47 protein-coding genes and 1 other RNA gene (1 of these 48 running past the window's edge) are annotated in these 57671 nt (G+C 64.2%); 12 read left to right on the top strand and 36 right to left on the bottom strand.

What is annotated here, in order from left to right; all coding sequences use genetic code 11:
• Nucleotides 1-551, bottom strand: partial view of an RluA family pseudouridine synthase gene (locus PQR08_RS32930; RefSeq protein WP_187604625.1) — the beginning only. It extends 613 nt beyond the left edge of the window; the window shows 551 of its 1164 coding nt (coding positions 1-551); its start codon is at nt 549-551; the stop codon falls past the left edge of the window.
• Between the two features lie 86 nt (nt 552-637).
• On the opposite strand from PQR08_RS32930, the gene PQR08_RS32925 reads away from it, so the two are divergent.
• Nucleotides 638-1471, top strand: coding sequence for an outer membrane protein assembly factor BamD (locus tag PQR08_RS32925; RefSeq protein WP_187604624.1), 834 nt, complete (start codon nt 638-640; stop codon nt 1469-1471).
• Between the two features lie 78 nt (nt 1472-1549).
• On the opposite strand, the gene yoaA is transcribed toward PQR08_RS32925, so the two are convergent.
• The 3 genes from yoaA to PQR08_RS32910 all read right to left on the bottom strand — a co-directional run bounded on the left by yoaA (nt 1550) and on the right by PQR08_RS32910 (nt 4987).
• Nucleotides 1550-3778 carry a DNA repair helicase YoaA gene (yoaA, locus tag PQR08_RS32920; protein ID WP_238214372.1) on the bottom strand — a complete coding sequence of 743 codons (2229 nt, stop codon included), beginning with the start codon at nt 3776-3778 and terminating at the stop codon, nt 1550-1552.
• An 82-nt stretch (nt 3779-3860) separates the two neighbouring features.
• Nucleotides 3861-4046: a DUF465 domain-containing protein gene (locus PQR08_RS32915; protein ID WP_035500990.1), complete on the bottom strand. Its 186-nt coding sequence runs from the start codon at nt 4044-4046 to the stop codon at nt 3861-3863.
• A 101-nt stretch (nt 4047-4147) separates the two neighbouring features.
• Nucleotides 4148-4987, bottom strand: a complete 840-nt coding sequence (locus tag PQR08_RS32910; RefSeq protein ID WP_250483743.1) for a flotillin family protein — start codon at nt 4985-4987, stop codon at nt 4148-4150.
• Nucleotides 4988-5209: 222 nt separating this feature from the next.
• Between PQR08_RS32910 and PQR08_RS32905 the strand changes: the two genes are divergently transcribed.
• Nucleotides 5210-7543, top strand: coding sequence for a Tex family protein (locus PQR08_RS32905; RefSeq protein WP_250483684.1), 2334 nt, complete (start codon nt 5210-5212; stop codon nt 7541-7543).
• Between the two features lie 76 nt (nt 7544-7619).
• Here PQR08_RS32905 and PQR08_RS32900 read toward each other — a convergent pair whose 3' ends face one another.
• The 17 genes from PQR08_RS32900 to ndk all read right to left on the bottom strand — a co-directional run bounded on the left by PQR08_RS32900 (nt 7620) and on the right by ndk (nt 27168).
• A complete protein-coding gene (locus PQR08_RS32900; RefSeq protein ID WP_187604621.1) occupies nt 7620-9512 on the bottom strand; it encodes a potassium transporter Kup in 1893 nt (630 codons plus the stop codon).
• Between the two features lie 265 nt (nt 9513-9777).
• Nucleotides 9778-10338 (bottom strand): phosphoribosyltransferase, encoded by a 561-nt coding sequence (locus PQR08_RS32895; protein WP_008349397.1) that lies wholly within the window; start codon nt 10336-10338, stop codon nt 9778-9780.
• 101 nt (nt 10339-10439) lie between these two features.
• Nucleotides 10440-11786 carry an adenylosuccinate synthase gene (locus PQR08_RS32890; RefSeq protein WP_035500996.1) on the bottom strand — a complete coding sequence of 449 codons (1347 nt, stop codon included), beginning with the start codon at nt 11784-11786 and terminating at the stop codon, nt 10440-10442.
• Nucleotides 11787-11941: 155 nt separating this feature from the next.
• The gene (locus PQR08_RS32885) at nt 11942-13093 is read right to left on the bottom strand and encodes an ATP phosphoribosyltransferase regulatory subunit (protein ID WP_238214368.1); all 1152 of its coding nucleotides are present in this window, start codon (nt 13091-13093) and stop codon (nt 11942-11944) included.
• Nucleotides 13094-13217: 124 nt separating this feature from the next.
• Nucleotides 13218-13409: a DUF2065 domain-containing protein gene (locus tag PQR08_RS32880; RefSeq protein ID WP_035500998.1), complete on the bottom strand. Its 192-nt coding sequence runs from the start codon at nt 13407-13409 to the stop codon at nt 13218-13220.
• A gap of 55 nt (nt 13410-13464) precedes the next feature.
• On the bottom strand, nt 13465-14367 hold the full coding sequence (gene hflC, locus PQR08_RS32875; RefSeq protein ID WP_187604619.1) for a protease modulator HflC: 903 nt from the start codon (nt 14365-14367) through the stop codon (nt 13465-13467).
• Between the two features lie 11 nt (nt 14368-14378).
• Entirely contained in the window at nt 14379-15773 is a 1395-nt protein-coding gene (gene hflK, locus PQR08_RS32870; protein ID WP_250483686.1) for an FtsH protease activity modulator HflK, read from the bottom strand.
• A gap of 60 nt (nt 15774-15833) precedes the next feature.
• On the bottom strand, nt 15834-17102 hold the full coding sequence (gene hflX / locus PQR08_RS32865) for a GTPase HflX (protein WP_238293083.1): 1269 nt from the start codon (nt 17100-17102) through the stop codon (nt 15834-15836).
• A gap of 87 nt (nt 17103-17189) precedes the next feature.
• Nucleotides 17190-17426 carry an RNA chaperone Hfq gene (hfq, locus tag PQR08_RS32860; protein ID WP_008349383.1) on the bottom strand — a complete coding sequence of 79 codons (237 nt, stop codon included), beginning with the start codon at nt 17424-17426 and terminating at the stop codon, nt 17190-17192.
• Nucleotides 17427-17586: 160 nt separating this feature from the next.
• Nucleotides 17587-18927 carry a ribosome biogenesis GTPase Der gene (gene der / locus PQR08_RS32855; protein ID WP_250483687.1) on the bottom strand — a complete coding sequence of 447 codons (1341 nt, stop codon included), beginning with the start codon at nt 18925-18927 and terminating at the stop codon, nt 17587-17589.
• Between the two features lie 391 nt (nt 18928-19318).
• Nucleotides 19319-20464 carry an outer membrane protein assembly factor BamB gene (bamB, locus tag PQR08_RS32850; protein ID WP_238293080.1) on the bottom strand — a complete coding sequence of 382 codons (1146 nt, stop codon included), beginning with the start codon at nt 20462-20464 and terminating at the stop codon, nt 19319-19321.
• Nucleotides 20465-20597: 133 nt separating this feature from the next.
• Entirely contained in the window at nt 20598-21227 is a 630-nt protein-coding gene (locus PQR08_RS32845; protein WP_035501005.1) for a tetratricopeptide repeat protein, read from the bottom strand.
• A gap of 106 nt (nt 21228-21333) precedes the next feature.
• The gene (gene hisS, locus PQR08_RS32840) at nt 21334-22683 is read right to left on the bottom strand and encodes a histidine--tRNA ligase (protein ID WP_238214362.1); all 1350 of its coding nucleotides are present in this window, start codon (nt 22681-22683) and stop codon (nt 21334-21336) included.
• Nucleotides 22684-22689: 6 nt separating this feature from the next.
• Nucleotides 22690-24018, bottom strand: a complete 1329-nt coding sequence (gene ispG, locus PQR08_RS32835) for a flavodoxin-dependent (E)-4-hydroxy-3-methylbut-2-enyl-diphosphate synthase (RefSeq protein ID WP_035501007.1) — start codon at nt 24016-24018, stop codon at nt 22690-22692.
• A gap of 134 nt (nt 24019-24152) precedes the next feature.
• Nucleotides 24153-25268: a RodZ domain-containing protein gene (locus PQR08_RS32830; RefSeq protein WP_250483688.1), complete on the bottom strand. Its 1116-nt coding sequence runs from the start codon at nt 25266-25268 to the stop codon at nt 24153-24155.
• A gap of 182 nt (nt 25269-25450) precedes the next feature.
• Entirely contained in the window at nt 25451-26593 is a 1143-nt protein-coding gene (gene rlmN / locus PQR08_RS32825; RefSeq protein WP_238293168.1) for a dual-specificity RNA methyltransferase RlmN, read from the bottom strand.
• A 149-nt stretch (nt 26594-26742) separates the two neighbouring features.
• On the bottom strand, nt 26743-27168 hold the full coding sequence (ndk, locus tag PQR08_RS32820; protein WP_062605519.1) for a nucleoside-diphosphate kinase: 426 nt from the start codon (nt 27166-27168) through the stop codon (nt 26743-26745).
• 338 nt (nt 27169-27506) lie between these two features.
• Here ndk and PQR08_RS32815 point away from each other — a divergent pair, with 338 nt between their 5' ends.
• The gene (locus PQR08_RS32815; protein ID WP_187604610.1) at nt 27507-28205 is read left to right on the top strand and encodes a Bax inhibitor-1/YccA family protein; all 699 of its coding nucleotides are present in this window, start codon (nt 27507-27509) and stop codon (nt 28203-28205) included.
• 71 nt (nt 28206-28276) lie between these two features.
• Here PQR08_RS32815 and rlmD read toward each other — a convergent pair whose 3' ends face one another.
• From rlmD to surE, 6 genes are all read right to left on the bottom strand, one after another.
• Nucleotides 28277-29581, bottom strand: a complete 1305-nt coding sequence (rlmD, locus tag PQR08_RS32810; RefSeq protein ID WP_250483744.1) for a 23S rRNA (uracil(1939)-C(5))-methyltransferase RlmD — start codon at nt 29579-29581, stop codon at nt 28277-28279.
• Between the two features lie 179 nt (nt 29582-29760).
• Nucleotides 29761-30537, bottom strand: coding sequence for a 3'-5' exonuclease (locus tag PQR08_RS32805; RefSeq protein WP_035501016.1), 777 nt, complete (start codon nt 30535-30537; stop codon nt 29761-29763).
• Between the two features lie 48 nt (nt 30538-30585).
• Nucleotides 30586-31683 carry an RNA polymerase sigma factor RpoS gene (rpoS, locus tag PQR08_RS32800; protein WP_238214355.1) on the bottom strand — a complete coding sequence of 366 codons (1098 nt, stop codon included), beginning with the start codon at nt 31681-31683 and terminating at the stop codon, nt 30586-30588.
• 12 nt (nt 31684-31695) lie between these two features.
• Entirely contained in the window at nt 31696-32661 is a 966-nt protein-coding gene (locus PQR08_RS32795; protein WP_035501019.1) for a peptidoglycan DD-metalloendopeptidase family protein, read from the bottom strand.
• 4 nt (nt 32662-32665) lie between these two features.
• The gene (locus PQR08_RS32790) at nt 32666-33745 is read right to left on the bottom strand and encodes a protein-L-isoaspartate(D-aspartate) O-methyltransferase (RefSeq protein ID WP_238214351.1); all 1080 of its coding nucleotides are present in this window, start codon (nt 33743-33745) and stop codon (nt 32666-32668) included.
• Nucleotides 33742-34500 (bottom strand): 5'/3'-nucleotidase SurE, encoded by a 759-nt coding sequence (surE, locus tag PQR08_RS32785; protein WP_035501021.1) that lies wholly within the window; start codon nt 34498-34500, stop codon nt 33742-33744. The genes PQR08_RS32790 and surE overlap by 4 nt, the downstream gene beginning before the upstream one ends.
• A gap of 121 nt (nt 34501-34621) precedes the next feature.
• On the opposite strand from surE, the gene PQR08_RS32780 reads away from it, so the two are divergent.
• A complete protein-coding gene (locus PQR08_RS32780; protein WP_250483689.1) occupies nt 34622-35596 on the top strand; it encodes an NADPH:quinone oxidoreductase family protein in 975 nt (324 codons plus the stop codon).
• Nucleotides 35597-35606: 10 nt separating this feature from the next.
• On the opposite strand, the gene PQR08_RS32775 is transcribed toward PQR08_RS32780, so the two are convergent.
• From PQR08_RS32775 to ffs, 9 genes are all read right to left on the bottom strand, one after another.
• Entirely contained in the window at nt 35607-36431 is an 825-nt protein-coding gene (locus PQR08_RS32775; RefSeq protein ID WP_250483690.1) for an ABC transporter permease, read from the bottom strand.
• 12 nt (nt 36432-36443) lie between these two features.
• Complete coding sequence (locus PQR08_RS32770) at nt 36444-37271, bottom strand: ABC transporter ATP-binding protein (RefSeq protein WP_284508954.1); 828 nt, start codon at nt 37269-37271, stop codon at nt 36444-36446.
• A gap of 3 nt (nt 37272-37274) precedes the next feature.
• Nucleotides 37275-38312 (bottom strand): ABC transporter substrate-binding protein, encoded by a 1038-nt coding sequence (locus tag PQR08_RS32765; protein WP_035501025.1) that lies wholly within the window; start codon nt 38310-38312, stop codon nt 37275-37277.
• A gap of 41 nt (nt 38313-38353) precedes the next feature.
• Nucleotides 38354-39559, bottom strand: coding sequence for a CaiB/BaiF CoA transferase family protein (locus tag PQR08_RS32760; protein WP_250483691.1), 1206 nt, complete (start codon nt 39557-39559; stop codon nt 38354-38356).
• A gap of 30 nt (nt 39560-39589) precedes the next feature.
• On the bottom strand, nt 39590-39814 hold the full coding sequence (locus tag PQR08_RS32755) for a DUF1653 domain-containing protein (RefSeq protein WP_035501030.1): 225 nt from the start codon (nt 39812-39814) through the stop codon (nt 39590-39592).
• Between the two features lie 28 nt (nt 39815-39842).
• A complete protein-coding gene (gene recR, locus PQR08_RS32750; RefSeq protein ID WP_238293064.1) occupies nt 39843-40439 on the bottom strand; it encodes a recombination mediator RecR in 597 nt (198 codons plus the stop codon).
• A gap of 41 nt (nt 40440-40480) precedes the next feature.
• Nucleotides 40481-40807, bottom strand: coding sequence for a YbaB/EbfC family nucleoid-associated protein (locus PQR08_RS32745; RefSeq protein WP_014191628.1), 327 nt, complete (start codon nt 40805-40807; stop codon nt 40481-40483).
• 84 nt (nt 40808-40891) lie between these two features.
• Nucleotides 40892-43111, bottom strand: coding sequence for a DNA polymerase III subunit gamma/tau (locus tag PQR08_RS32740; RefSeq protein ID WP_250483692.1), 2220 nt, complete (start codon nt 43109-43111; stop codon nt 40892-40894).
• A 163-nt stretch (nt 43112-43274) separates the two neighbouring features.
• An RNA gene (gene ffs, locus PQR08_RS32735) (signal recognition particle sRNA small type) lies at nt 43275-43373 on the bottom strand.
• Between the two features lie 335 nt (nt 43374-43708).
• On the opposite strand from ffs, the gene trxA reads away from it, so the two are divergent.
• From trxA to PQR08_RS32695, 8 genes are all read left to right on the top strand, one after another.
• The gene (gene trxA / locus PQR08_RS32730) at nt 43709-44035 is read left to right on the top strand and encodes a thioredoxin TrxA (RefSeq protein WP_008349330.1); all 327 of its coding nucleotides are present in this window, start codon (nt 43709-43711) and stop codon (nt 44033-44035) included.
• Between the two features lie 272 nt (nt 44036-44307).
• A complete protein-coding gene (rho, locus tag PQR08_RS32725; RefSeq protein WP_035501035.1) occupies nt 44308-45573 on the top strand; it encodes a transcription termination factor Rho in 1266 nt (421 codons plus the stop codon).
• A gap of 105 nt (nt 45574-45678) precedes the next feature.
• On the top strand, nt 45679-46506 hold the full coding sequence (locus tag PQR08_RS32720; protein ID WP_250483693.1) for a M90 family metallopeptidase: 828 nt from the start codon (nt 45679-45681) through the stop codon (nt 46504-46506).
• A 139-nt stretch (nt 46507-46645) separates the two neighbouring features.
• A complete protein-coding gene (locus PQR08_RS32715) occupies nt 46646-46900 on the top strand; it encodes a type B 50S ribosomal protein L31 (protein ID WP_035501039.1) in 255 nt (84 codons plus the stop codon).
• A gap of 247 nt (nt 46901-47147) precedes the next feature.
• On the top strand, nt 47148-48911 hold the full coding sequence (locus PQR08_RS32710; RefSeq protein ID WP_250483694.1) for an ArnT family glycosyltransferase: 1764 nt from the start codon (nt 47148-47150) through the stop codon (nt 48909-48911).
• A 40-nt stretch (nt 48912-48951) separates the two neighbouring features.
• Complete coding sequence (locus tag PQR08_RS32705) at nt 48952-50313, top strand: MATE family efflux transporter (RefSeq protein WP_250483746.1); 1362 nt, start codon at nt 48952-48954, stop codon at nt 50311-50313.
• Between the two features lie 117 nt (nt 50314-50430).
• Entirely contained in the window at nt 50431-56430 is a 6000-nt protein-coding gene (locus PQR08_RS32700) for an alpha-2-macroglobulin family protein (RefSeq protein WP_250483695.1), read from the top strand.
• Between the two features lie 4 nt (nt 56431-56434).
• Nucleotides 56435-57671, top strand: a 1237-nt coding sequence (locus PQR08_RS32695) for a transglycosylase domain-containing protein (protein ID WP_408163714.1), incomplete at its 3' end; no start/stop codon positions are given.

Raw genomic sequence — 57671 nt, 5'->3', positions numbered from 1 at the left:
CGGGCGACGACCATCAGGCCGGACGTTTCCTTGTCCAGCCGATGCACGATGCCCGCGCGCGGCAGGCCGGCGGCCGCATCGCCGTAACGATGCAGAAGGCCATTGAGCAGCGTGCCGCTCCAGTTGCCCGCGGCCGGATGCACCACCATGCCCGCGGGCTTGTTGATGACGACGAGCGTCTCGTCCTCGTACACGATATGCAGCGGCACCGGCTCGGGCGCGAAGGCGAGCTGTTCGGGCAGGAGATCGGGCACGAGCGTGATCGTCGCGCCGAGCGGCACGGGCTGGCGCACTTTCGCGCCCGCGCCATCGACGAGCACGCGCCCTTCCTCGATCCAGCCCTGTAGCCGGCTGCGCGAAAACTCGGGGAATACTTTGGCGAGCACCTTGTCGAGCCGCTCGCCCGCGAGTTCGTCGGGCACGTGCGCCTCGCGCGTCGCTTCGCGGCCTGCGCTACCGGTCGAATCGGGCGATGCCGAGTCGTGGCCGGGGTCGCATGGGCTATAATCTTTGAGTTGGTCTTTGGTACGACGAGTACTTGAGCGGGTCATTTGAACGAGATTCGGCGGCATGAAACGGAAGCCGCGCCGGAAATACAGCTAGAACAGCGAGAATCAGCCAGGAACAGCAAGCACTGATGCGAGCCTTCAACACCATTCATCTCTCGATGCGTCAATCCATCAAGTATCTGGCGCTGGCCGCGAGCGTCGCCATCGTAACGGCCTGTCACGGCCTGCCCGAGAAGACCGACGAAACGGCAACGTGGAACAACAACAAATTATATACGGAGGCTCAGGACGCGCTATCCGGCAGCGACTGGGGCAAGTGCGCGAAGTATTTCGAAGCGCTCGAAGGCCGCGACCCGTTCGGCCATTTCGCGCAGCAGGCGCAGATCAACGTCGCGTACTGCGACTGGAAGGATAGCGAAACCGCCAACGCCGACCAGGCCATCGATCGTTTCATCAAGCTGCACCCGGATCATCCCGAGATCGCTTATGCGTACTATCTCAAGGGCATGATCCACTTCAACGACGACCTCGGCCTCTTCGGCCGCTTCTCCGGTCAGGACATGAGCGAGCGCGACCCGAAGTCGCTGCGCGAGTCCTATGACGCATTCAAGGTCGTCGTCGACAAATATCCGCAAAGCAAGTACGCGCCCGACGCAGCGCAGCGCATGCGCTACATCGTGAACGCGCTCGCATCGCATGAAGTGCACGCTGCGGATTACTACTATCGCCGGGGCGCGTACGTGGCCGCGATCAACCGCGCGCAACTCGCGATTCGCGAGTACCGGAATGCACCGGCGACGGAAGACGCGCTGCACATCATGATGCTGTCGTACGAGAAGCTCGATCAGCCGCAACTCGCCGACGACACCAAGCGCGTGCTCGCCGCGACCTTCCCGGACAGCCCGTATGTGACAGGCAAACGCCGCGCGGGCGCCGACAAGCCCTGGTACCAGATCTGGTAAGACACGCAGGCAATAAAAGAAACGGCCGGTTGATAACCGGCCGTTTTTTTACGTCGATGAAAATCAGGATTCCGACAGTTACTCCGCCAGCTCCGTTTTCCACTTCGCCGCATCGCTGAAGAATTCGCGCACCACGTCCAGTTCGCGCGTGCGCTTGAACGGCGGCAGGCTTTGCCAGATGCGCCGGCCATACGGTTTTTCGACGAGGCGCGTGTCGCAGATCATCAGCACGCCGCGATCCGTCTCCGCGCGAATCAGCCGCCCCGCGCCCTGCTTCAACGTAATGACCGCCTGCGGCAACTGATGCACGGCGAACGGGCTCAGGCCTTTTTTCGTCAGCGCGTCAAGACGCGCGGCGAGCACGGGATCGTCGGGCGGCGCGAACGGCAGCTTGTCGATGACGACGAGCGACAGCGCATCGCCGCGCACATCGACGCCTTCCCAGAAGCTTTGACTGCCCACCAGAATCGCATTGCCGTAGGCGCGGAAACGGTCGAGCAGCTCGGTGCGGCTCGCGTCTCCCTGCACGAGCAGCGGATTGTCCCAGCCACGCCGTTCGATGATGTCGCGCATGCGCGTCGCGATGCGATCCACCGCGCGCAACGTCGTGCACAGCACGAACACGCCGCCGCCCGCCGCCTCGATCACGGGCAGCGCCGCCTCGAACACGGCATCGGTGAATTGCGGCGAGGAAGGTTGCGGCAGATTGCGCGGCACATACAGCAAACCTTGCGACGGATAATCGAACGGGCTCGGCAAGGTCATCGAACGGCGCGCGTTCAGGCCCATCTGCGCCGCGTAGTGCGTGAAGTCGCCGCGCACCGAAAGCGTCGCGGAAGTGAAAATCCATGCGCGCGGCACGCCCGCGCGCTGCTTCGCGAAGATCGGCGCGACCGACAGCGGCGTCTCGTGCAACTGCACCGTGTGCGAGAACACTTCGATCCAGCGCACCATCTCGTTCGGCTCTTCCTTCGCAGCCTGCTTCGCGGTGTCCTCGTCCGCGACGACCGCGCGTTCGAGCGATGTCGGCGGCGTCGTCCAGCCCGCGAGCAGATCCTGCAACTCGCGCGCGCGGCGCACCAGCGCCTGCAACGATTCGGCTCGCTCCGCATGCGAAGAAAGCGTCGTGGCGAGCGCGGACAGATGCGTCTCCAGCGTGTCGAGCGCCTCGAAGATCGGATGACCGTCCGGCAATTGCCCGAGCGACAGGCGCACCGAATCTTCCTTGAACGCGAGCCGCACATCGCGCGCCGCACGCTCCAGCGCCGCGCCGAGCTTGGTCCAGTCGGCGGCGTCGCGTGCGTGCGAGAGACCTTCGGCGACCGTATCGCGCGCGAGTTCGAGCAACTGCGTCGTCGAGAGCGTATCGCCGAAAAAGAGCGTCGCCGTCTCGGGCAACTGATGCGCCTCGTCGAAGATGATGGTGTTCGCCGTCGGCAGCAACTCGGCCATGCCGGTGTCGCGCAGCATTACATCGGCGAAGAACAGATGGTGATTCACCACGACGATGTCCGCCTGCTGCGCTTCCTTGCGCGCCTGCATCACGAAGCATTCCTTGTAATGCGGACATTCCTGACCGAGGCAGTTATCGCGCGTGGACGTGACCATCGGCCAGACGGGCGAATTCTCCGGCACGCTCGCAAGCTCGGCCTTGTCGCCGGTGCGCGTGATCTTCGCGAAACGGATGATCTCCTGCAAATGCGACGTATCCTGGCGCGACGGCAGGCGGCCGTTGTCGGCGGTGCGTTCCAGGTAGTAATGGCACAGATAGTTCGCGCGGCCCTTCAGCATCGCGACGGACACGGGCACGGCGAGCGCGTCGCGCACGGTCGGGATGTCGCGCTGGAAGAGCTGATCCTGCAGATGCTTCGTACCCGTCGACACGATGACCTTGCCGCCCCACAGCATGGCCGGAACGAGGTACGCATAGGTCTTGCCGGTGCCCGTGCCGGCCTCGACGATGAGCGTGTTCTCGCCGCCGTCGATGGCCGCTTTCGCCGTCGCGATGCCGATTTCATCGGCCGGTTGCTCGTCGGGCGCGTAAGGCTTGTCGGAAGGCCCGAGCTTGCGCGCGGGACGGCGCTGCGCCTCGAACATAGCGGGTTCGGGCATGGCGCGGCCGGATGCTTCCATCGCGGCCGCGACCGAGCGCGCCATTTCGATCTGCGATGCGCGCGAGCGATAACCGTCGATCGCGCGCGCAAGCAGTCCTTGCGCGGAAAAGATGGCGTCGAGCTCGACGCCGCGTTTGTCGGTCAGCGCGAGCGGCGCGCTGGCGCCGTCGCTGGATTGTGCGGGTGAATTCAAGGCGTGCTAAATCCTGCGGGTTTCGGCGCGGCCGCGCACGCGAGGCGCCGATGCCGGCGAGCCTGCGGCAGGCGCGCTGCGTTCAGTGCGCGTCAGAGTCCAGCTGCAATTGCAGCAGGAGAATGGTGTCCTTCACCTTGAGCTTGCGCTTTTTCAGGCGCCTCAGCTCCAGGTCGTCGGTGCCGGACATCTTTTCGATCAACGTGTCCAGGCTGTGATGCTCTTCCTGCAATTGCGCGATTCGGTCGCGCAGCACAGCGGCATCCATGGCGGGTTGTCGGGGTGCGCGCGTGGATTCATTCAAGCGCTGCTGCATGCTCGCCTCCTTTCATCCTCTTTGCGCGGGCCCAAAGAACGAGCCCGACCGCCCTACTTACCTTGCTGCTGTTGTTGTTGCTGCAGTTTCAGTTGCTCCTGGCGCTCCTGCTCCTGCTGTTGCGCCTTTTCCTGCGCCTTTCTGGCGGCTTCCTTCTGACGCGCATCGACTTCCGCGCGATGCTGCGCGGCTTCCTGCTGTTTCTGCTCGTAGCGCTGCGCCTTTTGCTCGCGTTCCTGCGCGTCCTGCACGCCGCGAGCGCGCGCGTCATCCAGTTTCTTCTGGTAGTCCGCCTGCTTGCGATCGTACGCTGCCTGGTTGGCCGCGCGCTGCGGCGCTTCGGCGTCGCGCTGGGCGGCGGCCAGCGCGTTCTGACGCTGCTTGTCTTCGTAGGACTGCTGGCTGGCCTTCTCGTTCGCGGCGCGCTGCGGCGCTTCCGCTTCGTATTGCGCCCGCTTGATGGCCGTCTGCTCGTCGCGTTGCTTCGCCCGCTCGGCGCGCTGCTCGTCGTCGAGTGCGAGTTGTTGCTGGCGGATCTGCTGACGCACTTCGCGCATTTCGTTGCGCGCGTTATCCAGACAATGATTCACGAAGAATTTGCTGTAGCAGTCGTGCTGCTTCACGCCGTAACTGTAGTTGTTTTCTTCGGTGCGCCGGTCGAGCACCTTCTGACGCTGGACGAACTCGGCTTTCAGCGCGTCATCGGGATTTTGCGCAGCCGGTGCGTCCGACGGCGCCGTATCCAGCGGACGTGCGGTCACGGACGTGCCGGGGTCGATCGGCCTGGCGGTTTGAGCAAGCGCTTGCTGCGACGCGAATGCGCCTGCCGCGCACAGCAGCGAGAGAGCCGCGGCGACCGGCACGTTTGAAAGGCGAAAGTTGGGCAAATGGATGAACGGCAACGTGATAAAGAATCAGGTGCGAAACGGCTTGTGCGATGTCCAAATTCTATCACCGCGCGCCGGAGCGCTCCGCCATTTATGGCAAAATGCCCCGCTCCAGCAACCCGGTCCGAACCTGGCTCGTTGCACGGTCATCCGCCCGCGGCGTCTCGCTCTCGTGAGGCTGCGCACGCGGTGCGAATCTTGCCGGCGAGCCGCAGACAGCGCAGAAACATGACGGAAACCGTAGCACTCAAGATCGTACAGCGCATTGCCTCCGAACTCACCGTGCAGCCGCGCCAGGTCGCCGCCGCCGTGGGGCTTCTCGACGAAGGCTCGACTGTCCCGTTCATCGCCCGGTATCGCAAGGAAGTCACCGGCAATCTCGACGACACGCAGTTGCGCACGCTCGAGGAGCGCCTGCTGTACCTGCGCGAGCTCGAAGACCGCCGCGCGACGATCCTGCAAAGCATCGACGAGCAAGGCAAGCTCACGGCCGAACTGCGCGGGGCCATCGAAGGCGCGGACAGCAAGCAGGTGCTCGAAGACCTCTATCTGCCGTACAAGCCCAAGCGCCGCACGCGAGCGCAGATCGCCCGCGAGGCCGGCCTCGAACCGCTCGCGCAGGCGCTGCTCGCCGATCCCACGCTCGATCCGCAAGCCGAAGCCGCAAAGTTCGTCGATGCGGAAAAAGGCGTCGCCGACACCAAAGCCGCGCTCGACGGCGCGCGCGACATTCTCTCCGAGCAGTTCGGCGAGACCGCCGAAATCCTCGGCAAGCTGCGCGAGCATCTGTTCAACCAGGGGCTCGTCACGTCGAGCGTGGTGGACGGCAAACAAGGCGAGGAAGGCGAGAAATTCCGCGACTACTATGACTACAGCGAGACGATCCGCACCGTGCCGTCGCACCGCGCGCTCGCGCTGTTCCGTGGCCGCAATGCGGGCGTTCTGACCGTCAAGCTCGGCCTCGGCGAGGAACTCGACGCGCAGATTCCGCACCCGTGCGAAGCGATGATCGCGCAGCATTTCGGCATCGCCAATCGCGGCCGCGCCGGCGACAAGTGGCTCTCCGACGTATGCCGCTGGTGCTGGCGCGTGAAGGTGCAGCCGCATATCGAAACCGAATTGCTCACGCAATTGCGCGAAGAAGCCGAGCATGAAGCCATTCGCGTGTTCGCACGCAATCTGAAGGACTTGCTGCTCGCGGCGCCTGCCGGCCCGAAGGCCGTGATCGGTCTCGATCCGGGCTTGCGCACCGGCGTGAAAGTGGCGGTCGTGGATCGCACCGGCAAGCTCCTCGCGACCGACACCATCTATCCGCACGAGCCGCGCCGCGACTGGGACGGCTCCATCGCGAAGCTCGCGCGCATCGCGCACGCGACGCAGGCTGAACTCGTGTCGATCGGCAACGGCACCGCATCGCGCGAAACCGACAAGCTCGCGAGCGAGCTCATCACGAAGCATCCGGATCTGAAGCTGCAGAAGATCGTCGTGTCCGAGGCGGGCGCATCGGTGTATTCGGCATCCGAGCTCGCCGCGAAGGAGTTTCCGGAACTCGACGTGTCGCTGCGCGGCGCGGTGTCGATCGCGCGGCGGCTGCAAGACCCGCTCGCCGAACTCGTCAAGATCGAGCCGAAAGCGATCGGCGTGGGCCAGTATCAGCACGACGTGAATCAGCGCGAACTCGCGCGCTCGCTCGATGCGGTCGTCGAGGATTGCGTGAATGCCGTCGGCGTCGATGCGAACACGGCGTCGGTCGCGCTGCTCGCGCGCGTGTCGGGGCTGAATTCGACGCTCGCGCGCAATATCGTCGATTATCGTGATGCCAACGGGCCGTTCCCGTCGCGCGCGCATCTGAAGAAGGTGCCGCGTCTCGGCGACAAGACCTTCGAGCAGGCAGCGGGCTTTCTGCGCATCAACAACGGCGAGAATCCGCTCGACCGCTCGTCGGTGCATCCGGAGGCGTATCCGGTCGTCGAACGCATTCTCGCGAAGATCAAAAAGCATATCGGCGATGTGCTCGGCAAGCGCGACGCCTTGACGGGCATTTCGCCCACTGAATTTGTCGACGATCGTTTCGGGCTGCCGACCGTGCGCGACATTCTCGCCGAACTCGAAAAACCGGGCCGCGATCCGCGCCCCGAGTTCAAGACGGCGACGTTCAGGGAAGGCATCGAGAAAATTTCGGACCTCGTGCCGGGCATGATCCTCGAAGGCGTGGTGACGAACGTCGCGGCGTTCGGCGCGTTTGTCGATATCGGCGTGCATCAGGACGGTCTCGTGCACGTTTCGGCCATGTCCACGAAATTCATCAAGGATCCGCACGAAGTCGTGAAGGCCGGTCAGGTCGTCAAGGTGAAAGTGATCGAGACGGATGTGAAGCGCCAGCGTATTTCGCTCACAATGCGTCTGGACGATGACTCCGCGCAAGCTTCGGCGAGCGGCGGCGCGGGCGCAGCGCAATCGCGCGGTTCGCAGGATCGTCGTTCGGGCCAGCGTCCGCAGCAGCGTCGCGAACCGGAAGCGGCCGGTGCGATGGCCGCGGCATTCGCAAAACTGAAACGCTGACGGTTCTCGCTGCCAACAAAAAACCCCACGTCTTGCGACGTGGGGTTTTCTTTTTGCGCTTCTGAAAAACGAAGCGTCAGATCTCGATCTTCGTTCCCAGCTCGACCACGCGATTCGCGGGAATACTGAAGAAATCCGTCGGCTTCGCGGCGTTCTGATGCATCCACGCGAAGACGCGCTCGCGCCACACCGACATGCCCGGCAATTCCGTCGGCACGACCGTCTCGCGCGCCATGAAGAACGACGTGTCCATCAACTCGAAGGTCATCGCATGCGTGCGCGTGATCTGCTCGAGCACGGCCTTCACATCCGGCGTCTCGTTGAAGCCGTATGCCGCCTTCACGAGGAACAGACCGCCGCCGATGTCCTTCACTTCGAGACGATGCGCGTCGTCGACATAAGGAATGTCGCGCGTCTTGAAGTTCATGAAGATGGTGCGCTCGTGCAGCACCTTGTTGTGCTTCAGGTTGTGCAGAAGGCTCACGGGCACGAGCGAATCGCTGCCGGTGAGATAGATCGCCGTACCCGACACCCGATGCGGCGGATGCGCGAGCAAGCCCTGCAGGAACGGCATCAACGGGATACCGTCCGCCGCCGTGCGATCCTTCACGATCATGCGGCCCTTGTACCAGGTCATCAGCAAGAAGAAGAGCGCCCCGCCGATGCACAGCGGCAGCCAGCCGCCCTGCTCGATCTTCAGCAGGCTCGCGCCGAAGAAGCCGATGTCGATCATCAGGAACACGGCGATCATCCCGCCGACGAGCCAGCGGTTCCAGCCCCACAGATTCACCATCACGACGGACACGAGGATCGTGGTTGTGAGCATCGTCGCGGTGACGGCGAGACCGTACGCGGCGGCGAGATTTTCGGAACTCTTGAAGCCGATGACGATGCACAGGATGATGAAAAGCAGCATCCAGTTCACGAGCGGAATATAGATCTGGCCGATCGCAAGTTCCGACGTATGAAGGATCTTCATGCGCGGCACGTAGCCGAGCTGAATCGCCTGGCTCGTCAGCGAATACGCGCCGGAAATGACCGCCTGCGATGCGATCACGGTCGCGACCGTCGACAGAATCACGAGCGGCAGCAACGCCCAGTCGGGCGCGAGCAGAAAGAACGGATTCTCGATGGCTTGCGGCGAGTGCATCAGCAACGCGCCCTGACCAAAGTAGTTCAGCAACAGCGAAGGCATGACGAAGCCATACCAGCCGTAGCGAATCGGCTTGACGCCGAAGTGCCCCATGTCCGCGTATAGCGCTTCCGCCCCGGTCAGCACCAGCACGACCGAGCCGAGCACGATATACGCCTGCAGGACGTGCTGCGCCATGAAGGAAAAGGCGTAATAGGGATTGAGCGCGACGATGATGCGCGGCTCCATGACGATATGCGCGGCGCCGAGCACCGCGAGCGTCGCGAACCACACGACCATGATCGGGCCGAAGAGCTTGCCGACCACCGCCGTGCCGTGGCGCTGAATCCAGAACAGCGCGATGAGAATCACGATCGTGATCGGCAGCACGTACGGCGAGAGCTTGGGCGCGGCGATCTCGAGACCTTCGACCGCCGAAAGCACCGACATCGCCGGCGTGATGACCGCATCGCCGTAGAACATGCACGCGCCGAAGATGCCCAGCATCATCAGTACGCCCGAGATCTTGCCGGCCTCTCTCACGCTGCGCAGCGCGAGCGTCGTCATGGCGAACACGCCGCCTTCGCCGTTGTTGTCGGCGCGCATGACGAACAGCACGTATTTGACGGCGACCACCATGACGATCGCCCAGAAGAGCAAGGAGATGACGCCGAGAATCGACGCCTCCGACAAGCCGATGCCGTGCGACGGGCTAAAGGCTTCCTTCAGGGAGTAGAGAGGACTCGTGCCGATGTCGCCGAAAACGACGCCAATGGCGGCGAGCGCAAGCGAGTGCATTGGCTGTTTATGCTCGTGCGCGTGAGTCGTGTTAGTCATAAAAGCGATATATCCGTCCAGGGCGGAATAAAACGAACGCCATTCTATCTAACGTTGCACGCGAAGACGCCTTCTCGCGTGTTGCTCCAGCGCCACGAGAGACGCGTGTGTGAGTGTAGCATCGCGCTCCGTGTGCGTAGGCGGGCGCGTTCAGCTCGATTCTTCGGCGTTCGGTCCGTCATCGTGCAAAAACAAAAAACGCCGTTGCGCCCGGTTTCGTGCCAGGCGAACGGCGTCTGTCATGCGAAAGATCAGGCGTCGCCGATCATCCGCGTCCGTTTTGCGTGCCGCGCTTGATCCACGCGCCCAGGTTGTGCGGACGCACCGTGTCCCACTCCTCGAAAGGCTGATGAATCCACGGATTCGTTTCAAGATGCTGAACGTGATAGTCGGGTTTGACCTTCGAGCACGCCTTGTACCAGAGCACCGCCGAACGCACCGCCGTGATGGCCGGATAACGCTCCTTCAGATGCTCCTGCACGCGCGCGAGCGTGACGCCCGAATCGACCAGATCGTCGACGAGCAGCACGTTGCCGGACAGATCCCCGCGCGTCATCGTGATGTATTGCGCGATGTCGAGATCGCCCTGCTCCGTGCCCGCGGCTTCGCGGTACGAGCTCGTCGCGAGAATGGCGAGCGGCAGGTCGTAGATGCGCGACAGTTGATCGCCCACGCGCAGGCCGCCGCGCGCGAGACACAGGATCTTGTCGAACTTCCAGCCCGACTCGTGCACCTTCAGTGCAAGGAGTTCGATCAGCCGGTGATATTCATCCCAGCCGACCCAGAGGTTCTTGTCGTCGTTGCGCGGGTCCGTCATCGCGATCATGGTGAGGCTCTTTCAAATGCTTAGGTTATATACGAAATGTGGCCGCATCAGGCGGCCACATTCTTTACAGCGTCCGGCTCCGGTCAAGGCTCGTTAAGCGCTCACACCTTGAACGGATGGCGAAGCAGGATGGTTTCGTCACGGTCCGGACCGGTCGACACCATGTCGATCGGCACACCCGCCACTTCCTGCACACGCGACAGGTACTTGCGCGCGTTTTCCGGCAGCCCGTCCCATTGCGTGATGCCAATGGTGCTTTCCTTCCAGCCGCCGAAGGTTTCATACACCGGCTCGCAGCGCGCCACTTCCGATGCGCCGCGCGGCAGGATGTCGATCAGCTTGCCGTCGAGCGTGTAGCCCGTGCACAGCTTCACTTCGTCGAGACCGTCGAGCACGTCGAGCTTGGTCATGCACAGGCCCGAGATGCCGTTGATCTGAATCGAACGGCGCAGCGCGGCGGCGTCGAGCCAGCCGGTGCGGCGCGGACGGCCGGTGACCGAGCCGAATTCCTTGCCGACGGTCGCGAGGTTCAGGCCCACCTGATCCTGACGCTGCGCGTTGTCCGCGTCGTACAGCTCGCTCGGAAACGGGCCCGAACCGACGCGCGTGCAGTACGCCTTGGTGATGCCGAGAATATAGTTCAGACGCTGCGGCCCGATGCCCGCGCCCGAAGTCGCCGCGCCCGCGACGCAATTGCTCGAGGTGACGTACGGATACGTGCCGTGGTCGATGTCGAGCAGCGTGCCTTGCGCGCCTTCGAACAGCAGATTCCGGCCGGCGTGGTTTTCGTCGTAGAGACGGCGGGAAACGTCCGTGACCATGGGCGCGAGACGGTCGGCGTAACCGAGCATCGTCTCGAGCGTTTCCTGAAAGTCGACGGCCTTCGCGCCGAGATACTGAGTCAGCACGAAGTTATGGAATTCGAGCGTTTCGCGAAGGCGCTCCTCGAACACCGCGCGATCGAAGAGATCCTGCACGCGCAGACCGCGACGGGCCACCTTGTCTTCGTACGCCGGGCCGATGCCGCGACCGGTCGTGCCGATCTTGCCGGCGCCGCGCTTGGCTTCGCGCGCCTGGTCGATCGCGACGTGATACGGGAGAACGAGCGTGGCGGCTTCGGAAATGAACAGGCGCTTGCAGACGTCGACGCCCGCAGCTTCCAGTTCGTCGATTTCCTTGAACAGCGCTTCCGGCGACAACACGACGCCATTGCCGATGTAACAGGCCGTGCCCGCGCGCATGATGCCCGAGGGAATGAGGCGAAGAATGGTCTTCTTGCCGCCGATGATGAGCGTATGGCCGGCGTTGTGACCGCCCTGGAAGCGCACGACGCCCTGGGCGTGGTCCGTCAGCCAGTCGACGATCTTGCCTTTGCCCTCATCACCCCACTGGGTGCCCACCACGACGACGTTGCGCCCCGGGTTCACATTCACTGCACTGGCAGACATGTTGATTCGTTAGCTGGTTAAAAACGTATTTTACCTATGTTCGCGAAAGGTTCCGAGTTTTTCGGGACGCGTTTCGCGATTTCGTCACGCTCGCGTGATTGGAATCCGCTAAGCAAATTCCCTTGCCGATCAAGCGCCTGTATTCATCGTCCGCTTCAGGTGCGGGTTTCGACCGTCCATTTGCCGTCGCGCTCGACGAGCACACGGTCGAACGCGAATTCGTCCAGATCGTGGTCGTGGCCGGGCAGCGCCTGGATCACCACTTCGCCCGCGTCGCGCAGCGCGAGAATCGCAGCGCGCAGCGGTTCATCGTGCTTCCACGGCGCGACGATCGCGCTGCCGCGTGCGTCGACGGGCGAGATGCGCGCCACTTCGCGCAGGTCGAGCGAGAAGCCCGTAGCGGGCCGCGCACGGCCGTAGGCCAGGCCAACGTCGTCGTATCGGCCGCCGCGCGCGACGGCGTTCGGCACGCCATCGACATAGGCGGTGAACATCACGCCGCTGTGATAGGCATAGCCGCGCAGGTCCGCGAGGTCGATCATCAGCTCCGCGCCTTCGACCTGACCCGCGAGGAACGCGAGATCGTCGAGCGCGCGCGCGATCACCGGCAGATTCGGCAGACGGCCACGCGCAATCTGCAGCACCGAAGCATCGCCATAGAGCGACGGCAATGCCCGCAGCGCCTCGCGCGGCACTTGTCCGAGATGCGCGGTCAGCTCATTGAGGCGCGGCACGTCCTTGCTCGCGAGCGCTTCGTAAAGCGCTTCACCGAGCGATGCCGCCGCCGGCTCGAGCTCCAGCAGCGCGGCGAGCACGCCCGCGTGGCACAGATCGAGACGCACTTTCTTCAGACCTGCGAGATGCAGCGAATCGAGCATGAGCTGCTGGATCTCGAGATCCGCTTCGAGCCCGGCGTGCCCATAGATTTCCGCGCCGATCTGAATCTGCTCGCGCGTCGCGTGCAGCCCGCGCGGGCGCGTGTGCAGCACGACGCCCGCGTAGCACAGACGCGTCACGCCCTGCCGGTTCAGCAGATGCGCGTCGATGCGCGACACCTGCGGCGTGATGTCCGCGCGCAGGCCGAGCGTGCGCCCGGACAATTGATCGACGAGCTTGAAGGTGCGCAGATTCAGGTCGCTTCCGCCGCTCGTCAGAAGCGATTCGAGATACTCGAGCATCGGCGGCATCACGAGCTCGTAGCCGTACGAACGGAAACGGTCGAGCAGGCGGCGGCGCAGCTCTTCGATCTTGCGGGCTTCCGACGGCAAGACGTCGGCGATATTCTCGGGAAGTAACCAGGTGGACATCGATACGTTTCCTACGGGACGAGAGGGCTCGGCGCGGATCGCGCGGCGCTCACGGACTTGAACGGTCAGGGACGAAAGGATAAGGACAAGATAGGCGAAATGGCGGCGGCGTGCCGGACGAGGCTCACGTCGCGATCAGGAGCAGAATCAGGCCGAGCACCATGGCGACCAGTCCGCCGATCCGGATATGGTGCACCGGCCGCTCCGCGATGCGGCGAAAGGTATCGCGCCAGGCGGTCGGGAAAACGAAGGGAAACATGCCTTCGATAATCAGCATCAACGCAAGAGCGAGCAGTAACGTCTCGGCCATGTCCAAGGGTTTTTTTGATGCCGCGCGACCGGGACGATCCGGTGCGCGGCGCGGACGGGAATCAGCGCTTCGCCGTCGCCGGGGCCGACGTATCCGTCGCGCCGCCGGTCGGGCTCTTCATGAAGCGGAAGAAATCGCTGTTCGAGTCGACGACCATCACGTCGCCCGGCTTGAACGTCTTCTTATACGCTTCCAGGCTCTGATAGAACTGGTAGAACTGCGGATCGCGTCCGTACGCATCGGCCGCTATGGCCGCCGCCTTGCTGTCTCCTTCGCCCTTGATCGACTGCGCCTGGCTGTAGGCGTCCGCGACGATGGCCTGCTGCGTGCGCTCCGCGTCGGCCTTGATCTTGTCCGCGTCGGCCGTGCCCTTCGCGCGTTCGTTCGCCGCGGCCTGCTGGCGCGCCGCGATCATGCGCTTGTAGACGGAATCGGCCACCGCCGACGGGAAGTCGATGCGCGTCATCTGCAGGTCGACCAGTTGCACGCCGAACACCGCGGCCGCGCTTTCCACACTCTTCTGCGCGTCGGTTTCGATCGCCTGCTGAGCGCCGAGCGCGTCGGTGAGCGGGCGCTTCGCAAAGGCGCTCGCGAGCGCCGTGCGCGCAAGCGCGGTGATGCGCTCCTCGGCCGTCTGGGTGTTCTTCTCGTTGCTTTCGAAGAGCTTCAAAGGATCCGAGACGCGATACTTGATCACCGTGTTGACCAGCACTTCATTCTTGTCCGCCGTCGAGAAACGGTCGGCGCCGGATTCGTCGATGGTGAGCGTGCGCGTGTCGATGAGCGTAAGCGTCTGGAACGGCGGCGGCAGCTTGAAGTGCAGACCGGGGCCTTCGAGACGCGGATTGCCTTCGCCATGCGCGGCGACGACTGCGGCATGTCTTTCGTCGACGGTGAAGATCATCGACGAACCGATGAACAGCACGATGACGACGGCGACGACGAGCGCAAAGATTCGATTCATGTTCGCGCTCCTTATTGCAGGTCTTCCGACCGGCTGCGGGAACGGAACGCGTCGCGCGAGCGCAGCGGATCGCCGCCGGCATTCGCGCTCGCGCCACTGGCAGCGCTTGCCGCGCTGGCGGGTGCGGCAGCAGCCGGCGCCGACGCGCTCGCCGTGCCCTGCGCGCGCGCCTGAGGCGCTTCCGTCGCGGCGGCTGCGCCCGGCGCAACCGCTCCGCTCGCGCCTTCGGCCGCGTCCTTGGCCTGCTGTCGATTGGCTTCGACGAGCTTGTCGAGCGGCAGATAGACGACGTTATTGCCCGCCTTGCTGTCGACGAAAACCTTCGTGGTGCGCGAGTAGATCTGCTGCATCGTGTCCAGGTACATGCGTTGACGAATGACCGCGGGCGCCTTCGAGTATTCCGCGTAGACCTCCTTGAAGCGCTCCGCGTCTCCCTGCGCCTGCGTGACTTCGCGGTTGCTATAGGCGCGCGCCTCGTCGATCAGCTTGGCCGCGTCGGCCTTCGCGCGCGGCAGCAACTGATCCGCATAGGCTTGCGCGGTGTCGCGGGCGCGCTCGTTGTCCTGACGCACACGCGCCGCTTCCTCGAACGCCGACTGAACCTGTTGCGGCACCTGCACGCTCTGCACCGCGACGCCCGTCACCTGCAGACCGGTGCGATAGGTGTCGAGCGAACGCTGGATCGTTTCGATCAGACGCGCGCGCAGCGCCTCGCGATCCTTGTAGAGCATGTCGTCTGTCGTGAGGCCGCCCGCGATCTCGCGGATCGCCGATTGCGCGGCCTGCGTGACGCTGTCGTCCGCATTGACGCTGCGGAAGAGGAAGTCAGTGGGCGACTTGATCTGGTACTGCACGGCGAAGCGCACGTCGACGATATCCGCGTCGTTCGTCAGAAGCGACGCGTCGCGCACGTTGCCTTGCGACAGTGCGGTGCCGCGCCCGACTTCGACGGAACGAATCTGCGACGTATCGACGATTTCGCTCGACTGGAACGGATACGGCAGACGCCAGTGAATGCCCTGCGAGACCGTCTGACGATACTTGCCGAATTGAGAAACGACGCCGACATGCCCGTCCTGCACGACGAACACGCCGCTGCCGAGATAGATGGCGATCAACACGCCGATGACGATGCCGACACCGATCTTCGTCCCGCGGCCGTTCTCGCGGGGTGCGCCGTTGCCGGGCTTCTTGCCGAACACGCCGGCGATGCGGCGATTGAACTCGCGCCACATCTCGTCGAGATCGGGTGGACCTTCGTCCTTGCCGTTCGGGCGCTTGCCGTCTTGCGGGCGCTTCGAGTCGTTCTTCACGCCATTGCCGTCGCCCCGCCCCCAGCGCGGATCGTTGATCGAAAAGACGGCATGCACAGCTTGCCGGATAGTCCGCTCTTTGTAGTCGTTCACTCGGTGATTCACCATTAGACAGCCGGGGTCGATTCCGGGTCGATGCAATTCCGAAGCAACTTAATGTCCGTGCTCGGGGACCTTGTGATCGTCACGTTCGACAGCCTGCCGGTGGTCGTCCGGCTGCGCGTTCGTGTCGTGTGTGGCGTTTGACTCGGACTGCGTGGATTGCGTTGCGTCGGACGCCTCGTGCGAGCCCGGAAATTCGGCGAGCACGCTGGGGAGGCCCGCATCGATCTCACCGATTTCCGCCGTGGCGATTTCGGCGATGGCAGCGCGCAGCGCATCGAGCCCCTGACCCGTGCGTGCACTCAAGAAAACGCGCGAAATATTACCATACTCGTCCCTTTCAACCGCTTCGTCACGGGCCGCGAGCTCAGGCACCGCGTCGATCTTGTTGAAGACGAGAATCTGGCGAATGTTGTCCGCGCCGATGCCGCGCAACACCTCGTTCACCTGATCGATCTGATCGAGGCGCACCGCGCTCGATGCGTCGACCACATGCAGCAGCACGTCCGCGTGAATGGTTTCTTCGAGCGTGGCGCGGAATGCGGCGACGAGCTGGTGCGGCAATTCACGGATGAACCCGACCGTGTCCGACACGACGACATGCCCCGCTTCCTCGCCGAGGAAGACCCGGCGCGACGTGGTGTCGAGCGTGGCGAAGAGCTGATTGGCCGCGTACGCCTGCGCCTTCGTCAGCGCGTTGAACAAGGTGGACTTGCCCGCGTTCGTATAGCCGACGAGCGACACCGACATGGTCCGGTTGCGCACGCGCTGACGCCGCTGCGTGCCGTGCTGACGGCGCAGCTTCTCGAGCCGCGACTTGAGCGCCTTGATGCGCTCGCCGATCAGACGGCGGTCGGTTTCGAGCTGCGTTTCACCCGGGCCGCGCAAGCCGATACCGCCCTTCTGGCGTTCGAGGTGAGTCCACGCGCGAATGAGGCGCGTCGACAGATATTGCAGTTGCGCGAGCTCGACCTGCAGCTTGCCTTCGTGGCTGCGGGCGCGCTGCGCGAAGATATCGAGAATGAGGCTCGTGCGATCGACCACACGGCGATTCAGCGCGACCTCGAGATTGCGCTGCTGCGCGGGCGCGAGCGCATGATTGAAGATGACGAGTTCGACGTCGTTCGCTTCACACTGCAGGCGCAGTTCTTCGACCTTGCCGCTGCCGATGAACATCTTGGCATCGGGGCTCGAGCGGCGGCCGGTGAGCGTGACGGCGGGATGAGCGCCCGCACTTTGTGCGAGCAAGCTGAGTTCTTCCAGACTGGCTTCGAAATCGATCTTGCCGAAGTCTATGCCGACGAGCGCTGCGTTGATCAAATTGATGTATTTACGTTTTTGAAGCGACCGGCGAGTTGCTTAATGTTCGCTTTAGAAGTGGCAGATTCGCGCCGGCCGCGACGAGGTTTAGGACGGTTCAGCGTCCGGGTGGAAATTCACCGGGCGGGCAGGCACGACCGTCGAAATAGCGTGCTTATAGACCATCTGGGTGACCGTATTTCGGAGCAACACGACGTACTGGTCGAAAGATTCGATGTTGCCTTGCAGCTTGATGCCGTTGACCAAATAGATCGACACCGGCACATGCTCTTTACGCAGTGCGTTCAAAAACGGGTCTTGTAACAATTGCCCTTTGTTGCTCATAGCAAACTCCGTGTTTTTTTGCAGGTTGGAAGTATTGTGGACGAAGAAAAAGAGATCCGCCGACAATCGCTACACTATAGCCGATTTTCGCTGTTTTACGTTTTCGGGACCCCTCGGCCAAATGGCTGACGGGACCGAACCGTAAGGCTTCACGCGGTTCTCAATCCTTGTCCGCGTATGGGTTGTGACTCGACCGAAACTCTATGCGAAGTGGAGTGCCGGCGAGCCCGAAAGTTTCGCGAAAACGTCCTTCCAGATAACGCTTGTATGTCTCTGTGATCGCGTCGAGCGCGTTGCCGTGCACGACGATGATCGGCGGATTCTGCCCGCCCTGATGCGCGTAACGCAGCTTCGGCCGCACCGGCCCGCGACGCCGCGGCTGCTGGAACTCCACCGCGTCGATCAGCGCGCGCGTGAGCTTCGGCGTCGGCAGCTTCGCCATCGCGGCGGCGTAGGCGTCGTCGACCGATTTCATCAGCGCGCCGATGCCCGTCTTCTCGAGCGCCGAAACGTAGTGGAATTTAGCAAAGTCCAAAAACTTGAGCTTGCGCGTCAGGTCCGCCTTCGTGCGCTCACGCACATGCGAGTCCAGACCGTCCCACTTGTTCACGCCGACGACGAGCGCACGGCCCTGCTCGACCACGAAACCCGCGATGTGCGCGTCCTGCTCCGAGATGTCCTGCTGCGCATCGAGCAGAAGGATCACGACGTTGGCGTCCGCGATGGATTGCAGCGTCTTCACGACCGAGAACTTCTCGATCGCTTCGAACACCTTGCCGCGGCGGCGCAGGCCGGCCGTGTCGATCAAGGTGTATTTGCGGCCTTGTCGCTCGAAATCAACATAGATCGAGTCGCGCGTGGTGCCGGGCATATCGAACGCGATCACGCGCTCCTCGCCGATCAGCGTATTCACGAGCGTCGACTTGCCGACGTTCGGACGCCCGACGATCGCGATCTTGACGCCGTGCTTCGCCTTCTCTTCTTCCGTTTCTTCCGGCTGATCCTTGTACGCGATATCGAGCGCATCGTTGATCATCTCGACGACGCCGTCGCCATGCGCGGCCGAGATCGCGCGCGGATCGCCGAGACCGAGTTCGTAGAAGTCCGCCGCGACCGCCGAGTACTTCATGCCCTCGGCCTTGTTCACGACCAGAAAGAGCGGACGGCCGGTCTTGCGCAGATAGTCGGCGATCGCCTTGTCCTGCGGCGCGAGCCCGTTGCGGCCATCGACGATGAACACGACGATATCGGCCTCTTCGACCGCCTGACGCGTCTGCCGCGCCATCTCGTGCAGGATCCCGTCCTTCGCCACCGGCTCGAAACCGCCCGTGTCCACGACGAGATACGGACGTTCGCCGCCCACGCGACCTTCGCCGTAGTGGCGGTCACGGGTCAGGCCCGGCAAGTCCGCGACGAGCGCGTCGCGCGAGCGCGTCAGCCGGTTGAAAAGCGTCGATTTCCCAACATTGGGGCGCCCGACGAGCGCAATCACGGGTTTCATCTGATTTTGTTCAAGGTTGAACGCAAGGCGAACGCGGAACGGGCGGTAGAAACGTCTCGTTGCGTTCCGCTACGCCGCGCAATGGCTGCGCTTGTCGCAAATTAGCATGGATTCGGCTTGCCGCACGCGAGGCGCGTCGGTTGGCCGGATGATCGGCGGTCGTTCGCCGGTCTTGCCTCGTTCGAGGCTCATCTTGCGCGGCGCCTTCGCACGACGCGCTCGTTCTTCTACCCTGCTTTTGCAGGCGGGTTTTTTCGCGATGCGCGCGCGGCGCGACGCTTCTTTCTCGTGCGGCTCGCCGTGGCGAGCCTGCCGCGCCACCCGACTTCGACGGCGCGCTTGCTGCTTACGGCTTCGAGCGCGCGTAACGCGCCCGAAGCCTGGCTGTCACTCAGTTGCCCGGACGGAAACCGTAGAGATCGCCGTCATGCGTCTGCACGACGAGCGTGTTGCCCGCCATCACAGGCGCCGCGGTGATCGCGCTGCCGTCGGTCGGTGCGCGGCCGATGAGCTGGCCGTTTTCCGTGTTGAGGAAGTGCACGAAGCCCTGATAGTCGCCCACGACGACCGCACGGCCCAGAATGTACGGCACGCTGACACTGCGGTTCTTCAGCGTATCCGTCTTCCAGATCTGCGAACCGTCCGTCGCGCGGAACGCGTTCACGACCGACCAGTCGTCGCCCGCCGCGACGATCTGCTCGTCTTGCGCGAGGCCGCTGTCGCTCGAGAAATTCTTTTCCCACACTGGCTGGCCCGAGTTCGCATCGAAGCAGCCGATGCGGCCCTGGAACGTCACCGCGCAGGTCTGCGCGCCGACGAGTCCCGGCGCGCCGGTCACGTCGTTGATACGCTCGACTTCGGTCACGCCCTTCGGGTACGACACCGGCGCCTGCCAGTAGGCGTCGCCCGTCTGCAGGTTGATCGCCGCGAACGTGCCGCCGGGGAAGCCCGCGAGCACTGCCTGATTGCCGGCGAACGTCATGCCCGCCGCGACGCGCAGGTTCAAAGGCACGGCGCGCAACTGAAAGACCCACTTTTGCTCGCCCGTCTGCGCGTTGAATGCGATGACCTTGCCGTCGATCGTGCGCACGATCACGAGATCGTTGCCGACGAGCGGCGGCGAGACGATCTCGCCGGGCGCCGTGGCCGTCCACAGCAGCTTGCCATCGGCGCCGAGCACGTCGACCTGACCCTTCAGACCGCCCACCGCCGTGAGATTGCCGTCGCTGCCGACGCCCGCGGACAGATCGTCCTTGAGCTTGATGCGCCAGACGTCCTGACCGGTCTTCGCGTCGATCTTGGCGACGGTGCCGTTCGTGCCCGCGGCGAAGACGTAATCGCCGACCGCGACCGGCGAGAACAGATAGCGGCCCGCCTTGCCGACGCTCGCCTTCCAAGTCTGGCTGACGTTCAACACCGGCTTGAAGTCCGCGAGCGGTGTCGGCACGCGGCGTTCATCCTTGGTCGACGAGCAGGCGGCCAGCAAGACGGTCATCGCGCAAGTGAGCGGCACGGCGTAGCGTTTCAAAAAAGTCATCGGTGGACGCAACATGAATTGGTGAATTGGGTTGATCGGCGCCGACCGCCGCGTCGCTGCATCGCGACGCCGTGGCGGGCGGCTTGATTGACTGATGTGCAGGATCGATCGATACCGATTGAAACGATGCGGATCAGCCGCCGAGCGCATCGAGCTTGAACTGGATCAATTGACGCGCGGACGTGTCGTTCTCGGGCAGCGTCTCGAGCGCGACCTTGTAGGCCGCGCGCGCATCGTCGCGCTTGCCTTGCGCGGCGAGCAGGTCGCCACGTCGATCCGCGATCACGCCCTTGAACGCATCGAGCGGTTGATCCGCGAGCAGCTTGAGGCCTGCGTCGTAGTTCTTCTCGTCGAGCAGGACGAGCGCGAGACGCAGCTTCGCGATCTGCTTGTACTCGTCGTCCTTCGCGTGATCGATGGCCCATTGCAACTGCGTCTTCGCACCGGCCGTGTTGCCCGCCATGTAAAGCGATTTCGCGGCCGCGAGCGCGCTCATCTGCGCGTAACCCGTGCCGCCGAACTTGTCTTCCATGTCGGTGGCCACACGCGTGACCAGCGCCTGATCGTTGGCGTTGACTGCCTGCTGAAGATGGTCATAGAGCACCGACGCTTCGGCCGCCTGACGACGCTGCCAGAAATTCCATCCGTTGTACCCGGCCCCAATGACGAGCGCCACGAGCACAACCCACGTCGTGGTGTTACCCCATTTGGCCCACCAGGCCTTTACGCTTTCGAGTGATTCTTGTTCGTCGTGATAGCTCATCGTCCAGCTATTCCTTCCTGCGTTTCAATTCCCTCAACGAGCACCGCGCGCGATGCCGGATTTATGCGGATCCGGCCCGCGGCGAACGGCAAAATGGGCCTGTATCTCAGGCGCCCTCGTCATCGGCGGTTGCAACCATCGCATTGATTAGGTATTCGGTCAAGTCTTCCGCCGGAACGTTCACTTGCTCGTTCTTCTGGCTGTCGGAGGTTTCGTCGCCCGAACGGCGCAGCGGTTTGACGCCGATCATGCCCTGCGCGAGTTCGTCCTCGCCGAGCACGACCGCGAAGGCCGCGCCGCTTGCGTCGGCCTTCTTCATCTGTGACTTGAAGCTCGCGGACGCGCCGTCCGGGCTGCAATGCAGGATGACGTCGAGGCCCGTGTCGCGCAGACGCTCGGCAACGATGAACGCGTGCTCCGCCGCCTTTTCGCCCTGATGCACGACATACACATCCGTGCCTTCGGCTTCCGGCACGAGTTGCTCTTCCTTCAGCAACTCGAGGATGCGCTCCACGCCCATCGCCCAGCCGCACGCGGCCGTCGGCTTGCCGCCGAGCTGCTCGATGAGCGGATCGTAGCGACCGCCGCCCGCAACCGTGCCCTGGGCGCCGAGCTTGTCGGTGACCCATTCGAACACGGTAAGGTTGTAATAGTCGAGACCGCGCACGAGACGCGGATTGATCTTGAACGGAATGTTGTTCGCCTTGAGCAGACGCTGCACGCCTTCGAAGTGCTTGCGCGACGCGTCACCGAGAAAATCGACGAGCTTCGGCGCGTTCTGCGCGATCTCCTGCAACGCCGGATTTTTCGTGTCGAGCACGCGCAGCGGGTTCGTGTAGAGACGGCGTTTCGCTTCTTCATCGAGCGAATCGACATGCTTCTCCAGATACGCGATCAGTTCCTTGCGATGCGCCGCGCGCTCTTCCGCCTGACCGAGCGAATTGAGTTCGAGGCGAATGCCGGTGAGCCCGAGGTCGTCCCAGAGACGCTGGCACATCATGATGATTTCGGCGTCAGTATCGGGACCCGCGAAGCCGAGCGCTTCCACGCCGACCTGATGGAACTGGCGATAACGCCCGCGCTGCGGACGCTCGTGACGGAACATCGGGCCGACGTACCACAGGCGCTTCGGGCCGTCGTACAGCAGGTTGTGCTCGATGGTCGCGCGCACGACCGCCGCGGTGTTCTCCGGGCGCATCGTCAGATGCTCGCCGTTGAGCGCATCCGTGAAGCTGTACATCTCTTTCTCGACGATATCGGTCACTTCGCCGATACCGCGCGTGAACAACTGCGTATGTTCGACGATCGGCGTGCGGATGTTCTGATAGCCGTATGCGCGCAGCATCGACTTGACGGTGGTTTCGAAGAAGTCCCACAACGCGGCATCCTGCGGGAGGATGTCGTTCATGCCCTTCACACCGCTCAGTTTCTCGAGCCGTTTCTTCTGTTCAGTCATCTGTCTTCAAAGGGTTGCGGTGGACGTCTCTTCACGCGTGGCTGCACCTTGCCCGTAGGTGCGCTCGACATAGTCGCTGACGATTTGCTGGAACTCCTCGGCGATGCGCTCGCCGCGCAGCGTCTTCACCTTCACGCCGTCGACGAACACGGGCGCGGCCGGATTCTCGCCCGAACCCGGCAAGCTGATGCCGATGTTCGCGTGCTTCGATTCGCCCGGTCCGTTGACGATGCAGCCCATCACCGCGACGTGCATCTTTTCGACGCCGGGGTATTGGTCGCGCCAGGTGGGCATCGAGCTGCGCAGGTAAGTCTGGATTTGCGATGCGAGCTCCTGGAAGAGCGTGCTCGTCGTGCGGCCGCAGCCGGGGCATGCGATGACCATCGGCGTGAAGGAACGCAGGCCCATCGTCTGCAAAATTTCCTGGCCGACGACGACTTCGCCCGTACGCGCGCCGCCCGGTTCAGGCGTGAGCGAGATGCGAATCGTGTCGCCGATGCCTTCCTGCAGCAGCACCGAAAGCGCCGCCGTCGACGCGACGATGCCCTTCGAGCCCATGCCCGCCTCGGTCAGGCCGAGGTGCAGAGCGAAACTGCAACGCTTGGCGAGTTCACGGTACACAGCGATCAGATCCTGCACGCCGCTGACCTTGCACGAGAGGATGATCTTGTCGCGGCCGAGACCCAGTTCGACAGCGCGTTCCGCAGAGCCGATCGCCGATTGAATCAGCGCCTCGTACATGACGCTCTGCAGTTCCCACGGCGTGGAGCGCGCGGCGTTCTCGTCCATCATGCGCGCGAGCAGATCCTGGTCGAGACTGCCCCAGTTCACGCCGATGCGCACCGGCTTGTCATACTTGATCGCGGCTTCGATCATTTGCGCGAATTGCGTGTCGCGCTTCGCGCCCTGACCGACGTTGCCCGGATTGATGCGGTACTTCGACAGCGCTTCCGCGCACGCGGGATAGTCGCGCAGCAGCAGATGCCCGTTGTAATGGAAGTCGCCGACGAGCGGCACGGTCACGCCCATGCGATCCAGTTGCTCACGGACATGCGGCACGGCCGCGGCCGCTTCCGGCGTGTTCACCGTGATGCGCACGAGCTCGGAGCCGGCTTGCGCCAGTTCCTTGATCTGGATGGCGGTGCCGATCGCGTCGGCGGTGTCGGTGTTGGTCATCGACTGGACGCGCACGGGCGCGTCGCCGCCGATCGTCACGAGCTGTCCGCCCCAGCGCACATCGACCGCGTGCGATGCGCGGCGCGTCAACGGACCGCCGAAGACCGGCTCGGTCGAACAAATCTTGCTGCTGATCAGGGATTGAGCTTCGGATTGCATCGAAAAACCCTTTGGCAACCTTTTCGCCGATGCGGCGCGGGGTTGCGTGTATGGAACCTCGAACGGGCGTCGCGGCTTGCACCGTGACGCCCCTGACTTGTTCGTCGCTCAGCGAACCGATCGACCTCGCCGACTCAAGGCAGCGAGAGACGCGCGACGTTTCCGCGTGCGGACGAATAGCGTTTGGCATCGACAGGTTCGTCGTCAACCGACAACGATTCGACGCCCTTCACGTTGCCGACGGTCACCTTGAACGGCGCCTCGCCTTCCACGCGCTGCGTGCTACCCGCACGGACGAGGCCGGAATAGAGTTCCTTGCCGTCCTTGCCGCGCACGCTGAACCAGCTATCTTCCTTCACTTTCAACTCGATCGCGCCCGAGCCGCTGCCCGCGACGGCAGGCGCGGACGCCGCCGCCACCGCCGGCGCGGTCTTCGCAGCCGATGCAGGGTTCGCGGCAGCCGGCGCGCTCGCGCCCTGCACCGCCGACAACGTCGATGACGAAGCCGGCAGCGCGTTCGTGCCGAGCGGACGCGGCATCGGCTGCTCGCCGGGCGCGGCCGCCACTTCGGGCAGCGACGCTTCGCCGGTGTTCGCGGCCGCTGCCTCGTCGGGCGTCTGCGTGGACGATGCGCCCGCCGATTCGTTCGACGGCGAAGGCGATGTCGACGACAAGCCCACACCCGTGGTCGCCTTCAGGCGCGCGAGCCAGTTGTTCGATTCGCCGCCGGTATGCCACGTCACGAGCGCCGCCAGAACGACGATGATGGCCAGGACACCCCACATCCACGAGCGCTTACGGCTCGACGAATTGCCGAGCGGCACCGACACGCGACCGCGCGGCAGCCCCCCGCCCGCCGATGCCGGCACTTTCAGATTGTGCTCGATCTCGCCGCCATCGCGTCGGAAAGCCTGCGTGAAGGGCGCGGGATCGGCGCCCAGAATTTTCGCGTAACTCCGCACGATGCCAGCGGCGAACGTGCGATCGGGCAAATGACTGATATCGCCCGCTTCGAGCGCGAGCAGTTTCGTCGGCGAAACCTTGAGGCGCGCGGAGACGTCGTCGATCGACCATGCTTTCGCCTGGCGGAGCTGCGCGAGACGCGCGCCGACCGCCTGTATCGAGTCCAGAGGCCCCGCCTGGCTCGCATTCGACGCCGCCCCTTCCGCGCCGGCCTGACCGTCGTACTGACCGCCGGACCGGTTGCCGGAATGACTGCCGAAAGGCGTCGGGTGCTGCGGCTCACTCATGCCAAATTCCTCGCATCGATTCTTTCATATAGCGCTGTCGCGTTCGGTTCGAATAAACCACGTGAACGATACAACTCCGGCGCCATTGCAGACCGCTTTATAACAAAATGTTCGGCTTTTAGTGCCGTATCCCGACGCGTGCTGCGTCTTTCGCTGCGGCTTTGTTCTGTTCCGGCGCGCCGTCAGACCGCCCGCACCTCGATAGTCTTGCTGCCCGCGCGGCTCATGCGTTCGGCAAGACGCGTGCGATCCTGCACCGCGCCCGCGAGCTGGCCGCAGGCGGCGTCGATGTCGTCGCCGCGCGTCTTGCGCACAGTGGTGACGACACCCGCGTCCATCAGAACCTGCGCGAATCGCTTGATCTGCTCGTTCTTGGAGCGCGTCAGGCCCGATTCCGGGAACGGATTGAACGGAATGAGGTTGAATTTGCACGGCACGTCGCGCGTCACCGCGAGCAGTTCGCGCGCATGCGCCTCGGTGTCGTTGACGCCGTCGAGCATGCAATATTCGAACGTGATGAAGTCGCGCGGCGCGACCTTCAAGTAACGCTGACACGCGGCCATCAATTCGCGCAGCGGGTACTTTTTGTTCAGCGGCACCAGCATGTCGCGCAACGGGTCGTTCGGCGCGTGCAGCGATACGGCCAGCGCCACGGGCAGATCGGCGGCCAGACGGTCCATCATCGGCACGACGCCGGAGGTGGACAGCGTCACGCGGCGGCGCGAGAGGCCATAGGCGTTGTCGTCGAGCATGAGGCGCATGGCCGGCACGACGGCGTCATAGTTGAGCATCGGCTCGCCCATGCCCATCATCACGACGTTCGTGACGACGCGCTCGCCCTTGCCAGGCCCGCCGACTTCGCGCCCCAGCGACTTGCGCAGCGCGAATTCCGCCATGCGCAACTGGCCGATGATTTCGCCGGTAGTCAGGTTGCGGGAAAAGCCCTGCTTGCCGGTGGAACAGAACCGGCAGTTCACCGCGCAACCCGCCTGCGAGGACACGCACAGCGTGCCGCGCGTTTCTTCGGGGATGAACACGGTTTCGACCGCGTTGCCGTTGCCGACGTCGATCAGCCACTTGCGTGTACCGTCGGTGGAAACGTGGTCGCTGATGATGTCGGGCATCGCCATATTGGCGCGGCCCTTGAGTTTTTCGCGTAGCGACTTCGCGAGATCCGTCATGCCGTCGAAATCGTCGGCACCGTATTGGTGGATCCAGCGCTGCAATTGCTTGGCGCGAAACGGCTTTTCGCCCAGGCTCGCGCAATACGCGGTCAGCCCGGCGGCGTCCAGATCGAGAAGATTGACGGTGGTGCTGCTCGTCATGTCGAGTTCTGCCATTTCAGATTGCGAAGTCCGGACTGTGTCGTCCGGGACCGTTCGCGCCAATTCCTGCGTCTTTCAACTGCTTGTTTCTGCGTCGAGGCGCGATGCGCGCGACGGCCAACAGACCGACGCGCATTCCAACGCGAAAATTAACGCGAGTAGACGTTCACTTCCGGGAAGAAGAACGCGACTTCCTGGCGCGCCGTTTCAGCAGCGTCCGAACCATGCACGGCGTTCGCGTCGATGCTGTCGGCGAAGTCGGCGCGGATCGTGCCCTTGTCCGCCTTCTTCGGATCCGTCGCGCCCATCAGGTCGCGGTGCTTGGCGATTGCGTTTTCGCCTTCCAGGACCTGAATCACGACCGGGCCGGAAATCATGAATTCCACGAGGTCCTTGAAGAACGGACGCGCGGCGTGAACAGCGTAGAACTTTTCTGCGTCGGCGCGCGACAGATGAACCATGCGCGACGCAATGATCTTGAGACCTGCGTTCTCGAAACGGCTGTAGATCTGGCCGATAACGTTCTTTGCTACTGCGTCCGGCTTGATAATCGACAGGGTGCGCTCGATCGCCATGAAAAACTCCAAAAAATGAACGGTTTACGGATTAAAACGAATCGACAATTGTAGCACGAAGCAAGGTATGATTGCGATTGAAACCTTACGGCACCGTAAGAATCAAACCCTGCGAGGACTTAAACGTCCGGACGGCCGAATCAGCCTTTGGAACTATTGAAATCGGCGCGCGCCGGGGCCATATTGGAGCCGAACGCTGCATTGCAACGGGAACCGCGCCTTCAGGCTGGCGCGGCAAAGCGGTCCTAATACTGGCTTAAGTCCGCGCACCTTATCATTCGTGTGTGACGGATGTCGCGGGAAGACCGAACGACAGACAATTGGAGCAAGGAGAAACCATGAACGAATCACCCTACAGCTTTGGCCGTAATGGCAGCGTCACCTCGGTCGAGGTACGCAACCGCGTGCTGCGCAACACCTACTGGCTGCTCGCGCTCTCGATGGTGCCGACGGTGCTCGGCGCGTGGGTCGGCGTCGCGACGGGCTTCTCGCTGTTCGCGGCCACCAGCCCGGCGATGAGCTTCATCGCGTTCCTCGCGATCGCGTTCGGTTTCATGTTCGCCATCGAGAAAACCAAGGAAAGCGGGATGGGCGTGGTCGTCCTGCTCGGCTTCACGTTCTTCATGGGCCTGATGCTCTCGCGCCTGCTGAGCTTCATTCTGGGCTTCTCGAACGGGCCGCAGCTCATCATGATGGCGTTCGGCGGCACAGGCGTGATCTTCGCCGCGATGGCGACCATCGCCACCGTCAGCAAGCGTGATTTCTCGGGTCTCGGCAAGTTTCTGTTCATGGGCGTGATCGTCATTCTGCTCGCCGCGTTCGCGAACATCTTCCTGCAGTTGCCGGCCCTGATGATGACGATCTCCGTGCTCGCCATCGTGATCTTCTCGGCGTACATGCTGTTCGACGTCCAGCGCGTGGTGAATGGCGGCGAGACGAACTACATCAGCGCGACGCTCGCGATCTACCTCGACCTGTACAACGTGTTCACGAACCTGCTGGCGCTGCTCGGCATTTTCGGCGGCAACCGCAACTAAGCTTCGGTTCTTGCCGGGGCAATAAAAAAACCGGCCTTCGGGCCGGTTTTTTTGCGTCTGCTTCGTTCGAATCAATCACGCTCGAACAAAGCGATCGACTCGACGTGCGACGTGTGCGGGAACATGTTCACCACGCCCGCGCCCTTCATCCGATAACCGGCTTCGTGCACGAGCAGGCCGGCGTCGCGCGCGAGCGTCGCCGGGTTGCACGACACATAGACGATGCGCTCCGGCAACGGCCCATCGCCGGACTGAGCGATGTCCGCGAGCGCCTTCGAAACGGCGAGCGCGCCTTCGCGCGGCGGATCGATGAGAAATTTGTCGAATTGACCGAGCGCGCGCAGGTCGGCGGCGGTGACTTCGAACAGATTGCGGCACGCGAACGACGTGTGCCCGTCGACGCCATTCGCCTTCGCGTTCTCCAGCGCGCGGGTGGTCAGCGCCTCGCTGCCTTCGATTCCGACGACTTCGCGCGACACGCGGGCGAGCGGCAGCGTGAAATTGCCGATACCGCAGAACAGATCCAGCACGCGATCCGACCTTTGCGGTGCAAGCAGGCTGAGCGCGCGGCTCACCAGCACACGATTGATCTGGTGATTCACCTGCGTGAAATCGGTCGGCTTGAACGGCATGCGGATATCGAATTCCGGCAGCGTGTAAGCCAGTTCGCGATCCAGCGGATAAAACTGATAGACGGTGTCCGGCCCCTTCGGCTGGAGCCACCATTGAACGTCGTGTTCGTCGGCGAAGGTGCGCAGCAGCGCTTCGTCGGCTTCGGTCAGCGGCTCCAGAATGCGCAACACGAGCGCCGTCACGTCCGACCCGACCGCGAGTTCGATCTGCGGCATGCGGTCCCGAATCGACAACCCCGCCACCAGATGACGCAGCGGCACGAGCATCGCGGAAACGTGCGGCGGCAGCACTTCGCAGCTCGTCATATCGGCGACATAGCTGCTCTTGCGCTCGTGAAAGCCGACCAGCACGCCGCCCTTCTTTTCGACGTGCCGCACGGTCAGGCGCGCGCGATAGCGATAGCCCCACGACGGTCCGTGAATCGGCCGGAACATGGTTTCCGCGCGCAGCTTCGAAAGATGTTGCAGGCTGTCCTCGAGCACGCGCTGCTTCACCGCGATCTGCGCGCGCACGTCGAGATGCTGCATCGAGCAGCCGCCGCAGACGCCAAAAAACTGGCACTTCGGCTTCGCGCGGATCACGCTCTCGCGCAACACGCTCACCACCTGCGCCTGCTCGAAGCTCGGCTTCCGCCGAAAGCTCGAATAGCTCACTCGTTCGCCCGGCAGCGCGCCTTCGACGAAGATGACCTTGCCCGGCTCACCGTTCTCGTTGACCGTGCGGCCTACGCCGCGCGCTTCCATATCGAGCGACTCGATTTCGAGCTCGGGCGCGACAAAGTCGGGATCGGGCGTAACGAACTTCGCCGGCGCGGCGCGGCGGCGATTCTGGGTTTTGCGAGCGGCTTCAGACACCTGCGTACTTCCTGGCTAACGAATTGGCAAAGGCGAGATTGTAGACGAACGTCGCGACGACGCCGCGCCTAGTTCCCGAACGCCGCGAGATACTCGGCCCAATGCGGCGACGATTCCTGCGCGAGCGCGTTCTTCACGAAGTTGATTTCGTCGGCGTACTCGCCGGGCGTGAAGCCGCCGCGCATCATCTGAAAACGACAGTACATCAGATACGTATTGACGACATCGGTCTCGCAGTAATTGCGGATTTCGTCGATCTGTCCGTCGCAATACGCGTCCCAGACCTTGCCGCCGTCCATGCCGAGCTTGCCGGGAAAGCCGCACAGCTTCGCGAGCGCATCGAGCGGCGCGTTGGCGCGCGCCTGATACATCGCGAGCACGTCCATCAGGTCGATGTGCCGCATGTGATAGCGGCTGATGTAGTTGTTGAACTTGAATTCGCGGTCGTCCTGACCGAGATCCCAGTAACGCGGCGCGGCGATGCCGTGCACCAGCGCGCGGTAATGAAGCACGGGCAGATCGAAGCCGCCGCCGTTCCACGACACGAGTTGCGGCGTGTACTTCTCGATCACACGATAGAACGACTGGATGAGCGCGGCCTCGCCATCGGCGGTCGTGCCGAGCGAGCGCACGCGAAAGCCGCTGTTGTCGCGAAACACGCAGGAAATCGCCGCGACGCGCTGCAGATGATGCGGCAGAAAGTCGTTGCCGACGCGCTCGCGGCGCGCCTCGAACGCATGCTCGGCCACCTCGCGGTCGGAAAGATCGTCGGGCAAATCTTCGAGACGGCGAATGCCGTCGACATCGGGGATCGTTTCGATGTCGAAAACAAGAATCGGTGTCATTGAATCCTGGAACGCGACGCCCTGCCGGTGCCGGGCGTCGTCAAAGCGTTAAAGCACGGCGTCCTTGCGAACGCCGTTGGAGGCGAAAAAGCGCTTGAGCCGCACGAGCGCCTCTTGCTGGATCTGGCGCACACGCTCGCGCGTGAGACCCATTTCGTCGGCGAGTTCTTCGAGCGTCGCGGGCTCGATATGGTTCAACCCGAAACGCCGCTCGATCACGTGCCGGTGTTTGTCCGACAGGCGCGACAGCCACAGGCGCGTGAGCGATTCGAGCTCGCGATGCTGCACTTCGGCATCCGGCGACTGACTCTGGTCGTCGGAGAGAAGATCGAGCAGGCTGCTGCCCGGATCGAGGTCGAGCGGCGCGTCGAGTGAAGCCGTGTGCTCGTTGAGCGCGAGGATATCGGTGACTTCCTCCGGCGTCTTGCCGGTGAGATACGCGATATCGTCGATGCTCGCGTCGCGCCGCTCGGGCGCGACGCTGTCGTTCGAATTGGCGGAATTTTTTTCCAGATGGCGCTTCGCGCGCAGCACCTGATTGAGTTCGCGGATCACGTGCACCGGCAGCCGCACCGTGCGCGCCTGGTTCATGATCGCGCGCTCGATGCTCTGGCGGATCCACCAGGTGGCGTAGGTCGAAAACCTGAAGCCGCGCGTCGGATCGAACTTCTCGATGGCGTGCATGAGGCCGAGGTTGCCTTCCTCGATCAGATCGAGCAACGGCACGCCGCGATTCAAATATCCCTTCGCGATGCTGACGACGAGCCGCAGATTGCGCTCGATCATCACCTGCCGCGCCTCGAATTCCCCCGCCTTCGCAAGGCGCGAATAGCGCTGCTCTTCCTCGACGGTAAGCAGCGGCTTCACGCTGATGCGGTTCAGGTAATGCTGAATGGTGTCGGCCGTGAGTTCGGCCTGCAAAAGCGAGCGGAAATCGTCCGCGTCAGGGGCGGAATCGTTTGCGCCTTCACCCGGTTCGTCGCTGCCCTTTGCCCGGCTGCCGCCTTCCTCCTCGGAGTCGACCTCGACATCGACGTTATCGATGTCGTCATCATGAGTCGAAGCACCGTCCTCCACCGACACTTGCAAAGGTCGGCTGATCTTCTCAGTCTCGGCTTGCGGCAGGCGGCGCTTCGTTTTTGGCATGATGGTTTCGCTTTATTGCGGCGGCAAATACTTCAGTGGGTCAACAGGTTTTCCCTGCCGGCGAACTTCGAAATGCAACATCACGCGGTCCGAATCGCTGTTCCCCATCTCAGCGATCTTCTGCCCTTTAGTTACCGCGTCCCCTTCTTTTACCATCAAAGCGCGATTATGTGCGTACGCGGTGAGAAAAGTCGCGTCATGTTTGATGATAATGAGATTGCCGTAGCCGCGCAGCCCATTTCCGGAGTAAACCACTCGTCCGTCCGCCGACGCGTTGACCGGATCTCCCGCCGCACCGCCAATATTCAAACCCTTGTTCTTCGCGTCATCGAACGTACCGAGGATCGGTCCGCGCGCAGGCCAGATGAACGCCGGCTGGCCCGTGGGCGCCGTCGCGTTCGCATCCGCGCCAGGCACACCCGGCACGCCCGGCGCCGATGCCATGCCGGCCGCCGCACCTGCTGTTCCGGGCGCGGCGCCCATGCCCGAATTCGCACCGTAATACGGCGGCTGCGCGGTCGCGCCCGGCTGCGGCGTCGCAGAGCCGGTCGCGCCGTTGAGCGGCTGCGTCTGCACGCCGCCGCCCACGATCGGCGCAGTGGCCACGCCGGGCGTCGCCGCCGCGAGATTCGCGCCCGGAGGCGCCACGCGCATCAGCTGGCCGACTTCGATCTGATTCGGGTTGGTCAGGTTGTTCCACGTCGCGATATCGTGATAATTCTGACCGTTTTCCAGTGCGATCCGATATAGGGTGTCGCCCGGTTTTACACGGTAATAGCCCGGCGGCGGCGGACCGTTGTCCGGCGTCTGGGCCGCCGTCGTGCCGATGGGCGCGCCCGTTCTGTCGACGACCGGCGCCATGTCCATGCGCGTCGAACACGCCGCCAGCGCGGACAACGCCAGCACACACACGCCGCGCTGCGCCGCGTTCAGGCGTTGGCCTGCACTTCCTTCTTGCAAAGCACGCAGGATACTCATCGGGTCAAATCACTCCGGATTTTAAAGGTACAAAAAAGACGCGATCGAGCTGCTCTTCCCGCCATTGCGTCGCCGACACGCGCGTGACGAGCGTCAGCACCTGCGACTGCGCGGCCTGCGATCCGACCGGCGCAACGAGCTTGCCGCCCACCGCCAGTTGATCCAGCAGAGCCTGCGGCACGTCGAGGCCCGCGCAGGCGATCACGATTGCGTCGAAGGGCGCGGCCGCGGGCAAGCCCAGGCGGCCGTCGCCGTAATGCAGTCTGATGTTCGGCACGCGCAACGGCCGAAGGTTGAGCTTCGCGCGCTCCGACAGCGGGCGCACACGCTCGATCGAATAAACCTCTGTGGCGACCTGGGACAGCACGGCCGCCTGATAGCCGCAACCTGTGCCGATCTCCAGCACCTTGCTCAATGCCCGCCCCGTCGCGACCAGCTCGATCATGCGGGCCACGACGGACGGCTTCGAGATGGTCTGGTGATGACCTATGGGCAGCGCGGCATCTTCGTAAGCCTGCGCGGCGAGCCCCGGATCGACGAACATGTGGCGCGGCACCACCGACATCGCATTGAGCACGCGCGGATCGGTCACGCCGTTCGATCGCAGCCGTTCGACCATACGCTCGCGCACCCGTTCCGACGTGAGCGTCTGCGTGCTCGCCAGCGCGACATTGGGCGCGCCTTTTTTCGGCGCGGTGGCGGTGGCGTTCAGGTCGCGCTCGGCGGGACGCGCCGCCGGGCGCAAGGCGCTCGTGCGCGGGGCGTGAGATGCATGATGCGTCGTCGCGTTTTTGCTCGCGGACGGAACCGGTTTCGCGCCAGTTGCGGGCTTCGCGCCGGAACGCGCCGGAAAAACCGAAGTGGCCGGCTTTGCGGACGCCGCCGCCGTCGCGGGATTCTTCATCGGTGCGCTCGCTGCGCGCGATGGTCCCGGCTTGGCGGGTTGCGCGGGCGTCGACGACTTGAGCGCTGAAACGGCGGCTTGCTTGCCGCGCGGATCCTGCGGACGGTTCGCGGACTTGCGCGGCTCGCGAACCAGATCCGCGAGCGCCAGCGGAAAGCGCTTGGCGCGCTCGTCGCTCATGTGCGACCGCTCCCGGCCCGCGCCCATTCGCGCGTCTCGGCCATGAGCTTCGTATGAGTCAGATCGAGTTGCAGCGGCGTGATCGAAACGAAGCCGTTCGCGACGGCGTGGAAATCGGTGCCTTCGCTCGCGTCGAGTGCATCGCCCGACGGGCCGATCCAGTAGATCGGGTTGCCGCGCGGATCGCTCTGGCGAATCACCGGCTGCGAAGGATGACGCTTGCCGAGGCGCGTCACGGTCCATGCGCCGAGCTGATCGTACGGCAGGCTCGGGATGTTCACGTTCAGCAACGGATGGCCCGGCATCGGATGTTCGAGAAAATGCGCGACGATCTCGGCTGCGACGCGCGCCGCGTCTTCGAGATGAAGCCAGTCGCGCCCGACGAGCGAAAACGCGATGGCGGGAATGCCGAACATGAAGCCTTCGGTGGCCGCCGCGACCGTGCCCGAGTACAGCGTGTCCTCGCCGACGTTCTGCCCGTTGTTGATGCCCGACACGACGAGATCCGGCTGATGCTCGAGCATGCCGGTGAGCGCGATGTGCACGGAATCGGTCGGCGTACCGTTCACGAAGTTGAAACCGTTGGGCGCCTGATGAACGCTCAAGGGCCGCGACAGCGTAAGCGAGTTGGACGAGCCGCTGCAGTTCTGCTCGGGCGCCATCACCGTCACTTCGCCGAGCGGCTGCAGGACCTCGTGCAGCACATTGATGCCGCGCGCCAGATAACCGTCGTCGTTGCTGAGTAGGATTCGCATCCGACGATTGTAACCGAGGAAAGTGGCGCGACGACGACTCGAAAGCTCGCTCCCGACGACGTCGCTGCCCTACACTGAGCCCACTTCAACGCTTTGCACGAGACCCGGACAAGGAGACGCGATGCGCGCCGTACGATGCAACCAACACGGACTACCCGACACCCTTTCTATCGAAACGCTGGCCGACCTGCATCCGGAAGCGGGCGAAGTCGTCATCGACGTGAAAGCGGCGAGTGTGAACTTCCCCGACGTGCTCATCATCCAGAACAAGTACCAGTTCAAGCCGCCGCTGCCGTTCACGCCCGGCGCGGAGTTCGCGGGCATCGTGCGCGAGGTGGGCGCGGGCGTCACGCGCCTGTCGCCAGGCATGCGCGTGGCCGCCTATACCGCGCAAGGCGCGTTCGCCGAACAGGCGCGCGCGAAGGAAGCGGATTGCATCGTTTTGCCCGATGACGTCGATCTAGCCGACGCCGCCGCGTTCACGCTCGCGTACGGCACGTCGTATCACGCGCTCGTCGATCGTGGGCAACTCAAGGCCGGCGACACGCTACTCGTGCTCGGCGCGGCCGGCGGCGTCGGTATTGCGGCTATCCAGATCGGCAAGATCGTCGGCGCGCGCGTGATCGCGGCGGCATCGAGCGCGGAGAAGCTCGCGTTCTGCCGCGAGCATGGCGCGGACGAGGTCATCGACTATGCAAAAGAAGACTTGCGCGAGCGCGTCAAGGCGCTGACCGGCGGCAACGGGCCGGATGTCATTTTCGATCCCGTCGGCGGCGCGTATGCGGAACCCGCGTTTCGAAGCATCGGCTGGCGCGGACGGTATCTGGTCGTCGGCTTCGCGAACGGCGAGATTCCGAAGCTGCCGCTCAATCTCGCGCTGCTGAAAGGCGCGAGCATCGTGGGCGTGTTCTGGGGCGGTCACATGCAGCGCGAACACGCGATCGCCGATCAGGAATTCGCGGCGATGGTCGGCTGGATCAAGGCGGGCAAGCTGCGCCCCGTCGTCACGAAACGCTATTCGCTCGATGACACCCCACGCGCCCTCGACGACATGATGAATCGGCGCGTGACCGGCAAGATCGTGATCGAGCCGTGATGCACACGCGTCAGAGCTTCTCGGTTTCCCCGCTTTTCGGCTGCCACTTCATGAGCCGTCGCTCGACCAACGCGACGAGGCCGTCGAGCACCAGCGCAAACGCGGTCAGCACGAGGATGCCCGCGAACACCGTGTTGATGTCGAAGGTGCCTTCGGCCTGCAGAATCAGATAGCCGACGCCGCGCGCCGAGCCGAGATACTCACCCACCACCGAGCCGACGAACGCGAGCCCCACCGACGTATGCAGGCTGGAAAACACCCAGCTCGTCGCGCTCGGCAGATAGACGTATCGCAGCAACTGCTTGCGATTCGCGCCGAGCATGCGCGCGTTGGCGAGCACGACCGGGCTCACTTCCTTCACGCCCTGATAGACGTTGAAGAACACGATGAAAAACACGAGCGTCACGCCGAGCGCGACCTTCGACCAGATGCCGAGCCCGAACCACACCGCGAAGATCGGCGCGAGAATCACGCGCGGCATCGAGTTGGCGGCCTTGATGTAGGGATCGAGGAGCGCGCTCGTCATAGGCGCGAGCGCGAGCCACAGCCCCACGCCGAGCCCGAACACGGTGCCGACGACGAACGCCAGCACGGTTTCGATCAGCGTCACCCAAAGATGGATGTAAATCTCGCCGCCCGTGAACCACTCCCAGATACGCACGAGCACCTTCTGCGGCTCGCCGAAAAAGAACGCGGCCTTGTTGGCGTCGTCGAAATAGAAAGGCGGCAGGAGCGTCGGGCTCGTCAGCGCGTACCACAGCACGAAGCACGCGAGCAGCAACAGCCATTGCCACACGATGAGATTCGCTCGATTCGGGCGCAGCTTGTTCCACATGATCGTATTGTCTTATTCAGCGGCGGGCTTCAGTTGCTGCTGATAGCCCTTCAACACTTCCTCGCGCAGCACGCCCCAGATCTGCGCATGCAGTTCGACGAAGCGCGGATGCGAGCGGATCTCGGCGACATCGCGCGGGCGCGGCAGGTCGATCACGAATTCGCCGATCGGATGCGTGCCCGGCCCCGCCGCCAGCACGACGACGCGGTCGGACATCGAGATCGCCTCGTCGAGATCGTGCGTGATGAAGAGCACGGCCTTGCGCTTCGCGGCCCACAGGTCGAGCAACTCGTTTTCCATCAACTGGCGCGTTTGAATGTCCAGCGCGGAGAACGGCTCGTCCATCAGGATGATGTCGGGATCGAGGATGAGCGTCTGCGCCATCGCGACGCGTTTTCTCATGCCGCCCGACAGTTGATGCGGATAGCGATCGCCGAAGCCGCCGAGACCCACGCGCTTTAACCACTCCTCGCCGCGCGCATCGGCTTCGGCCTTCGGCACGCCCCGGAACACGAGGCCGGCCGTCACGTTGTCGAGCGCCGAGCGCCACGGCATCAGGGCATCGGCCTGGAACATGTAGCCCGCGCGCCGGTTGATGCCCTTCAGCGTTTCGCCGAACACGCTCACCGTGCCCGACGAAGGTTCGAGCAGCCCCGCCGACACGTTGAGCAGCGTGGACTTGCCGCAGCCGGTCGGCCCGACGACGGAGACGAACTCGCCCGGCGCGATGGCAAGGCTCGTATCGCGGACCGCGGTATAGCGGTCCTTGCGATTCTCGCGCGAGGAGAACGTGCAGGTGACATCCGCGAGCGCGAGCGCATGTTTCGAAATCGACGACATCGATCAGACCTTGACGGAGGCGAGCGCCTTCTTGACGAAGTCGTTGGTCCAGGTCTTCGACAAGTCGATCGGCTTGCCCTTCACGGTTTCGTCGAAGGCTTGCAGCGTCTTGAGCGAGGTCGCGGGACCGTCCGCGGGCATCAGGCCGTCCGGCGACAGCGCTTCCCTCACGTGCTGCCACGAGTCGAGATAGAGCGCGCGATCGCCGAGCAGATAGCTTTCCGGCACGGTCGAAATCAGATCCTTGCCCGATGCCGCCTGCAGCCACTTCAGCGCGCGCACCATCGCGTTGGTGAGCGCCTGCGTCGTGTTCGGGTTCTTCGTGATGAAACTCTGCGATGCGTACAGGCAGCCCGCCGGCATGTTGCCGCCGAACACCTTCACGGTATCCGCGAGCGTGCGCGTGTCGGAGACGATGCGGATATCGCCCGCGCGATCGAGCTTGGTCATCACCGGATCGAGATTGGCGATGGCGTCGATCTGGCCGGATTGCAGCGCTGCGATCGCGCCCGCTCCCGCGCCCACGCCGATGAACGACACGTCGCTCGCCTTCAGCCCGGCTTGCGCGAGCACGAAGCTCGCCATGATCGAGGTCGACGAGCCCGGCGCCGTCACGCCGATCTTCTTGCCCTTCAGATCCGCGACCGACTTGTAGTTCGGCATCGTTTTCTTCGACACCGCGAGGACGATCTGCGGCGCGCGTCCCTGAAGCACGAACTCGCGGAAGTACTGATTCTTCGCTTGCAGCAGGAGCGTGTGCTCGAACGCGCCGGACACCACGTCCGCGCTGCCGCCGACGGCCGCCTGCAGCGCCTTCGCGCCGCCCGCGAAATCGGCGATTTCGACGTCGAGCCCTTCGTCCTTGAAGTAGTTGCGGCGCTCCGCGATCGTGAGCGGCAGATAGTAGAAGAGATTCTTGCCGCCGACCGCGATCGATACCTTCGTCTGCTCCGGCTTCGTCTGCGCAAACGCGAGCGGCATGGCGGACCACGCCCCGGCCGCAATCGCGGCGCCGCTCGCGATGAACGTTCTGCGTTTCATCGTGTTTCGTCTCCTTGGAATTCTTGTTGTCTGCGCGCGCGTCAAATCACTTTGGCCGCCCGCAGCCGCGCAATATCGTCGGCATCATACCCGAGCGTTTGAAGTACTTCATCCGTGTGTTCACCGAGTTGCGGACCGAGCCAGCGCGTTTCGCCCGGCGTGTCCGAGAGCTTCGGCGTGACGTTCGGCAGCGTGATGTCTCGGCCGTCCTGCCACGGAAAGCGCTGCAGCATCTGGCGCGCGATGTATTGCGGATCGGTGAACATGTCGGCGACGCTGTAGATGCGCCCGGCCGGCACGTCGGCGGCGTTGAGCACGGCGAGCGCCTCGTCGATGCTGCGCGTCGCGAGCCACGCGGCGATGGCGTCGTCGATTTCCTGCGTGCGCGGCACGCGGCCGTCGTTCGATGCGAGCGCGGGATCGTCCGCGAGGTCCGCGCGATCGATCGCGTTCATGAGGCGCTTGAAGATCGGATCGCTGTTGCCGCCGATCACGATGCTGCCGTCGCGGCACGGGTACGTGTTCGACGGCACGATGCCCGGCAGCGATGCGCCGGTGCGTTCGCGCACCATGCCGTACACGCCGTATTCCGGGACCACGCTTTCCATCATGTTGAAGACGGCTTCGTACAGCGCGACATCGACGACCTGCCCCTTGCCGCCATTCACCTGCCGATGATGCAGCGCCATCAGCGCGCCGATCACGCCGTGCAGCGCCGCGATCGAATCGCCGATGGAAATGCCGATACGCGGCGGCGGCAAATCCGGGTAGCCGGTGATGTGCCGCAAGCCGCCCATCGATTCGGCGATCGCGCCGAAGCCCGGCCGGTCGCGATACGGCCCGGTCTGGCCGTAACCGGACAGCCGCACCATCACGAGACCGGGATTCTCGGCGGACAGCACTTCGTAGCCGAGTCCGAGCTTTTCGAGCAGACCGGGCCGGAAATTCTCGACAACGATATCGGCTTCCTTTGCCAGGCGGCGCACGATCTCCTTGCCTTCCTCGGCCTTGAGATTCACCGTCACCGATTTCTTGTTGCGCGCCTGCACCGCCCACCAGAGCGACGTGCCGCCCACCTCGGGATAAAGCTTGCGCCACTTGCGCAGCGGATCGCCGCCGTTCGGGTCTTCGATCTTGATGACATCGGCGCCGAATTCGCCCATGAAGCGCGCGGCCAACGGGCCGGCGATGAGCGTGCCCAGCTCCAGCACCTTGACGCCGGCGAGTGGTCCCGTCGTTGCGTTCATGGCTGCGTCTCCTATTTTTTGCTGATTTTTTTAAAGCGGTATGTCGAGCGGCTTGAAACGTGGCGTGCCGTCGGCGAGCGTCTCGTTGAACATTTGCGCGGGACGCACCCACAAGCCGCGTTCGTGCGGCCACAGATGTTCGTAGACGATCATCGCTTCCTCGGTTTCCGAGTGCCGCGCGACGCCGATCACGCGATAAAGACCGCCCTTGTAGTGACGGTGGGTCGCGAGCGCGAGAGCTTCGGTTTCTGTCATCGGTATGGTGTCCTGCTGATGGTCGCGTTCAGACCGAGCGGCGATCGAGCATCGCGCGCGCGATCGTGCCCGCATCGACATATTCGAGCTCGCCGCCGACGGGCACGCCGCGCGCGAGCCGCGTCACCTTCAGCCCTTTCGACTTGAGCGTCTGCGCGAGATAGTGCGCGGTCGCCTCGCCTTCGTTCGTGAAGTTGGTGGCGAGCACGACTTCCTGCACCACGCCGTCGAGGGCGCGACCGATCAGGCGCTCGAAGTGGATCTCCTTCGGCCCGATGCCGTCGAGCGGACTCAAGCGCCCCATCAGCACGAAATAGAGCCCGCGATACGTGAGCGTCTGCTCGAGCATGATCTGATCGGCAGGCGTTTCGACGACGCACAGCAAGGCCGGATCGCGTTCCTCGTCGCTGCAGACTTCGCAGATTTCAGCTTCGGTGAAGGTGTTGCACTTCTCGCAGTGCTTCAGATGCTCGGTCGCGAACAGGAGCGACGCGCCGAGCTTCTCGGCGCCCGCGCGGTCGTGCTGCATCAGGTGATACGCCATGCGCTGCGCCGACTTCGGTCCGACGCCGGGCAGCGCGCGCAGCGCCTCGACAAGCGCCGACAGGGCGGAAGGTTGTTTCATGTGTCCTCATGACGCGCCGGATTCGCTTCGGCGCGCGCGATTTAGAACGGCAGCTTGAAACCCGGCGGCATCGGCATGCCGGCCGTCATGCCGCTCATCTTCTCTTGCGTGGTGGCCTCGGCCTTGCGCACGGCGTCGTTGAACGCGGCAGCGACGAGGTCTTCCAGCATGTCCTTGTCGTCGGCGAGCAGGCTCGGGTCGATGGACACGCGCTTGACGTCGTTCTTGCAGGTCATCGTCACCTTCACGAGACCGGCGCCGGACTGGCCCTCGACCTCGATCAGCGCGAGCTGATCCTGCATCTTCTTCATGTTTTCCTGCATCTGCTGAGCCTGTTTCATCAGCCCGGCGAGTTGGTTCTTCATCATGGTTCGGCTCCTTACTGGAAAACGTGTGGCGAAAGCGCACGCGATACGCGCGCTCGGAATTCAATGGCTAAGCGCGGCGTCGATTCATGACGGGTTCGCGCCCGATGCGGAGATCGGCTTGATCGAACCCTGCACGATGCTCGCGCCGAAATCGCGGATCAGCGATTGCACGAACGGATCCTGCTTGATCTCCTGCTCGGCCTCTTGCTGGCGTCGCGCGCGGTCGGCGGCATCGAGCGCGGCGGCGGTGCGGCGCACGGGCGCGACGCTCACGCTGACTTCGATCGCGCGGCCGAGCTTTTCGGCGAGCGCGGCCTTGAGCTTCGTGACGTGCGAGACATCGGTGTACATCTGCACCGCGACCGCGAGCGTGACGGAATTCGCGTCGCAGGCGGTCAGTTCGCTGTTGAACGCCAACTGATACGCGACGCCCTTCAACGGCAGATCGACGGCAAGCGCGGGCCATTCGACCGACACGCCGAGCGCATCGAGCGGCACGGCGGGCGGCAGCGGCGTCATGTCGATGACGGGCGCAGGCTTCGCTACCGGCTCGGCGTTGAAGCGCATGTCGTCGGGACCGCTGTCGAAGGCGGGCACGAAGCCGTCGTCGGGCGGCATGAAATACTCGTCGTCCGATCCTGCCGGCGGATAGTCGTCGGGCGGCATGTCCTCCCACGGCGGCACGACGCCAGACTTTGCGGCGGCGGGTTTGGACTCGGCCGCCACAGGCGCTGCCGGTGCTGCCGGCGCGCGACGAGGCGTGGGCACCGGAACTTGCGCAGCCGGTTTCGCGACGGGTTTGGGCGCTGCCGCAGCCGGTGCACCGCGTACGCTCCGATCGGATGAAAGACGCATGCCGGCGCTACGCAGCACGTCGAGCGCAGCGCTCGCGCCGCTTGCGCCACGCGACGTCGCGGACTCGGATGCGCGCGCAGCTTGAGGCGCGGCTTCTTCCACGGTTTGCCGCACGGCGCTCGGCACCGGCGCAGGCTTCGCAGGCACGACAGGCTCGCTCGTTTCGATGGGCGGCGCGGGCTTCGCGCTTTCGATCGCGGGCGTCTCTTTCGCCTTGACGACGACGGTTTCCACGGGCGGCGGCGACGCTTTCGCGACAGGCGCAGGCGCAATCGTCCGTTCCGCCATTGCGCCCGCGAGCGCCGCCGTGCGCACGGGCTTCGCGCTTGCCGGCGCGCTGACGGCCACACCGCCGCCCGGCCCGCCCGCCGGTTCGAAGGCGAGCATGCGCAGCAGCGTCATCGTGAAGCCGGCGTATTCGTCGGGGGCAAGGCCGAGCTCGCCGCGCCCGACCGTCGCAATCTGGTAGAAAAGCTGAACCTGTTCGGCGGAGAGCGCCTCGGCGAAGCGGCGGATATCCGCGGCTTCCGGCCATTCATCCAGCACTGAAGAAGGCGCGAACTGCCCCCACGCGATGCGATGCAAAAGACTCGCGAGATCCTGCAGCGCTGTCGAGAAGGACAGGCTGCGCAGCGCCATTTCGTCGGCGATCGCGAGCACGCCGGGGCCGTCGCTTTCGGCGAGTGCATCGATGAGACGGATCAGATAGCTTTGGTCGAGCGCGCCGAGCATGCCGCGCACGGCTTCCTCGGTGACCTGGTTCGCAGAATAGGCGATGGCCTGATCGGTCAGCGACAGCGCATCGCGCATGCTGCCGTCGGCCGCGCGCGACAAAAGACGCAGCGCCTGCGACTCGAACGGAATGCTCTCCTGCTGAAGAATGTTCTCCAGATGCGACACGATATGTCCTGCCGGCATCTGCTTCAGATTGAACTGGAGACAGCGCGAGAGCACGGTGACCGGAATCTTCTGCGGATCGGTCGTCGCGAGAATGAACTTCACATGCGGCGGCGGTTCTTCCAGCGTCTTCAACATCGCGTTGAAGGCGTGGTTCGTGAGCATGTGCACTTCGTCGATCATGTAGACCTTGAAGCGCGCATCGACGGGTGCGTACACCGCGCGTTCGAGCAGCGCCGCCATTTCGTCGACGCCGCGATTGCTCGCCGCGTCCATTTCGACGTAATCGACGAAGCGGCCTTCGTCGATTTCCCGGCACGCGCGGCACACGCCGCACGGCTTCGAGGTCACGCCGGTTTCACAATTGAGCGCCTTCGCGAAGATGCGCGAAAGCGTCGTCTTGCCGACGCCGCGCGTGCCCGTGAAGAGATAGGCGTGATGCAGACGGCCGCCGTCGAGCGCGTGCGTGAGCGCACGGACGACGTGCTCCTGGCCGACGAGCGACTCGAACGATTTCGGCCGCCATTTGCGTGCGAGAACTTGATAGGTCATGCGCGAAATTGTATCAGCAACGACCTCGCGCAAACGCCGCTCCGAAAGGCTGCCGAGCCACCCGGGCGAGCGGCGCGGACGCGCGAAAACATGCCCGGCGACGGCGCGCAGTACAGAGAACGAACGAGGGAAAACGAGAGAGGAACGACAGAAGAAAGCGGAAGGTGACGAGCCCGACCCTCGGCACTGGTGGAAAACGGCTGTGGCTGCTTCGTTCCCGACCTGACCAGGTTGACCGCGCCACCATGCGAGGAGGCCCGTCACGACGAATCATACCACGGGGCCGGTCGCGCCCGGAAGGCGCTCGGTGAAATGCGCGGACCTTTGCGGCGCCCTCTTGCGCTTCGTGTTTTCGGCCTCAGATGCGGCCTATCGGTACCCGGCAACGGATAGCAAAGTAGGCTAAGATGACATTTGAATAACCCGGATGTGGTGCAACTTGCCCTTCCTCGGATCATTCGCCGCCGTTTGCGAGCCGTTCTGGCGCACGGCGTGCGGGCCGAATCCTGGCCGTTGGCGACGAAAGTTCTTTTCAGTTTTGGTGTATCGTGGCGAGCATTCAAACGCGGGCCTCGAAACAATTGAGGTATTCAGACAATGAGCGAATCAATCAAGCACATCAGCGACGCTTCTTTCGAACAGGATGTCGTCAAGTCGGATAAACCTGTCCTGCTCGACTTTTGGGCGGAGTGGTGTGGTCCGTGCAAAATGATTGCCCCGATCCTCGACGAAGTCGCGAAGGATTATGGCGATCGCCTTCAAATCGCGAAGATCAATGTGGACGAGCATCAGTCGACGCCGGTCAAGTTCGGCGTGCGCGGCATCCCCACGCTGATCCTTTTCAAGAACGGCGCGGTCGCCGCGCAGAAGGTCGGCGCGTTGTCCAAGTCGCAACTGACCGCGTTCCTCGACAGCAACCTGTAACGGCATCACCGGCGGGCGTCGGCATTCACTGACGCCTGCCCGGGCATTCGCAGCGCCGCATCGACACTATCGAGAAGCGCGAACGGAATGCAGCCGATGTTGTCACGCGACAACATCGGCCGAAAAGCCCCGCCCAAAGCCAACCCGAGGCTCGCGCGGCGTGTGCTATGCTAGAATCACAAGAGTTCAAGAAGTATTAAGTCTCGAGCGGTTCCGCTCACCTCTTCTCCCAAATCTTTCTGTCGCACCTCTCTCCCCGGCGGGAAATCCGTATGCATTTATCCGAGCTCAAGTCTCAGCACGTGTCTGCACTGATCGAGATGGCCAATGGCCTCGAGATCGAAAATGCGAACCGCCTGCGCAAGCAGGAACTCATGTTCGCCATTCTTAAAAAGCGCGCCAAAGCTGGCGACACGATTTTCGGCGACGGCACGCTCGAAGTGCTGCCCGACGGCTTCGGCTTTCTGCGCTCGCCCGAGACTTCGTATCTCGCGAGCACGGACGACATTTACATCAGCCCGTCGCAAATCCGCCGCTTCAATCTGCACACCGGCGACACGATCGAAGGTGAAGTCCGCACGCCGAAAGACGGCGAGCGTTATTTCGCGCTCGTGAAGGTGGACAAAGTCAACGGGCAGCCGCCCGAGGCCTCGAAACACAAGATCATGTTCGAGAACCTCACGCCGCTGCACCCGAACAAGCCGCTGCCCCTCGAGCGCGAAATGCGCGGCGAGGAAAACGTCACGGGCCGGATCATCGACATGATCTCGCCGATCGGCAAAGGCCAGCGCGGTCTGCTCGTCGCATCGCCGAAGTCGGGCAAGACCGTGATGCTTCAGCATATCGCGCATGCGGTGAAGGCGAATCATCCGGACGTCATCCTGTTCGTGCTGCTCATCGACGAACGCCCGGAAGAAGTGACGGAAATGCAGCGTTCGGTGCGCGGCGAAGTCATCGCCTCGACCTTCGACGAACCCGCCGCGCGTCACGTGCAGGTGGCCGAAATGGTCATCGAGAAGGCGAAGCGTCTCGTCGAAATGAAGCATGACGTCGTCATCCTGCTCGACTCCATCACGCGTCTCGCGCGCGCCTACAACACCGTCGTGCCGGCATCGGGCAAGGTGCTGACGGGCGGTGTCGACGCCAACGCGCTGCAGCGTCCGAAGCGCTTCTTCGGCGCGGCTCGAAATATCGAGGAAGGCGGTTCGCTCACGATCATCGGCACGGCGCTCATCGAAACGGGCAGCCGCATGGACGACGTGATCTACGAAGAGTTCAAGGGCACCGGCAACATGGAAGTGCACCTCGAGCGCCGTCTCGCGGAAAAGCGCGTGTACCCTTCCATCAACCTGAACAAGTCGGGCACGCGCCGCGAAGAACTGCTCATCAAGCCGGACCTGCTGCAGAAGGTCTGGGTGCTGCGCAAGTTCATCCACGACATGGACGAAGTCGAAGCCATGGAATTCCTGCTCGACAAGATCCGTCAGACGAAGAACAACGCCGAGTTCTTCGACATGATGCGTCGCGGCGGAGGCTGATTCCGCTTCGCTGCTTCAGGACAAAAAACCGCCTGCTTCGTCAGGCGGTTTTTTATTGGCGCCGTGCGTACAATTCGCAACTGTTCCAGTCCTCCCGTTCGACGCATGGCCAACCTCTTCTCCCGCTGGTTCGGCGCGCAACGCCGCGAGCGCGCGCTGCGCAAATACGCGATCGACGACGCGCTGTGGCAGCGCACCCTCGACACCTACCCGTGCTTCGGCCATTTGACTGCGGACGACCTCGGACGTCTGCGCGAAACCGCGAGCCTGTTCATCGCGCAAAAGGAGTTCTCGACTGCGCACGATCTCGAACTGACGGATCAGATGGTCGTCTCGATCGCCGCGCAAGCCTGTCTGCCGGTGCTCAATCTCGACCTCGATCTGTATCGCGGCTGGGTCGGCGTGATCGTCTATCCGGGCGAGTTCATCATCAGGAAGACGGTCGAAGACGAAGACGGCGTCGTGCACGAAATCGAGCACGACGCGAGCGGTGAAGCATGGGAAGGCGGTCCCGTCGTGCTCTCGTGGGAAGACGCGCAGATGGCCGACGGCTCGGACGCGTACAACGTCGTGATCCACGAGTTCGCGCACAAGATCGACATGGTGACGGGCGAAGCCGATGGTCATCCCCCGCTCTTTCGCCGCTGGCACGCGCCGCTCGACATGACCGCCTGGTCCGATATCTTCGACAACGCGTACGACCAATTCTGCGCACGCGTGGACGCGGTGCCGGAGCGGCGCTGGAGCCGCTTCGAACGCGAATCGCTGATCGATCCGTATGCGGCAGATCATCCGTCGGAGTTTTTCGCGGTGTGCAGCGAGGCGCTTTTCGTGACGCCGCAGGCGTTCGAAGCCGGGTATCCCGAACTTTACCGACTGCTCGCGCGCTATTACCGGCAGGACCCGGCGGGCGTCGGCGCGCTCGATGCATGAGTTCCGCCGCGACCTCCGGAAAAGATGTCAACCGCCTGATTTTCTGGCATAATCGCCGTTTTTCGACCCCAGGCAAGTGACTCGCTCGACACTCAGCAAAGTGCGACGGGTTGGCTACCGCCAGATATCAGGAAAGACCATGAAAGAAGGCATTCACCCGAATTATCGCGAAGTCCTGTTCGTCGACATGTCGAACGACTTCCGTTTCGTGACCCGTTCGACCATCCAGACGCGCGAGACCGCCGAATTCAACGGCAAGACGTACCCGCTCGCGAAGATCGAAGTGTCGTCGGAATCGCACCCGTTCTACACCGGTCAGCAAAAGATCATGGACACGGCGGGCCGCGTCGAGAAGTTCAACAACAAGTTCGCGCGCTTCTCCACCAAGAAGTAAGTCGGGCTTCGGACCGGTTCGGCCGGTCAGCAAAAAGGGCAGCTTTGGCTGCCCTTTTTTGTCACTGCTCGCTTTTCGTCGTTCGTGCACCGCCTTTGCTGCATTTGGTAAGCGTTGTTGCGCCCGGTTACGGCGAGCATCGATGAACCGCCCTTAACGCCGCCGCGCGACTACAATGCCGGTTTGCTCCAGCACCAGACTCGCTTTGCGCGAGCTCAGCGGACCGTTTTCCATCAAGCCATCCCGCATGCGATCTGTCGTTCGTCTGACCGCCTCCGCCACCAGCGCATTGCCGCGCTGGCTGTTGCTCGCCATCTGCATTATCTACGCGTCGTTCGGTCTGTTCGGCCGCGATCCGTGGAAGAACGAGGATGCGGCTGGCTTCGGCGTGATGTGGACGATGGCCAACGGCGACGCGCGCGACTGGCTGCTGCCGAACCTCGTCGGCAAAGCGCCCACCGCCGACGGCCCGCTGATGTACTGGCTCGGCGCATCGGCCATTCGGCTGCTGAGCCCCTGGGTCGATGCGAGCAACGCCTCGCGCATCGTCACGGGTCTGCTCTTTTGTCTGGCCTGCGCGTTCGTGTGGTATTCGGCCTACCTCCTTGGCCGGCGCGACGAGGCCCAGCCCTTCAAATACGCTTTCGGCGGCGAACCGGAGCCCCGCGACTACGGCCGCACGCTCGCGGACGGCGCGCTCCTTATCCTGCTCGCGTGCTTCGGGCTCGCCGAGCGCGGTCACGAAACCACGCCGCAGCTCGCGCAGTTCGCCGGCACCGCGATGCTCCTCTATGGCCTCGTGCGCAGCCTCGACAAGCCGATCCACGGCGGCCTCGTGTGGGGCGTGGCGATCGGCGTGGTCGGGCTGTCGAGTTCGCCGGTGCTCGTGTTCGCGCTCCTGCTCTGCACGCTCGCGATGACGATCATCGTGAAGCAGGTGCGGGCCGCGCCGCTCCTGATCTTCGGCCTGCCGGTCGCCATCGTGCTGATCGCCGCGTGGGTGCTGCCGACGCTGCATTACTTCCCGGATGACGGCGAATGGTGGCTGCGTCAATGGTGGCGCAACAGCTTTTCCTTCTTCTCCGGCACGCCCGGCGCGATCTTCGGCTACGCGATCAAGAACCTGCCGCTCTTCACGTGGCCCGCGTGGCCGCTCGCGGTCTGGGCGTTCGTCAGCTGGGGCGGGATGCGCCGCTCGCCGCACGTCGGCGTGCCGCTGTCGATCATCGGGCCGCTGCTCGTGCTGGTCGTCCTGCAGGCGCACGAGACCAACCGGCTCTTCATGCTGCTGCTGCCGCCGCTTTCGGTGCTCGCGACCTTCGCGCTGCCCACGTTGAAGCGCGGCGCGATCAACGCGATCGACTGGTTCGCGATGCTGAGCTTCACCATCATCGGCTCCTTGGTGTGGCTCGTGTGGACCGCCGGCATGTTCGGTTTCCCCGCGTCGATGGCCCGCAATCTCGCGCGTCTCGCGCCGGGCTTTCATCCCGAGTTCAAGCTGATTTCCTTCGCGTGCGCGGTCGCCGTGACGGTCTGCTGGTTCCTGCTCGCGCGCTGGCGGCTCGCGCGTCATCCGAAGGTGCTCTGGCGCAGCGTCGTGCTGTCGAGCGCGGGCACCACGCTCATGTGGGTGCTGCTCATGACGCTGTGGCTGCCGGTGGTGAACTACAGCCGGACGTATCGCGACGTGGCCGAGCAGATCGCTGATCATCTGCCGCCCGACTACACCTGCATCTCGCCCGTGCGTCTGGGCGACGCGCAGATCGCCACCTTCGCCTATTTCGGCGGCATGCATTTCGCGTTCGACGAGGACTGCGACGTGATCCTGCGTCAGGATCCGGCGGATTACGGCGAGCCGTCGTCGATGTCCGCGTTCCAGTGGAAGCTCGTATGGGAAGGCCGCCGTGTCGCCGACCGCGACGAGCGTTTCCGCCTCTACGTGCGCATCGAGCGCCCCACGCCGCCAGCGAAAAAGCCGCTGCGTCCGAAGAGCCTGCGCCGGGCGCAGTAACGCGATGCGCGCGATGCAGACCTCCATCAGCACGACCGGCATGCTGCGCGACGTGCGCAAGATCGCCGCGCTCGCGTGGCCGGTGCTGATCGGCCAGCTCGCGGTGATCGCATTCGGCGTGATCGACACCGCGATGGTCGGCCGCTTCTCCGCGACGGATCTGGCCGCGCTCGGCCTCGGCGGCTCGGTCTATATCTCGGTGTATATCGGCCTGACGGGGATTCTCGTCGCGTTGCAGCCGATCGCCGGGCAGCTTTTCGGCGCGGGCCGCGAAAGCGAAATCGGCGAGGAAACGCGGCAGGCGCTGTGGCTCGCCGCCGCGCTCACCGTCGTCGGCTTCGTGCTGCTCTACTTTCCCGAACCGCTGCTTTCCCTCGCGAAGAGTCCGCCCGCGCTGCACGACCGCACGGTCGACTATCTGCGCATTCTCTCGTTCGGCCTGCCCGCGAGCCTCGCGTTTCGCGTCTACAGCTCGCTCACCAACGCGGTCGGCAAGCCGCGCCTCGTGATGTTCCTGCAAGTCGGCGGACTCTTGCTCAAGTTTCCGCTCAACACATGGTTCATCTTCGGCGGCTTCGGCATGCCGGCGCTCGGCGGCCCCGGCTGCGCGCTCGCGAGCACGCTCATCAACTGGGTGCTCGCGATCGTCGGCATGACGGTGCTCGTGAAGTTCGAATTCTTCCGCCCGTTCGGCATCTTCTCGCACTTCTGCTGGCCGGTCTGGCGGCGTCAGCTCGCGCTCCTGCGTCTCGGCATTCCGATGGGCCTCTCGTATCTCATCGAAGTCACGTCGTACACGTTCATGGCGCTCTTCATCTCGCGCTTCGGCACCACGACGCTCGCCGGCCATCAGATCGCCGGCAACCTCGGCGCGGTGCTCTACATGACGCCGCTGTCGATCGGCATCGCGTCGTCGACGCTCGTGTCGCAGGCGCTCGGCGCCGGACGTTATGACGACGCCCGCTCGATCTCGCGTCACGGCATCGGCATGGCGTGCGTGCTGGCGCTCGCGTACGGCGTGATCCTGGTCGCGGCGCGTCCGCACGTGATCGCCGCCTATACGCCGGACGCGAACGTCATCGCGGCCGCGATGCCGCTCGTGCTCATCATCTTCTTCTATCACCTCTGCGACGCCCTGCAGATCACCACCGCGTTCATCCTGCGCGCGTACAAGGTGACCCTCGTGCCGACCGTGATCTACGCCATCGCGCTGTGGGGCATCGGGCTCGGCGGCGGCTATCTGCTCGGCTTCGACGTGGGCGGCGGCGTGCCCGAGTGGCTGCAAGGCGCGCGCGGTTTCTGGATCGCGAATTCGGCGAGTCTGGGCGTCGCGGGCGTCGGCCTGTTTCTCTACTGGCGGCGCGTGAGCGCGCGGCATCTGAACCACGTCGATCCGACCTGAACCGCTCGCATCCGATTCGATGATTTGTGTAGAAAAACATCGGCGGTTCGCATCATCGGAAAGAATGACGTAAGGCTCCAGTAGAATTTCGCGTCGAGGGAAACTCGGAGCGAGTGGATGAGCCGCATTACAACGTCACAAAAAAAATGGATTCTGGCCGCAACCACGCTGATCGCCGCGCTGGGACTGGGCGCCGCGTTTCATCGAGCCGATGCCGCGCGCATCGCGAGCGTGTCGCCGCAAGGCAAGGTCGCGCAAGTGCGGCAGGTCGTCGCCAAATTCGACGAACCGATGATCGCGTTCGGCAATGCGGCGGCGCCCGCGCCCGGCCAGGTCACCTGTAGCGGCGCGAGCGCTTCGGATACGGCGGGCTCGCAGCGCTGGATCGACGCCAAAACCTGGGCTTTCGACTTCGAGCACGATCTGCCGCCCGGCGTGCGCTGCGCGCTCGATCTCGCGGACGGCCTCAAGTCGGTCTCCGGCACCGCGCTGTCCGGCCCGCGCCACTTCGCGTTCCAGACGGGCGGACCGTTCGTCACGCGCATCATGCCGAGCTACGGCGACATCGAAGAAAATCAGGCCTTCGTGCTGCGCCTGAACGGTCCCGCGACGCAAGCTTCGGTGCTTCAGCATGTCTGGTGCGAATCGAACGCTCTCGGCAACCGGATTCCGGTGCACGCGGTCGATGACGCCACCCGCGCCGCCCTGCTCAAACATTTCCGGCTGGAGAAAGAAAGCGATCGCGTGCTCACGCTCGCGTGCCAGCAAACGTTGCCGTCGGCGACGAAGATGCAGCTCGTGTACGGCGCGGGCGTGACGGGGCCGAGCGGCATCGCCAACGATGTCGAAAAGCGGTTCGACTTCAACGTGCGCGAGCCCTTCACGGCGAGCTTTTCGTGCGAGCGTGAAAACGCGAAAGCGCCGTGCACGCCGCTGCGCCCGTTGCGCCTGAACTTCAGCGCGCCGATCAGCCGCGCCGACGCGCAGAAGTTCGTGCTGCACGGCCCGAAAGGCAACGCGTCGCCCAGTTTCGACGCGTCCGACAAGGACGCCGAAGTGAGCTCCGTCGAGTTCGCCGCGCCGCTGCCCGAACGCGCCGATCTCACCATCGACGCTCCCGCGAATCTGAAAGACGCGAGCGGCCGCACGCTCGCGAACGCCGATCTCTTCCCGCTCAAGACCGCGACCGCCGCGATGCCGCCGCTCGCGAAGTTCTCGTCGGGCACGTTCGGCATCATCGAGCGGTTCGCCGAGCCGGACATGCCCGCGATGCTGCCGGTCACGTTGCGCCACGTCGAAGCGGACCTGCATGTGCAGGGGCTGAATTCGGGCACCTCGCAGATCACGAAGCTCAAGCTCGACGCCGACACCGACATCCGCCAATGGATGCGCGCCGTCGATATGTTCGACGGCATCTCGATGTCGCGCTCGACGATCGAGGAGCGCATGCCGCAGATGCTCGACAACGGCATCGCGCCGGTCATCATCCCGAACAGCGACGGCTCGTCGTCCAAAGATCCGCAAATCGACATCCGTTCGCTGTCGATGCTCGCGAAGCAGCGCGGCGTCGAAACGCTCACCCTACCCGCCGCTGATCCGAAAGCGCTGCGGCCGTTCGAAGTCGTCGGCATTCCGCTCACGAAACCCGGTTTCTATGTCGTCGAACTGGGCTCGCCCGCGCTCGGCGCGTCGCTGCTCGGCAAGAATCAGGCGATGTACGTGCGCACGTCGGTGCTCGTCACCAATCTCGGCGTGCATTTCAAGCAGGGCCGCGAGAATAGCCTCGTGTGGGTCACGACGCTCGACAAGGGCAAGCCCGTCGCCAACGCCGACATTCGCGTCACCGACTGCAACGGCGACGAAATCGCCATCGCAAAGACCGACGCGCAAGGCCTCGCGAAGATCGGCAAGCCGCTCGCGGCCACGCGCGAATGCAACGAGCACAGTCTCGCGTGGGGCGGCTTCTTCGTGTCGGCGCGGGTGAACGATCCCGTCACCGGTCCCGACATGGCCTTCGTGACCTCGGACTGGAATCGCGGCATCGAATCGTGGCGCTTCAACGTGCCGACGGACATGAGCGCGACGCGCACGACCCGCGCGCATACCGTGTTCGACCGGACGCTTCTGCGCGCGGGCGAAACCGTGTCGATGAAGCATCTGCTGCGCGTCGAAACGCTGCACGGCTTCGCGTTTCCGTCGAGCTATCCGGGCCGCGTGACGATCCGGCACGTCGGCAGCGGACAGACCTGGCATCTGCCGCTCAAGTGGGCCGCCGACCACAGCGCCGACTCGACCTTCACCGTGCCCGTCGCGGCGAAGCTCGGCGAATACAGCGTGTCGCTCGACAACGGCGCCGCGTCTGCGAACGACGACCAGGACAACGACAACGCCGTCACGCAGTCGTATGAATCGGGCAGCTTCCGCGTCGAGGAATTCCGCCTGCCGGTGTTCAAAGGCTCCATCACCGCGGGCGACGCCAAATCGCCTGGGCTCGTCGCCGCGCATGAAGCGCCCGTCGCGGTGCGGCTCGAATATGTGCAGGGCGGACCGGCGTCGAATCTGCCGGTGCAGGTGTCCGCGCTCGTGCGCGATGTAGCGCCGCCCTTCGCTTCGCAATACGAGGCGTTCAGCTTCGCGCCGTATCGGAAGCCGTCTAACGACGGCGCCAGCGCGCCCGCCGAGGACGAAGACAGCGAGCAGGAGGACCACGCGACGACGAAGCTCATCGCCGACAAGCTGCGCGTCACGCTCGATCGCGACGGCGCCGGCAAGGTCACGGTGAAGCCGCTGCCGGCCGTCGACTCGCCGAAGCGTCTCGCGCTCGAAGCGAGCTTCGCCGATCCGAACGGCGAGGTTCAGACGATCAGCGGCGGCACCACGCTCTGGCCGGCCGCGGTAGCCGTCGGCGTGAAGGCGGGACATTGGGTGTCGGTCGGCGGCGCGCTGCCCGTGCAGGCGCTCGCGCTCGACTTGCAGGGCAAGCCGCACGCGGGCGTAGCGGTCGATATCAAGGCCGTCGCGCGCGTGATGTCGAGCTCGCGCAAGCGCATGGTGGGCGGCTTCTACGCGTACGACAATCACACCGAGATCAAGGATCTCGGCACGCTGTGCAGCGGCAAGAGCGACGATCACGGCATCGTCTCGTGCGACGCGAAGCTCAAGGAGCCGGGCAACGTCGATCTGATCGCGGTCGCGAAAGACGGCGATGATCGCGTGGCCAACGCGAGCACATCCGTATGGGTCACGCGCGAGGACGAGTTGTGGTTCGGCGGCGAGAACACCGACCGCATCGACGTGTTGCCCGAGAAAACGAGCTACGAGCCCGGCGAGACCGCGCGCTTTCAGGTGCGCATGCCCTTCCGTTCCGCGACGGCGCTCGTCGCGGTCGAGCGTGAAGGCGTCGTCGAGACGCGGGTCGTCGAACTGAACGGCAAGGATCCGACCGTCGAGCTGAAGGTCGAGAACGCGTGGGGGCCGAACGTCTACGTGTCGGTGCTCGCGTTGCGCGGACGCATCCGCGAGGTGCCGTGGTATTCGTTCTTCACATGGGGATGGAAAGCGCCGGTCGAATGGGCGCGCGCGTTCTGGTACGAAGGCCGCCAATATCAGGCGCCGACGCCGCTCGTCGATCTGTCGAAGCCCGCGTTCCGTTACGGGCTCGCGTCGATCAAGGTCGGCACGGCGTCGCACAGGCTCGCGGTCACCGTGAGTCCGGATGCGAAGTCGTACGCCGTCCGAAGCAAGGCACACGTTAAGCTCAAAGTCGCGCTGCCCGATGGCAAGCCCGCGCCCGCCGGTACGCAGATCGCGGTTGCGGCCGTCGATGAAGCATTGCTCGAACTCATGCCGAACCAGAGCTGGAACGTGCTCGACGCGATGCTTCAGCAACGCGCGTACGGCGTCGAGACGGCGACCGCGCAGATGGAGATCATCGGAAGACGTCACTTCGGACGCAAGGCGGTGCCCGCGGGCGGTGGAGGCGGACACAGCGCGACGCGCGAGCTGTTCGACACGCTCTTGCTGTGGAATCCGCGCGTCACGCTCGACGCGAACGGCGAAGCCAGCGTCGATGTCCCGCTGAACGACGCGCTCACGCGCTTTCGGATCGTCGCGGTCGCGGCGGTCGGCGCGGGGCAGTTCGGCACCGGCAGCGCATCGATTCAAAGCACGCAGGACTTGCAGCTCATATCCGGATTGCCGCCGCTCGTGCGCGTCGGCGATGCGTTCCGCGCGCAGTTCACGCTGCGCAACACGACGGCGCGAACGATGCGCGTCGTCGTCACGCCGCGCGCCGGCACGCTCGCGCTCGACGCGCGCACGGTGGACCTCGCGCCGGAATCGTCGCAGGAAGTGGCCTGGGACGTGACCTCGCCCGATGTGCCCGGCGCGGGTAATTCCGCGAGTCTCGACTGGAACGTGAGCGCGTCGGAACAAGCCGGGCCGAAGGCGAGCGATTCCGTGAAGCTGACGCAGAAGATCGTCGCGGCGGTTCCGGTGACCGTGCAGCAGGCGACCATCGCGCAAGTCGACGGCACGTTCAGCGTGCCGGTCGCGCCGCCCGCCGACGCGAGCACGTCGAGCGATGGCACGGTGCGCGGCGGCATCGCGGTGTCCTTGCAGCCGAAGCTCGCCGATGGCCTGCCGGGCGTGCGCCGCTGGTTCGAGCGCTATCCGTACAACTGCCTCGAACAGCAGACCTCGCGCGCGCTCGGCCTGATGGACTCCGCGCAATGGCAGGCCGTGCTCGCGAGGATGCCGTCGTATCTCGACCGCGATGGCCTCGCGAACTACTTCCCGCCCGCCGACGACGAGCGCCCGACCGGCAGCCCAGCCCTTACCGCGTATCTGCTCGCCGTGACGAACGAAGCCGCGAAAGAGGACAGCCGCTTCGCCCTGCCCGCCGATCTGCGTAATCAGATGGCGGCGGGTCTCGCGAATTTCGTCGATGGCAAGATCGAACGCAAGTTCTGGGCGCCGCGCAACGATCTCGACTTCGAGAAGCTCGCGGCCATCGAAGCGTTGTCGCGCTATGGCCTCGCGCAGCCGCGCATGCTCGGCTCGATCACGGTCGCGCCGGATCAGTGGCCGACATCGGCGGTGCTCGACCTCTACGCGATCCTTTCGCGCGTGGACGGCATTCCGAATCGCGACGAGATGCGCGCGCACGCCGAGCAGGTCATCCGTGCGCGCCTGACGTATCAGGGCACGCGCCTGACCTTCACGACCGAACGCGAAGACAATCTCTGGTGGCTCATGACCGGCACCGAGACCAACGCCGCGCGCACGGCGCTCATTTTCGCGGACGCGCCCGGATGGAAGGACGAGATGCCGCGCGTGGTCGCGGGCTTGCTCGCGCTGCAGACGAACGGCGCGTGGCAAACGACGACCGCCAATCTGTGGGGCGCGCTCGCTGTCGGGCGATTCTCGCGGCTCTTCGAAAGCACGCCGGTGACGGGTCGTACGTCGATCGACTTGGGCGGCTCGACGCAAAGCGTGAACTGGGGCGCGCCGGCTTCGAGCGCGCCTGCATCGGCGACGCCGGTCACGAAAACCGCCAGCGTGCGCAGCGTCATGCTGCCGTGGAGCAGCGGTTCGCTCGCGCTGACGCAAGACGGCACGGGCAAGCCGTGGGCCACGATCGAAAGTCTCGCGGCGGTCGCGTTGAAGGCGCCGTTCGCGGCGGGCTATCGCATCGCGAAGACCGTCACGGCGGTCGATCCGGCCGTGAAAGGCGTGCTCTCGCGCGGCGATATCGTGCGTGTGCATCTCGACATCGACGCGCAAAGCGACATGACCTGGGTCGTCGTCAACGATCCGATTCCCGCGGGCGCGACGATTCTCGGCTCCGGCCTCGGACGCGACTCCGAAGCGGCGACTCAGAGCGAAAAACGGGATCGCGGCGCGTGGCCCGCGTTCGTCGAACGTGGCTTCGACGGCTATCGCGCGTACTACAACTATCTGCCGAAGGGCAAGCTGACGGTCGAATACACGATGCGACTGAACAATCCCGGCACCTTCGGTCTGCCGCCCACGCGCGTCGAAGCGCTTTACGCACCTTCGTCGTTCGGCGCGCTGCCGAATGCGCCAGTGGTCGTCAAGCCGCTTGCCGCGAAGTGATGTCATGAAACGCGCCGCCGGCCTCGTCATCGCGTGCGTTCTTTCGGCGGCGGCGCACGCGTCGCCGAGCTTCGACGACGTGCGCGCGAACTGGCGCAGCTCCGACTGGGTCCTGCTCTCCCGCGACGGCGAGCCGCTCGCCCGCACGCGCATCGATAAAAGCGCGCGGCGCGGCGACTGGGTGGCGCTCGCGGACGTATCACCGGCGTTGCGCGAAGCGATCGTCGTGTCGGAGGACAAGCGCTTCTACGAGCACGCGGGCGTCGACTGGCGCGGCGCGGCGGCGGCCGCGTGGGGCAATCTTTGGAACACGCGCACGCGCGGCGCATCGACGGTGACGATGCAGCTCACCGGCCTCATCGACGCCGATAAGTCGGCGGGCCGGCGCTCGATCGGCGAAAAGGCCGGGCAGACGATTGGCGCGCTGTGGCTCGAACGAACCTGGCGCAAGGACCAGATTCTCGAGGCGTATCTGAATCTCGTGCCATTTCGCGGCGAGATCGTCGGGTTGTCGGCGTTGTCGCAGACATTGTTCGGCAAGGCGCCCTCCGGGCTCGATGAACGCGAAGCCGCGCTCGCCGCCGCGCTGGTGCGCGCGCCGAACGCGCCGTATGCGACAGTCGCCGCGCGCAGTTGCGTAATCCTGCGCGACATGCAGACGCTGCACGGCGTCGCCCGAAACGTCGATCCATGCGTCAATCTCGATAGTTTCGTGCAGCTCGCGCTCACGCGCACGGCCTCCGCGCCCGCCTATGCACAAGCCGACGACGCCCTCGCGCCGCATCTCGCGCGACGTATCGCGAGCGAGACGCATCCGGTGGCAGGCGCGCGCGTGCGCTCCACGCTCGATTCGCGTCTGCAACGCTTCGCCCGCGACACGCTCGCGCGAACGCTCGCCGAACTGAACGCGCGCGCGCATCCGCGCAACGTCCACGACGCGGCGGCCATCGTGATCGACAACCGCTCGGGCGACGTGCTCGCGTGGGTCGGCTCGGCGGGCGGTTTGTCGAACGCGCCGGAGGTCGATGCCGTAGTCGCTCCGCGTCAGGCCGGCTCGACGCTTAAGCCCTTTCTCTATGCGCAGGCGTTCGACGAGAAGCGCGTCACGGCCGCCACGCTGCTCGACGACGCGCCGCTCGATCTCGCGACCGGCGGCGGTCTCTACATCCCGCAGAACTACGATCACGATTTCAAAGGCTGGGTGAGCGTGCGCACCGCGCTCGGCGCGGCGCAGAAACAGC

Origin of the sequence: Caballeronia jiangsuensis, from assembly GCF_046030135.1 — a bacterium.
Lineage (GTDB): Bacteria > Pseudomonadota > Gammaproteobacteria > Burkholderiales > Burkholderiaceae > Caballeronia > Caballeronia jiangsuensis.
The sequence above is the reverse complement of the archived record's forward strand: the minus strand, read 5'-3'. Positions and strand labels throughout refer to the sequence as shown.

Bases quoted from the DNA above. Each gene is read 5' to 3' on its own strand.
- PQR08_RS32925 (WP_187604624.1), top strand. From the start codon at position 638: ATGCGAGCCTTCAACACCATTCATCTCTCGATGCGTCAATCCATCAAG.
- PQR08_RS32915 (WP_035500990.1), bottom strand. From the start codon at position 4,046: ATGGATGCCGCTGTGCTGCGCGACCGAATCGCGCAATTGCAGGAAGAG.
- PQR08_RS32905 (WP_250483684.1), top strand. From the start codon at position 5,210: ATGACGGAAACCGTAGCACTCAAGATCGTACAGCGCATTGCCTCCGAA.
- PQR08_RS32900 (WP_187604621.1), bottom strand. From the start codon at position 9,512: ATGACTAACACGACTCACGCGCACGAGCATAAACAGCCAATGCACTCG.
- PQR08_RS32895 (WP_008349397.1), bottom strand. From the start codon at position 10,338: ATGATCGCGATGACGGACCCGCGCAACGACGACAAGAACCTCTGGGTC.
- PQR08_RS32890 (WP_035500996.1), bottom strand. From the start codon at position 11,786: ATGTCTGCCAGTGCAGTGAATGTGAACCCGGGGCGCAACGTCGTCGTG.
- PQR08_RS32885 (WP_238214368.1), bottom strand. From the start codon at position 13,093: ATGTCCACCTGGTTACTTCCCGAGAATATCGCCGACGTCTTGCCGTCG.
- hflC (WP_187604619.1), bottom strand. From the start codon at position 14,367: ATGAATCGAATCTTTGCGCTCGTCGTCGCCGTCGTCATCGTGCTGTTC.
- hfq (WP_008349383.1), bottom strand. From the start codon at position 17,426: ATGAGCAACAAAGGGCAATTGTTACAAGACCCGTTTTTGAACGCACTG.
- der (WP_250483687.1), bottom strand. From the start codon at position 18,927: ATGAAACCCGTGATTGCGCTCGTCGGGCGCCCCAATGTTGGGAAATCG.
- bamB (WP_238293080.1), bottom strand. From the start codon at position 20,464: ATGACTTTTTTGAAACGCTACGCCGTGCCGCTCACTTGCGCGATGACC.
- PQR08_RS32845 (WP_035501005.1), bottom strand. From the start codon at position 21,227: ATGAGCTATCACGACGAACAAGAATCACTCGAAAGCGTAAAGGCCTGG.
- hisS (WP_238214362.1), bottom strand. From the start codon at position 22,683: ATGACTGAACAGAAGAAACGGCTCGAGAAACTGAGCGGTGTGAAGGGC.
- ispG (WP_035501007.1), bottom strand. From the start codon at position 24,018: ATGCAATCCGAAGCTCAATCCCTGATCAGCAGCAAGATTTGTTCGACC.
- PQR08_RS32830 (WP_250483688.1), bottom strand. From the start codon at position 25,268: ATGAGTGAGCCGCAGCACCCGACGCCTTTCGGCAGTCATTCCGGCAAC.
- rlmN (WP_238293168.1), bottom strand. From the start codon at position 26,593: ATGACGAGCAGCACCACCGTCAATCTTCTCGATCTGGACGCCGCCGGG.
- ndk (WP_062605519.1), bottom strand. From the start codon at position 27,168: ATGGCGATCGAGCGCACCCTGTCGATTATCAAGCCGGACGCAGTAGCA.
- PQR08_RS32815 (WP_187604610.1), top strand. From the start codon at position 27,507: ATGAACGAATCACCCTACAGCTTTGGCCGTAATGGCAGCGTCACCTCG.
- rlmD (WP_250483744.1), bottom strand. From the start codon at position 29,581: ATGGAAGCGCGCGGCGTAGGCCGCACGGTCAACGAGAACGGTGAGCCG.
- PQR08_RS32805 (WP_035501016.1), bottom strand. From the start codon at position 30,537: ATGACACCGATTCTTGTTTTCGACATCGAAACGATCCCCGATGTCGAC.
- rpoS (WP_238214355.1), bottom strand. From the start codon at position 31,683: ATGCCAAAAACGAAGCGCCGCCTGCCGCAAGCCGAGACTGAGAAGATC.
- PQR08_RS32795 (WP_035501019.1), bottom strand. From the start codon at position 32,661: ATGAGTATCCTGCGTGCTTTGCAAGAAGGAAGTGCAGGCCAACGCCTG.
- PQR08_RS32790 (WP_238214351.1), bottom strand. From the start codon at position 33,745: ATGAGCGACGAGCGCGCCAAGCGCTTTCCGCTGGCGCTCGCGGATCTG.
- surE (WP_035501021.1), bottom strand. From the start codon at position 34,500: ATGCGAATCCTACTCAGCAACGACGACGGTTATCTGGCGCGCGGCATC.
- PQR08_RS32780 (WP_250483689.1), top strand. From the start codon at position 34,622: ATGCGCGCCGTACGATGCAACCAACACGGACTACCCGACACCCTTTCT.
- PQR08_RS32775 (WP_250483690.1), bottom strand. From the start codon at position 36,431: ATGTGGAACAAGCTGCGCCCGAATCGAGCGAATCTCATCGTGTGGCAA.
- PQR08_RS32770 (WP_284508954.1), bottom strand. From the start codon at position 37,271: ATGTCGTCGATTTCGAAACATGCGCTCGCGCTCGCGGATGTCACCTGC.
- PQR08_RS32765 (WP_035501025.1), bottom strand. From the start codon at position 38,312: ATGAAACGCAGAACGTTCATCGCGAGCGGCGCCGCGATTGCGGCCGGG.
- PQR08_RS32760 (WP_250483691.1), bottom strand. From the start codon at position 39,559: ATGAACGCAACGACGGGACCACTCGCCGGCGTCAAGGTGCTGGAGCTG.
- PQR08_RS32755 (WP_035501030.1), bottom strand. From the start codon at position 39,814: ATGACAGAAACCGAAGCTCTCGCGCTCGCGACCCACCGTCACTACAAG.
- recR (WP_238293064.1), bottom strand. From the start codon at position 40,439: ATGAAACAACCTTCCGCCCTGTCGGCGCTTGTCGAGGCGCTGCGCGCG.
- PQR08_RS32745 (WP_014191628.1), bottom strand. From the start codon at position 40,807: ATGATGAAGAACCAACTCGCCGGGCTGATGAAACAGGCTCAGCAGATG.
- PQR08_RS32740 (WP_250483692.1), bottom strand. From the start codon at position 43,111: ATGACCTATCAAGTTCTCGCACGCAAATGGCGGCCGAAATCGTTCGAG.
- trxA (WP_008349330.1), top strand. From the start codon at position 43,709: ATGAGCGAATCAATCAAGCACATCAGCGACGCTTCTTTCGAACAGGAT.
- rho (WP_035501035.1), top strand. From the start codon at position 44,308: ATGCATTTATCCGAGCTCAAGTCTCAGCACGTGTCTGCACTGATCGAG.
- PQR08_RS32720 (WP_250483693.1), top strand. From the start codon at position 45,679: ATGGCCAACCTCTTCTCCCGCTGGTTCGGCGCGCAACGCCGCGAGCGC.
- PQR08_RS32715 (WP_035501039.1), top strand. From the start codon at position 46,646: ATGAAAGAAGGCATTCACCCGAATTATCGCGAAGTCCTGTTCGTCGAC.
- PQR08_RS32710 (WP_250483694.1), top strand. From the start codon at position 47,148: ATGCGATCTGTCGTTCGTCTGACCGCCTCCGCCACCAGCGCATTGCCG.
- PQR08_RS32705 (WP_250483746.1), top strand. From the start codon at position 48,952: ATGCTGCGCGACGTGCGCAAGATCGCCGCGCTCGCGTGGCCGGTGCTG.
- PQR08_RS32700 (WP_250483695.1), top strand. From the start codon at position 50,431: ATGAGCCGCATTACAACGTCACAAAAAAAATGGATTCTGGCCGCAACC.